Source organism: Microbulbifer mixtoriginis (SeqCode) (assembly GCF_052466715.1).
In genome coordinates, this window is the sequence record NZ_CP174288.1 from 4,536,715 (window position 1) to 4,594,385 (window position 57,671).

Annotated in this window: 45 protein-coding genes (1 of these 45 running past the window's edge); 37 read left to right on the top strand and 8 right to left on the bottom strand. The window is 50.4% G+C overall.

Annotated features, from left to right (window positions below; translation table 11 throughout):
- Positions 1-521: 521 nt before the first annotated feature.
- The 4 genes from ACJJH9_RS20110 (at position 522) to ACJJH9_RS20125 (ending at position 3,357) form a co-directional block, all read left to right on the top strand.
- Complete coding sequence (locus tag ACJJH9_RS20110; RefSeq protein WP_444923808.1) at positions 522-1,094, top strand: hypothetical protein; 573 nt, start codon at positions 522-524, stop codon at positions 1,092-1,094.
- Positions 1,078-1,512: a VOC family protein gene (locus tag ACJJH9_RS20115; RefSeq protein ID WP_444923809.1), complete on the top strand. Its 435-nt coding sequence runs from the start codon at positions 1,078-1,080 to the stop codon at positions 1,510-1,512. Before ACJJH9_RS20110 ends, ACJJH9_RS20115 begins: the two co-directional genes overlap by 17 nt.
- Before the next feature lie 152 nt (positions 1,513-1,664).
- Positions 1,665-2,297, top strand: coding sequence for a glutathione S-transferase family protein (locus tag ACJJH9_RS20120; protein WP_444903495.1), 633 nt, complete (start codon positions 1,665-1,667; stop codon positions 2,295-2,297).
- A 319-nt stretch (positions 2,298-2,616) separates the two neighbouring features.
- Complete coding sequence (locus tag ACJJH9_RS20125) at positions 2,617-3,357, top strand: formate/nitrite transporter family protein (protein ID WP_444923810.1); 741 nt, start codon at positions 2,617-2,619, stop codon at positions 3,355-3,357.
- A 119-nt stretch (positions 3,358-3,476) separates the two neighbouring features.
- Here ACJJH9_RS20125 and ACJJH9_RS20130 read toward each other — a convergent pair whose 3' ends face one another.
- Complete coding sequence (locus ACJJH9_RS20130; RefSeq protein WP_444923811.1) at positions 3,477-6,818, bottom strand: amidohydrolase family protein; 3,342 nt, start codon at positions 6,816-6,818, stop codon at positions 3,477-3,479.
- A 214-nt stretch (positions 6,819-7,032) separates the two neighbouring features.
- Between ACJJH9_RS20130 and glmU the strand changes: the two genes are divergently transcribed.
- The 14 genes from glmU to ACJJH9_RS20200 all read left to right on the top strand — a co-directional run bounded on the left by glmU (position 7,033) and on the right by ACJJH9_RS20200 (position 31,397).
- Positions 7,033-8,394, top strand: coding sequence for a bifunctional UDP-N-acetylglucosamine diphosphorylase/glucosamine-1-phosphate N-acetyltransferase GlmU (gene glmU, locus ACJJH9_RS20135; RefSeq protein WP_444885939.1), 1,362 nt, complete (start codon positions 7,033-7,035; stop codon positions 8,392-8,394).
- A 126-nt stretch (positions 8,395-8,520) separates the two neighbouring features.
- Positions 8,521-9,612: a pyruvate dehydrogenase (acetyl-transferring) E1 component subunit alpha gene (gene pdhA, locus ACJJH9_RS20140; protein ID WP_444923812.1), complete on the top strand. Its 1,092-nt coding sequence runs from the start codon at positions 8,521-8,523 to the stop codon at positions 9,610-9,612.
- The gene (locus ACJJH9_RS20145; RefSeq protein WP_444923813.1) at positions 9,612-10,607 is read left to right on the top strand and encodes an alpha-ketoacid dehydrogenase subunit beta; all 996 of its coding nucleotides are present in this window, start codon (positions 9,612-9,614) and stop codon (positions 10,605-10,607) included. Before pdhA ends, ACJJH9_RS20145 begins: the two co-directional genes overlap by 1 nt.
- The gene (locus tag ACJJH9_RS20150; protein WP_444923814.1) at positions 10,604-11,875 is read left to right on the top strand and encodes a dihydrolipoamide acetyltransferase family protein; all 1,272 of its coding nucleotides are present in this window, start codon (positions 10,604-10,606) and stop codon (positions 11,873-11,875) included. Before ACJJH9_RS20145 ends, ACJJH9_RS20150 begins: the two co-directional genes overlap by 4 nt.
- 114 nt (positions 11,876-11,989) lie before the next feature.
- The gene (locus tag ACJJH9_RS20155) at positions 11,990-12,766 is read left to right on the top strand and encodes a DeoR/GlpR family DNA-binding transcription regulator (protein ID WP_444883238.1); all 777 of its coding nucleotides are present in this window, start codon (positions 11,990-11,992) and stop codon (positions 12,764-12,766) included.
- A 43-nt stretch (positions 12,767-12,809) separates the two neighbouring features.
- Positions 12,810-14,639, top strand: coding sequence for a glutamine--fructose-6-phosphate transaminase (isomerizing) (glmS, locus tag ACJJH9_RS20160; protein WP_444923815.1), 1,830 nt, complete (start codon positions 12,810-12,812; stop codon positions 14,637-14,639).
- Between the two features lie 145 nt (positions 14,640-14,784).
- Positions 14,785-15,651 (top strand): TnsA endonuclease N-terminal domain-containing protein, encoded by an 867-nt coding sequence (locus ACJJH9_RS20165; RefSeq protein WP_444923816.1) that lies wholly within the window; start codon positions 14,785-14,787, stop codon positions 15,649-15,651.
- Positions 15,638-17,743, top strand: a complete 2,106-nt coding sequence (locus ACJJH9_RS20170; RefSeq protein WP_444923817.1) for a helix-turn-helix domain-containing protein — start codon at positions 15,638-15,640, stop codon at positions 17,741-17,743. The genes ACJJH9_RS20165 and ACJJH9_RS20170 overlap by 14 nt, the downstream gene beginning before the upstream one ends.
- Positions 17,736-19,373: an ATP-binding protein gene (locus ACJJH9_RS20175; RefSeq protein WP_444923818.1), complete on the top strand. Its 1,638-nt coding sequence runs from the start codon at positions 17,736-17,738 to the stop codon at positions 19,371-19,373. Before ACJJH9_RS20170 ends, ACJJH9_RS20175 begins: the two co-directional genes overlap by 8 nt.
- Position 19,374: 1 nt before the next feature.
- Complete coding sequence (locus ACJJH9_RS20180) at positions 19,375-20,916, top strand: TnsD family Tn7-like transposition protein (protein ID WP_444923819.1); 1,542 nt, start codon at positions 19,375-19,377, stop codon at positions 20,914-20,916.
- A gap of 197 nt (positions 20,917-21,113) precedes the next feature.
- Positions 21,114-22,580, top strand: coding sequence for a Tn7-like element transposition protein TnsE (locus ACJJH9_RS20185; protein WP_444923820.1), 1,467 nt, complete (start codon positions 21,114-21,116; stop codon positions 22,578-22,580).
- A gap of 310 nt (positions 22,581-22,890) precedes the next feature.
- Positions 22,891-23,832, top strand: coding sequence for an IS1595 family transposase (locus ACJJH9_RS20190; RefSeq protein ID WP_444923821.1), 942 nt, complete (start codon positions 22,891-22,893; stop codon positions 23,830-23,832).
- A gap of 774 nt (positions 23,833-24,606) precedes the next feature.
- Positions 24,607-31,125 carry an RHS repeat-associated core domain-containing protein gene (locus ACJJH9_RS20195; RefSeq protein WP_444923822.1) on the top strand — a complete coding sequence of 2,173 codons (6,519 nt, stop codon included), beginning with the start codon at positions 24,607-24,609 and terminating at the stop codon, positions 31,123-31,125.
- Between the two features lie 20 nt (positions 31,126-31,145).
- Positions 31,146-31,397 carry an immunoglobulin domain-containing protein gene (locus ACJJH9_RS20200; protein WP_353375420.1) on the top strand — a complete coding sequence of 84 codons (252 nt, stop codon included), beginning with the start codon at positions 31,146-31,148 and terminating at the stop codon, positions 31,395-31,397.
- Between the two features lie 121 nt (positions 31,398-31,518).
- Here the strand turns inward: ACJJH9_RS20200 and ACJJH9_RS20205 are convergent, their stop codons facing one another.
- Entirely contained in the window at positions 31,519-31,905 is a 387-nt protein-coding gene (locus tag ACJJH9_RS20205) for a helix-turn-helix domain-containing protein (RefSeq protein WP_371841551.1), read from the bottom strand.
- A 126-nt stretch (positions 31,906-32,031) separates the two neighbouring features.
- Here ACJJH9_RS20205 and ACJJH9_RS20210 point away from each other — a divergent pair, with 126 nt between their 5' ends.
- From ACJJH9_RS20210 to ACJJH9_RS20230, 5 genes are all read left to right on the top strand, one after another.
- A complete protein-coding gene (locus ACJJH9_RS20210) occupies positions 32,032-35,055 on the top strand; it encodes a CHC2 zinc finger domain-containing protein (RefSeq protein ID WP_444923823.1) in 3,024 nt (1,007 codons plus the stop codon).
- Positions 35,056-35,060: 5 nt separating this feature from the next.
- Complete coding sequence (xerC, locus tag ACJJH9_RS20215) at positions 35,061-36,083, top strand: site-specific tyrosine recombinase XerC (RefSeq protein ID WP_444923824.1); 1,023 nt, start codon at positions 35,061-35,063, stop codon at positions 36,081-36,083.
- A gap of 695 nt (positions 36,084-36,778) precedes the next feature.
- Positions 36,779-37,069 (top strand): hypothetical protein, encoded by a 291-nt coding sequence (locus ACJJH9_RS20220; protein WP_282950605.1) that lies wholly within the window; start codon positions 36,779-36,781, stop codon positions 37,067-37,069.
- Positions 36,988-37,287 (top strand): hypothetical protein, encoded by a 300-nt coding sequence (locus tag ACJJH9_RS20225; RefSeq protein WP_444923825.1) that lies wholly within the window; start codon positions 36,988-36,990, stop codon positions 37,285-37,287. Before ACJJH9_RS20220 ends, ACJJH9_RS20225 begins: the two co-directional genes overlap by 82 nt.
- Positions 37,288-37,813: 526 nt before the next feature.
- A complete protein-coding gene (locus tag ACJJH9_RS20230; protein ID WP_353375420.1) occupies positions 37,814-38,065 on the top strand; it encodes an immunoglobulin domain-containing protein in 252 nt (83 codons plus the stop codon).
- Between the two features lie 121 nt (positions 38,066-38,186).
- Here the strand turns inward: ACJJH9_RS20230 and ACJJH9_RS20235 are convergent, their stop codons facing one another.
- Positions 38,187-38,573, bottom strand: coding sequence for a helix-turn-helix domain-containing protein (locus ACJJH9_RS20235; protein ID WP_371841551.1), 387 nt, complete (start codon positions 38,571-38,573; stop codon positions 38,187-38,189).
- Positions 38,574-38,699: 126 nt separating this feature from the next.
- Between ACJJH9_RS20235 and ACJJH9_RS20240 the strand changes: the two genes are divergently transcribed.
- The 7 genes from ACJJH9_RS20240 (at position 38,700) to ACJJH9_RS20270 (ending at position 45,368) form a co-directional block, all read left to right on the top strand.
- Positions 38,700-41,723 (top strand): CHC2 zinc finger domain-containing protein, encoded by a 3,024-nt coding sequence (locus ACJJH9_RS20240; RefSeq protein ID WP_444923823.1) that lies wholly within the window; start codon positions 38,700-38,702, stop codon positions 41,721-41,723.
- A 5-nt stretch (positions 41,724-41,728) separates the two neighbouring features.
- Positions 41,729-42,751 (top strand): site-specific tyrosine recombinase XerC, encoded by a 1,023-nt coding sequence (gene xerC / locus ACJJH9_RS20245; RefSeq protein WP_444923824.1) that lies wholly within the window; start codon positions 41,729-41,731, stop codon positions 42,749-42,751.
- A 695-nt stretch (positions 42,752-43,446) separates the two neighbouring features.
- Positions 43,447-43,737, top strand: coding sequence for a hypothetical protein (locus tag ACJJH9_RS20250; protein ID WP_282950605.1), 291 nt, complete (start codon positions 43,447-43,449; stop codon positions 43,735-43,737).
- A complete protein-coding gene (locus ACJJH9_RS20255; protein WP_444923825.1) occupies positions 43,656-43,955 on the top strand; it encodes a hypothetical protein in 300 nt (99 codons plus the stop codon). The genes ACJJH9_RS20250 and ACJJH9_RS20255 overlap by 82 nt, the downstream gene beginning before the upstream one ends.
- An 89-nt stretch (positions 43,956-44,044) precedes the next feature.
- Positions 44,045-44,452, top strand: coding sequence for a hypothetical protein (locus tag ACJJH9_RS20260; protein WP_444923826.1), 408 nt, complete (start codon positions 44,045-44,047; stop codon positions 44,450-44,452).
- Between the two features lie 275 nt (positions 44,453-44,727).
- Complete coding sequence (locus tag ACJJH9_RS20265; protein ID WP_444923827.1) at positions 44,728-44,952, top strand: hypothetical protein; 225 nt, start codon at positions 44,728-44,730, stop codon at positions 44,950-44,952.
- A 131-nt stretch (positions 44,953-45,083) separates the two neighbouring features.
- A complete protein-coding gene (locus ACJJH9_RS20270) occupies positions 45,084-45,368 on the top strand; it encodes a hypothetical protein (RefSeq protein WP_444923828.1) in 285 nt (94 codons plus the stop codon).
- A gap of 330 nt (positions 45,369-45,698) precedes the next feature.
- On the opposite strand, the gene ACJJH9_RS20275 is transcribed toward ACJJH9_RS20270, so the two are convergent.
- Positions 45,699-46,025 carry a helix-turn-helix domain-containing protein gene (locus tag ACJJH9_RS20275; RefSeq protein ID WP_444923829.1) on the bottom strand — a complete coding sequence of 109 codons (327 nt, stop codon included), beginning with the start codon at positions 46,023-46,025 and terminating at the stop codon, positions 45,699-45,701.
- Positions 46,026-46,423: 398 nt separating this feature from the next.
- On the opposite strand from ACJJH9_RS20275, the gene ACJJH9_RS20280 reads away from it, so the two are divergent.
- The 3 genes from ACJJH9_RS20280 to ACJJH9_RS20290 all read left to right on the top strand — a co-directional run bounded on the left by ACJJH9_RS20280 (position 46,424) and on the right by ACJJH9_RS20290 (position 49,854).
- The gene (locus tag ACJJH9_RS20280) at positions 46,424-47,272 is read left to right on the top strand and encodes an alpha/beta fold hydrolase (protein WP_444923830.1); all 849 of its coding nucleotides are present in this window, start codon (positions 46,424-46,426) and stop codon (positions 47,270-47,272) included.
- A gap of 558 nt (positions 47,273-47,830) precedes the next feature.
- Complete coding sequence (locus tag ACJJH9_RS20285) at positions 47,831-49,450, top strand: Na+/H+ antiporter (RefSeq protein WP_252083935.1); 1,620 nt, start codon at positions 47,831-47,833, stop codon at positions 49,448-49,450.
- Between the two features lie 41 nt (positions 49,451-49,491).
- Positions 49,492-49,854 (top strand): cupin domain-containing protein, encoded by a 363-nt coding sequence (locus tag ACJJH9_RS20290; protein ID WP_444923831.1) that lies wholly within the window; start codon positions 49,492-49,494, stop codon positions 49,852-49,854.
- Positions 49,855-49,972: 118 nt separating this feature from the next.
- Here ACJJH9_RS20290 and ACJJH9_RS20295 read toward each other — a convergent pair whose 3' ends face one another.
- The gene (locus ACJJH9_RS20295; protein WP_444923832.1) at positions 49,973-51,829 is read right to left on the bottom strand and encodes a monovalent cation:proton antiporter-2 (CPA2) family protein; all 1,857 of its coding nucleotides are present in this window, start codon (positions 51,827-51,829) and stop codon (positions 49,973-49,975) included.
- A 13-nt stretch (positions 51,830-51,842) separates the two neighbouring features.
- Positions 51,843-53,150 carry a cation:proton antiporter gene (locus ACJJH9_RS20300; RefSeq protein WP_444899452.1) on the bottom strand — a complete coding sequence of 436 codons (1,308 nt, stop codon included), beginning with the start codon at positions 53,148-53,150 and terminating at the stop codon, positions 51,843-51,845.
- Positions 53,151-53,592: 442 nt separating this feature from the next.
- On the opposite strand from ACJJH9_RS20300, the gene ACJJH9_RS20305 reads away from it, so the two are divergent.
- Positions 53,593-53,991 carry a DoxX family protein gene (locus ACJJH9_RS20305; RefSeq protein ID WP_444923833.1) on the top strand — a complete coding sequence of 133 codons (399 nt, stop codon included), beginning with the start codon at positions 53,593-53,595 and terminating at the stop codon, positions 53,989-53,991.
- Positions 53,992-54,056: 65 nt separating this feature from the next.
- A complete protein-coding gene (gene gstA / locus ACJJH9_RS20310) occupies positions 54,057-54,656 on the top strand; it encodes a glutathione transferase GstA (RefSeq protein WP_444883233.1) in 600 nt (199 codons plus the stop codon).
- A 112-nt stretch (positions 54,657-54,768) separates the two neighbouring features.
- On the opposite strand, the gene ACJJH9_RS20315 is transcribed toward gstA, so the two are convergent.
- On the bottom strand, positions 54,769-55,758 hold the full coding sequence (locus ACJJH9_RS20315; RefSeq protein ID WP_444923834.1) for a helix-turn-helix domain-containing protein: 990 nt from the start codon (positions 55,756-55,758) through the stop codon (positions 54,769-54,771).
- A gap of 143 nt (positions 55,759-55,901) precedes the next feature.
- Here ACJJH9_RS20315 and ACJJH9_RS20320 point away from each other — a divergent pair, with 143 nt between their 5' ends.
- Both ACJJH9_RS20320 and ACJJH9_RS20325 read left to right on the top strand, forming a co-directional pair.
- Complete coding sequence (locus ACJJH9_RS20320) at positions 55,902-56,315, top strand: rhodanese-like domain-containing protein (RefSeq protein ID WP_444887604.1); 414 nt, start codon at positions 55,902-55,904, stop codon at positions 56,313-56,315.
- Positions 56,316-56,405: 90 nt separating this feature from the next.
- On the top strand, positions 56,406-56,855 hold the full coding sequence (locus ACJJH9_RS20325) for a GNAT family N-acetyltransferase (protein WP_444887603.1): 450 nt from the start codon (positions 56,406-56,408) through the stop codon (positions 56,853-56,855).
- Positions 56,856-56,912: 57 nt separating this feature from the next.
- On the opposite strand, the gene ACJJH9_RS20330 is transcribed toward ACJJH9_RS20325, so the two are convergent.
- Positions 56,913-57,671 carry the 3' portion of a multidrug effflux MFS transporter gene (locus ACJJH9_RS20330; protein ID WP_252083926.1) on the bottom strand. Its footprint extends 501 nt past the window's final position, so only the last 759 of its 1,260 coding nucleotides appear in the window; the start codon falls outside the window, past its right edge; its stop codon occupies positions 56,913-56,915.

Consider the following 57,671-nt stretch of genomic DNA (forward strand, 5'->3'; position numbering starts at 1 on the left):
ATATTGTTGAATTGAAACGCTGCTGACAGATTTTCGTAGAGAGAGAATCTATTTATACAGACATACTAATGTCTTTATTAGTGATTTAATCGATTTCCTCACAAAATTTCGCTCCAGTGTTGTATGCCAAAAATCTAGTTGTTTCAGGTTAATAAATAGTTTTATTAATTTTTTATGAGATTTTGGTTTTATTTAAAAGTTATCTTTATTTTAGAAAAAATTTTATGTCAACTGTCCATGCTTCTGGGTGAAAGTACGACCTCTGTGTACATTTAATCATGTCACTCTTGCTTTCACATTTCTCTATATTAGTTTGTTGTATTCGTGATACCTTTCCAAAGGTGGTTGGTGTTAGTAGATAATTAAATTATATATTCTGTCTTTATTTGAGCTCATTTCGTAAACCTGTGTAAATAAGTGCCTTGCGTACAAAATCATAATATATTTCTGTCACATTCTCTATACTAGTTATTGGCTGCCTAAGCTAAGTTTATGTTTTAAATTTAAAGTGGCGCTGATTTATGGTTCTCAGTAAGTTGTATCAGGCCTCATTTCGAAAAGTTTCGATTTTCCTGACATTTTTTTTGTTGTTCTTGGGTGTAAATAGCCACTCTCAATTTTATGATGTCCCCACTCCCGCCGAATATCTCAGTAACACCAAGCCTTTTTATATTCCCGGTAATATTTTTGTCACAGGAATCACCCCTGAGAAAAATAGGGTGCCAAGCCACCTAAAAGAATTTGGGTTTTATCACTCCGGTTGGGATGAAGATGATATCCCTGAAGTCGCAAGATTCTCTATTTTCGTTGATATTTGGTACTTCGATAAAGACCTAATGGCAATTGCCAGGAAGCATGGGTTGAAAATCTGGGTGGCATTGACCCCTATTTTTTTTAAGGATTATGGAAAAAATAAGCAGGAGGATTATCTGGATAGATGGGAAAAAGCCAGGCAAGAGTTGCTGCCTTTTAAAGATATTATTTACGCTTTTGATCCGCTAGATGAACCCTTCCAAAGATCTCTGTTACCGGATAAAGATTTGAAAAATTACCTCGAGGAGATTGGAGGATTAATCGATGATAAAGAATCCTGATCACGTAACCATCGCTGTCACCAATTTGGAAAAAAGCCAAAAATTCTTTGAATTATTAGATTTTGAACTGGAGATTACTGATGTTATTTCAGGAGAGAAAATCTCTAAATACCTGGAGGTCCCCAATGTTCAGGCAGACCATTTAACAATGGTTTTGAAGAATGCTGAGCCTAGATTTGAAATTCAGTTGTTACACTTCCGCGCACCAAAGATATTTTCTGATTCCAATTTATTAAATCTGGCAAGACCTGGCTATAACCATCTTTGCTTGAGGGTTGATGATATCGATTTTTCTGTGGACTACTTGAAGAAAAATGGAGTTCATATTCGTGGTCAGGTTATAGAGTATTTGAGCAGAAAGCTGGTATACATTGAGGGTCCTGAATACATCACAATAGAGTTGGCTGAATGGCTGTGATGAAAAAAATAAGCCTTATCACCTTTTTACAAACTTAATTATTTACAAGATTATTCTAATTCCACAGCAAGAACTTCCCTGCTGGCGTAAAAATCTCTCGAAAAATAATAGTATTAAAATAAACTATTCTCTACGTTTTCAGGGAGAGAATCATGTCAGATCATTTGATTTTATATACTAACCCCCAGTCCCGCGGATGCATAGTGCGCTGGATGCTAGAAGAATTGGGCTTATCTTATCGTACAGAGGTACTTGAGTACGGTGAACCTATGAAGACCACCGAATACCTTGCTATCAATCCAATGGGTAAGGTACCTACTCTGGTTCATGGTGAGAGAATTATTACAGAAGCTTCAGCTATATGTGTTTACTTGGCGGAAGTGTTCCCTGAGTCAGAATTGGCGCCAATGAATGACGATGAGAGAGCGAGCTTTTATCGCTGGATGTTTTTTGCGGCTGGCCCTATGGAATCTGCCATTGTGAATAAATATATCTTTGGGGAAGAGGCAGGTGCAGACAAGCAGCTGATGCTCGGTTACGGTTCCTATCAGTTGGCATTAGACACACTTTCTAAGGTGATTAAGTCCGGCCCCTATATTCTCGGTGAGCGTTTTACTGCAGCGGATGTTTATATAGGCGCCCAGTTAGAATGGGGGCTGCAGTTTGGCACTATAGAGAAGAGAATAGAGTTTCAGGAGTATGTTGAGCGCTTATCTAAACGTGAAGCTTTCCAGCGAGCGCATGCATTGGATAAAGCTCTAATAGAAGAGGTTAATGAAGTTTAGTTATCACTTTTTGAGATTACTATGTAAAGCCTCGCTATGCGAGGCTTTTTAATGGATGAGCGTTAAAGTCTGGAGACAAATATTGGGTGTATTTGAACTTCATCGGTAATTATGTAGAGTGAATAATTACCCCATATTTTTTATGAATTTTTTAATTTAATGGCGAGGCTAGTTAGGCCCTTGTTCAAGTCCAAAGCAGCTATCCTGAATGCTGTGTCGCATCTTCCCATGATGTAATTTTTTTCATCTCCCATTCTGATTTTCTATGAGTATCAATAGCGATAGACCCAAGAGTGAGCGGGTGGTTTTGTGTGAACAGATGGATGCCAGCCTGCATGAATATGAACGTGAGAGTCGCTCTCTGTTGTGGTCATCTATTGCTGCGGGATTGGAAATTGGTTTTAGTTTTTTCTTGATGATGGTGCTGTTTAGCAGTTTTCATGAGGAGCTGGATAAATCGGCGTTACACCTTGTGTTGTCGATGAGTTACCCGGTTGGCTTTATTTTGGTCATTATAGGGCGCACAGATCTTTTTACCGAACATACGACATTGGCAATTTTACCAGTTGCTGATAGAAGGCAGCGTTTGCGTGATCTGGGGCGTATCTGGGGATTCATTTATCTCGGCAATATGATTGGCACTTTTTTATTTGCGTTGATACTAGTGGGTTATGCCTCAGTCAGTCAAAACATTGTCTCAGCAGGTTTTGATTACTATGGTCAAAAGCTGATTAGTGCGAATAATAGTGCGTTATTTCTTGGTGCAATTTTGGCTGGGTGGCTAATGGGTTTACTCGGTTGGCTGGTTTCATCCAGTACTGACACAATTAGTCGAATAATGGTTATTGCAATAGTGACCTTTGTAATCGGTCTGGGCAGTCTGCCGCATTGCGTAGCAGGGGCCGTAGCAATATTTAGTGCCTGGATAGGTGGTGATGGCTCGGTAGGTTTTATGGAAGTACTGCGCTTTCAAATCTTAGCCACGTTGGGTAATACCTTTGGTGGGGCCGTATTTGTGGGTCTTTTGAAATATGGCTATATCACCAATAATTTGCCCTAGCCGAAAACTCTCTGTAGTAGGGTTATAAGAGATAGGTAATTGGGCGCTTTGATAGTTCTCCGCGCCCTAGAAGTTGTATCCGGCGGAAGCCACCGGATTCAAAACGAAGACTCTGGGAATTAATGTACCCAGTGGTGGCGTTCCATTTTCTCTTGTACCGCCTCTGCCGTAGGAGCGGGCATAGCGCTGATAGGCAGGCGTTCGTGGAAGAATGCCAAGCGTTCGCCAGCACCGACTTCGTTCATGGTTTCTGCCTCGAACACACGGCCATTAATTACCGTGTAGGTAATGTTCTCTGACAGGCGTAGGTTATCCAAGGGGTTGCCGTCAACCACGATCAGGTCAGCCAGCTTACCAGCCTCAATGCTGCCGATATCACCGTCCATACCCAAGTAGCGGGCACCATCGATGGTACCGGCGCGGAAGGCTTCCCAGGGGGTAAAGCCGCCCTGCTCCATCATCCACATCTCCCAGTGCGCCCCAAGTCCTTCGCGCTGGCCGTGGGCGCCGATATGTACGGTGACACCTTCGTCACGCAGCTGCTTGGCCTGACGGGCCACATTAAAGTGGTTGTAGTGGGCATCCGGCGCAGTGGGGCGACGGATAGAGCGGGGGTTAACGATAAAATCGGGGGTAAAGCGGGTCAGGCGCTCGTTCTTCCATACCTCGGTGCGGTCATACCAGTACTCCTCACCCCAGAGGCCGCCGTAGGCCACAACGAAGGTCGGTGTATAACCCACTTGGGTTTGGCTCCACAGCTGCTCCACATCGCCGTAGACATTGGCGATCGGCAGTGAGTGCTCGATACCGGTGTGCCCGTCCACAATCATGTTCATATTGTGCTGGTACTTACCGCCGCCCTCGGGCACTACCATAATGCCGGCTTCGCGGGCTGCCTGCAGCACTTGCTGGCGCTGGTCGCGGCGGGGCTGGTTGTAGCTCTTCACCGAGATGGCGCCCATTTCCTTGAGGCGATTGACGTGGAACTGAGCGTCCTCCAGGGAATTGATCTTGGCTTTGTAGCCTGGACCTTTGGCGCCATAGAGGATGGTGCCAGTGGAGAAAATACGCGGTCCGGTAATCAGGCCAGCCTTTTGCATTTCTGCGGCGGAGAATATCTCGCTGCTGTCATTGGAGGGATCGTGAATCGTGGTCACGCCAAATGCCAGACTGGAGAACAGGTTCCAGTTTTGCTGCGGGATAATTTCTTCGCGACCCTGAGCGCCGTGGGCATGAGCGTCAATCAGCCCTGGCAATACAGTTTTGCCGGTGATATCGATACGCTTCGCCTCGGCGGGAATCTCCACTTCCGCTGCGGGTCCCACGGCGACAATGCGATTGCCTCGGAATAGAACCACGCCATCCTCGATAATTTCGCGGGTGTTCTCCGCATCGCGCATAGTGACGACTTTGCCACCGGTGAGGGCAACGAGGCCAGCGCGATTGTCGAAGGACTGCTCAAAGCTCAGGTCGATGCCTTCAGAAACCGGCTCTGGTAGTTCCTCCGGGGCACCGGCGACAAATTCGAAGGCGTCTTTCAGTTCGCGCTCGAACAGCTTGGGCCCGTGTGCCCAGCCTAGGGTGTCGCTATCGGCAGACCAATGCAGGTTCTCACCGGCGCGCTTGGATACCTGGGTGACTTTGACTGCTTTGCTATCGGGGCCGATCACCTCGGACTTGCCGGTGTGCATAAAGGGCGCGACAAAGGCTTTGAAGTCCTGGGTAAAGGCGACCCACTTGCCGTCCGGGGACAGGCGGAAGGAGGTAATCTCAGCGCCGTGCAGGTGCTCACGCTCATCTTTGCCTTCCAGGTTGGTGCTCTTCAATACGCGCTTGCCGCCGCCGGCGTGTTGGTACTCGGAGAAATAGATACGGTCCTCGCTGGCGCCAAAGTGCGGCTCATAGCCGGACTTCACAACCCTGCGTTGCCAGTTGCCGTCGACGTCTGCCAGGTAGATACCCGGTTCTAATGAGTACTCGGGGCTGAGCAGGTAACCGCCGGTAAAGCGGCGGTAGGCCACGGTGTCACCACTGGGGGAGAAGCTCGGCTCTACGTAGAGGCCGGGCTGTTTGGTGATGTTCTTGCCGCGACCGCTGCGGGCGGATACTACACGCACATGACCGAGTTTTTGGTCGTCCCAGGTGACATAGGTGATCTCGCGACCATCGCGGGACCAGCTGGGATAGAATTCAAAGTGGTCGTCCTGGCGGGTCAGCCGGCGGCGCTCACCACTGGCGACATCCTGAATATAAATCTTGCCCAATGCCTGGAAAGCGACCTGCTTGCCGTTGGGGGATTTTTGCGCCCAGCGAATCATTTTCACATCGAAGGTGTCCGGGGCTACTTCCACAGGGAAGCGCACCGCATCCGCGACCTGTTTCTCGACCTTCACATGAGCCGCAATCGGCGCAACGCTGTCGCCGTTGATGGAGATACGTAGGAATTTACCGCCAGTCCAAACGACCAATGACTCACCATCGGGCATCCAGTCGTATTGAACGTAGTTACCATGGGGGCCGAAAATTTCCTGTAGGTCTCGTTCAAGGCCGGCGTAAACAGGGGTTTCCAGCCCAGTATCCAAATCTTTCAGGAACAGGGAGGTCTGGTTGTCCTGGCGGCGAATAAAGGCCAGTTTGCTGCCATCCGGAGAGGGCACTGGCGCCACCGCGCCACCGGGACCGGAGATAAAGGTTTCCTCTTCACCGTCCTGTAGGTCGTAGCGCTTGATGGCAAAAATTTCTTTGGTCGAGTTCTTGTTGTACTCCCATACGGTACCGGGCGTGGTATCGATGGAGTAATAGACATAGCGTCCATCTGGAGAGAAAGCTGGATCGGCAATATTCTTCTGGGCGATATCGCCGCCGATACGCTCTTTCAGTTGGCGACCTTCACCCCCACCGTAGTGGTACATCCAGATTTCACCGGCGGGAATACTACGGCCGGACATAAAACCTTTACGTGCTACCAGATACTGGCCATCGGGGCTCCAGTTGGGCGAGTGCAGCAGGTTTTCCTTCTCTGTGGTGAGCTGACGAAGGTTGTCGCCATCGCGATCCATCAACCAAATGTTGTCGGCGCCATCGCGGTCGCTGATAAATACGATGGTCTTGCCATCCGGGCTAAAGCGCGGCTGCATATTCCAGGCGATTTCATTGGTCAGGGCTACTGCCTCGCCGCCTGCTAACGGCACTGTGTAGATATCGCCAAGCATATCGAACAGGATGGTTTTGCCATCTGGGCTGATATCCAGGTTGCTCCAGGTGGTCTCGCGGGTGTCCAACTGGATCGGTTTAAATTCGTAGGGCGGCTTGTTGATATCCCAGGATTGGGCTTCCGCCTTATCTCCTTCTTGTTCTTCAGCGCCTTCAGCTTCTGCTACGGCTCCCAGTGGCAGGGACAGCATAAGCGCTGCCAGAGCCAATAAATGGCGCCGTGGTTTTTTTTGCTCGATTGTATTCATGGACAATTTCCCTCCACCGCATTGTCTGCGTTGGCTCTGACTGTACTGTTGTAATGGGCAACGTATTGATCTTCAGGAGGCTAAATTACCGGGATCGCCGTCCGGCGGCAATCGCAATGCGCTAAGCGCCAAGCTGCCGGGTTGGGTTGAGTTAGTGAGGGCTAGTGGCCACAATGTTGCCAAATTTAAGGAATTAGTGAGATTTCAAACCATTATGACTATCGACGTAGTGATTTTGGCTGCGGGCAAAGGTTCCCGTATGCGATCGGACCTGCCCAAAGTGCTGCACCCGATTGGCGGAATTCCCATGTTGGGGCATGTCATTGAGACGGCGCGACAGTTGCAGGGGGTTGAAATTACCGTGGTTGTCGGACACGGCGCAGACCAGGTACGTCAGCGCTTTGCCGATAGTGGTGTGAAGTTTGTTGAGCAGACGGAGCAGCTGGGCACCGGCCACGCTGTGGCACAGGCTATCCCTCAGTTCCGCGAGGGTGCCACCGTGTTGGTACTTTATGGTGATGTGCCATTGGTCAGGGCGGGAACTCTACAGTCCCTGCTGTCGGCTGCGGATCATGGCCCAGCCCTGCTCTCGGTAGAAATGGCCAATCCGGCCGGTTATGGGCGCATAGTGCGCGATACGTCGGGTCGGGTGCGGGCGATTGTAGAAGAGAAAGATGCGGATGCCGATACACTGGCTATCAGTGAGGTGAACACAGGTATCCTGGCGGCGCCGGCAGATCTGCTGGCTCGTTGGTTACCTGAGTTGTCTTGTGAGAATGCCCAGGGCGAGTATTACCTGACCGATGTCATCGCACGTTCTGTGAGTGAGGAGATCGCGGTGACGGGCGAGCGTGCCAGTGACACGCTGGAAGTCGCCGGAGTCAACAGCCGCGCCCAGCAGGCTCAGATGGAGCGGGCCTTACAGCATACCCGCGCAGTGGCACTGATGAATGCCGGTGTCACTTTGCTCGATCCAGCCCGGATCGACATCCGTGGCAGCCTCGAATGTGATACCGATGTATCCATTGATATCAACTGTATCTTCGAAGGTGAGGTCTCACTGGGCAAGGGAGTACAGATTGGCCCCAATTGCCTGCTAAAAGATTGCCGTCTCGCGGATGGTACCCGTGTAGAGGCCAATTCTGTCATTGAAGGTGCCCATGTGGGTGAAGCTTGTACCATCGGTCCTTTTGCTCGCCTGCGCCCTGGCACCGAGCTGGCTGACGGAGCCAAGGTGGGTAACTTTGTAGAGACTAAAAAGGCCAAGGTGGGAGTCGGTAGCAAGATTAATCACCTCTCCTATGTGGGGGATTCAGTTGTGGGTGAGTCTGTGAATATCGGTGCCGGCACCATCACCTGTAATTACGATGGTGTGAATAAGTCCCTCACTGAAATTGGTGACGGCGCCTTTATTGGTTCCAATACCGCTCTGGTTGCTCCGGTGAAAGTTGGCAGTGGTGCCACCATAGGAGCGGGCTCCACCATTACCCGGGAGGTGGGTAGTGAAGAGCTGGCCGTGGCGCGGGGCAAGCAACGCAATATCACCGGTTGGGAACGTCCCATTAAACGAAATTAGTTTTTACCCTTCCAAAAAGGGGAAACCCGCTGGAAAATCGAATTCCGGCGGGATTTCACTCCTCCCACCCGGTGGGATACCTCCTTTCCATTAAACTTGCGCTTCGGGAACAAAAGGAATGGCCCGATGCACAAGCCTAGAATGCAGCTGCTCGCCAGCTTTGATGTCGCCTCTCTACAGTACCTGGATGAGTCAGGACAAACTACGCAGGCGCTACCCGATTTCGCCACCCCGGATACTCTGGTTGCCCTATACCGGCAGATGACCTTGGCGCGTATGGTCGATGATCGTGCGGTGAAGATGCAGCGCACCGGTCAACTCGGTACCTACCCGTCCAGTCTTGGGCAGGAAGCGATCGGTGTGGGTGTCGGTGCCGCCATGGCAAAAGAAGACGTCTACTGCCCCAATTACCGGGAAACCGGTGCTCTTTTGGAGCGCGGTGTGCGTATAGAGGAAATCTACGCTATTTGGGGAGGAGATGAGCGCGGCCAGAACTATCGCCACGTATGCGAGGATCTACCGCTAAGCGTACCTATTGCCACGCAAATGTTGCATGGGGCCGGCGTTGCCTTTGCGCTCAAATATAAACACGAGCAGTTGGGGGAGCCTATACGTGCGGCGGTTACCAGTGGCGGTGACGGCGCCACTTCCAAGGGAGATTTCTATGAGGCGATCAACCTAGCGGGGGATTGGAAGTTGCCGCTGGTGGTGGTGATCAATAACAACCAGTGGGCCATCTCCCTACCCCGTTCTGGGCAGACTGCTTGTAAGACCCTCGCGCAGAAGGCAATCGCCGCCGGTATCCCCAGTTTACAGGTTGATGGCAACGACGTGATCGCTGTGTATCAGGCCGTGTTAGAGGCGCTGCAACTGGCCCATGAAGGTGGTGGGCCTTCATTGATTGAGGCGGTGACTTATCGTCTGTGCGATCACACCACTGCGGATGATGCCAGCCGCTACCAACCACAAGAGGGCGTCAAAGAAGCTTGGGGTAGGGAGCCGCTCAGGCGGCTGAGAATCTATTTGGAAAGCCTGGGTATCTGGGGAGATGCGCAGGAAGAGGAATTACAGCGGGAGTTGAAGGAGATACTGGAGGAGGCAGTGCGGGTGTATCGGCAAACTCCTCGAGATAAGTCTACGGCTATTTTCGATCACCTCTATGGAACCTTGCCCGAGGCCTTTATCGAGCAATACCAACAATTGCAGGGGGACAGCTGATGGCGCAAATTACCCTGGTAGAAGCGATTACCCAGGCGCTCGCTTTCGAAATGCAGAGAGACCCCAAGGTGGTTGTTTTCGGTGAGGATGTGGGACTGAACGGCGGCGTTTTTCGTGCTACCGATGGCCTGCAGGCGCGTTTTGGCCATGAACGGGTACTGGATACTCCGCTGGCGGAAAATATGATTGCCGGGATTGCGATTGGTATGGCGGTGCAGGGCCTGCGACCGGTGGCGGAATTTCAGTTTATGGGGTTTATCTATCCCGGTCTCGATCAGATCCTCAGCCACGCCGCGCGCTATCGCAATCGCACTCGCGGCCGTCTCTCCTGCCCGATTGTCTACCGGGCCCCCTATGGAGGCGGAATCCATGCACCAGAGCATCATTCGGAGAGTACTGAGGCCCTGTTCGCCCATATTCCCGGATTGCGCTTAGTGGTGCCCTCCTCTCCGGCGCGGGCCTATGGATTGTTACTGGCGGCGATCCGCGATCCAGACCCGGTTGTCTTTCTCGAACCCAAGAGGATCTATCGTGCGGTGCGCCAGGAAGTCGTCGACAATGGTGAGGCTCTGCCGCTGGACCGTGCCTTTGTCTTGCGAGAGGGCGGTGATATCACCTTGATCGCCTGGGGAGCTTCGCTGAAGGAGACTCTGCAGGTTGCCGAGCAGCTCTCCACTGAAGGCATCGAAGCGGAGGTGATCGATCTCGCCACTCTAAAACCCCTGGATATTCACACCATTATTGATTCTTTGGAGAAAACCCACCGCTGTGTCTTGATACATGAAGCCGCGCGTTTTTGTGGTCTGGGTGCGGAGGTGGCTTCACAGATCAATGAATATGCCTTTGACCTATTGCATGCACCGGTACAAAGAGTAACGGGGTTCGATACGGTGATGCCCTATTACCAGCTTGAAGATGTCTACCTACCCGGTGTGCCGCGAATTATGACGGCGGTGCGTGAAGTGCTCGAATACGCAAATGGAGGGGTGGCATGAAAATTTTTACCCTGCCCGACCTCGGTGAGGGGTTGCCGGATGCAGTAGTGCGGGAATGGCATGTGCACGAAGGAGATGAAATTGCCGCCCACGAAAGCCTGGTAACTGTTGAGACCGCCAAAGCTCTGGTAGAAGTTCCAGCTCCTTGGGGAGGCAGAATAGAAAAGCTGTTTGCAGAGCCGGATCAAACCGTCAATGTGGGTGAGCCCTTAGTGGGCTTTGTCGCTGAAGGCAGTAACCAAGAGACATCGCAATCAGCAGTGCCTGCTGAAGCTTCTTCTCCCAAAGAGTCTGTCTTTCAGGAAGAACCTGAAAAGGAAAAAGTGTGCGGGGCATCGGCACCTAGTCGGTCGCGGGCCGACAGTGGAACGGTGGTTGGGAAGCTCGAACAGAGTGAAGATGTCCTCGGCGCTGAGCAGGGCCTTACTGAGGGGCCTAAACGGCTGGCAACACCCTCGGTTCGTGCCCTAGCCCGGCGCCTGGGGGTGAATTTGGAACAGCTCTCCACGGACGGGGGAGTGATCACAGCTGCAAAGGTGCGCTCTGCCGCGGGGGCAAAATTTAGTGCCGCGGAAATAGCTACCGGTCAAGCTGAGCAAAATACAAGGAAGCCTTTGCCTGAGAGGGATTTGGTAAAAGCTCAAGAGCCTGGGGAAATTATGTCCCCGGCGCGGCGTGCCATGGGCCTGTCCATGAGCCGCGCTAGGGACCAGGTGGCGCAGATTACTCTATGTGATGATGCGGATATCTCCAGCTGGTGGGGCAGCGAGCCGGCATTATTGAGACTGATTCGCGCTGTGCAGTCTGCCTGTGCTGCAGAGCCTACCCTCAATGCGTATTTCCAAGGTGATCAGCTGTCTCCTCAACAGCCCGTCAATATCGGATTGGCGGTAGATTCCCCGCGAGGCCTATATGTCCCTGTGCTCAAAGATGTAGCCACGCGATCAGATGACTCACTGATGGCCCAGGTGGCCGACTTCAAGCATCAGGCCAGGGAGACCGGAATCGCCCAGAGCGATTTGCAGGGCGCAACGATTCTCTTGTCCAACTTTGGTGCTATTGCCGGGCGCTATGCGACACCCGTTGTGTTGCCCCCTACGGTGGCCATTGTCGGTGCGGGCAGGGTTTGCCAAGGAGTCGTCGTCATAGACCGTTGGCCGGCTATGCGGCCACTGTTGCCGCTCTCTATTAGTGCTGATCATCGAGCGGTGACCGGCGGTGAACTGGCGCGCTTTCTCCAGGCGATGCTAGCCGCGCTTTCCACCTGAGTAGCGGCATCATTTCTGCTGTTTCCCTGTTGGGCCTCTGCCTTTTTGAAATTCCTGTGGGAATTTATCTTTCATTTTGCTATCTTTAAGTTTCGAAATGAAAGTTAGCAAGTTATGTCGAAACGCAATACCCAACAACGTCGCCATGGGATTATGAGTCTTTTGAATGAAACTGGGGAGGCCAGTGTCGAAGATTTAGCAAGGCGTTTCGAAACTTCAGAAGTTACGATTCGAAAGGATCTTACTGCGATGGAAAACCACGGTTTGCTGCTGCGTCGCCGTGGTGGTGCCATACCGGTACCGCGGGAATTGGTTGTAGAGGAAGGGCCATCGGAAGTGAAGCGCGCCATTGGCCGCACTGCGGCGGCCTTGATTCCAGACCACCATCGCATCGTGATTGATTACGGCCGCACGACTGCGGCGATGATCCCCGAGCTGGAATCAAAGCGCGGTCTGGTGGTTATGACCAACTCGCTACATGTGGCCAATGCCCTGCGGGAACTGGAAAACGAGCCAACCCTGTTAATGACAGGCGGCACCTGGGACCCCCACTTCGAGGCTTTTCAAGGCAAGGTGGCGGAACAGGTTTTGCGCGATTACGACTTTGACAGAGCGTTTATTGGTGCGGATGGCATAGATCTGGAGCGAGGCACTTGTACTTTTAACGAGCAAATAGGCCTGTCCAGGGTGATGGCGCAAGTTGCTCGGGAAGTAGTGGTATTGGCGGAGTCCAGCAAGGTTGGCAGGCGTATTCCCAACCTGGAGCTATCCTGGTCAAAAGTCGATGTACTGGTGACAGACTCTGGTCTGGAAGAGAGTGCGCGCGAGCAATTGCAAGATTTGGGGGTGCGGGTGATTTGCGCATCGCCAAAGTCAGTTGCAGGCGACTAACGAAAGAACAAACAAAAATTTTGGGATTTGAGAGGAGATCGGTATGTGTGGGATTGTTGGGGCACTGGCCCAGCGCAATGTAACGGGTATTCTTCTCGAGGGCCTGCGCCGCCTGGAGTACCGCGGTTACGATTCTGCGGGCGTCTGCCTTCGCGATAATGAAGGCCAGCTACAGTTGCGCAAGAGTTTGGGTAAGGTTGTAGACCTGGAGGCCAAGCTGCAGGTCGATCCCACTGAGGGCCATCAAGGCATTGCCCACACACGCTGGGCTACCCATGGAGTGCCTTCCGATGAAAACGCCCATCCCCATATGTCTGAACATATCACCCTGGTGCACAACGGGATTATTGAGAATCACCAGGCTCTGCGCGAGGAGCTACAGGCCAAGGGCTATGAATTCGCCTCCGATACCGATACCGAAGTGGTGGTTCACCTGATTCACTCCCTGAGCACAGAGGGCCTGGGCGTGGTGGATGCGGTTAGCAAGGCGACCAAGATGCTGGAGGGTGCCTACGCCCTCGCCGTGATCAGCAGAGAGGAGCCAGAGGTCCTGGCTTGTGCGCGCTACGGTAGCCCCTTGGTCTTGGGCGTTGGCATTGAGGAGAACTTTATCGCCTCAGACCCGATGGCACTGCGCCAGGTAACCGATCGTTTTATCTTCCTCGAAGAGGGGGATGTGGCGGAAGTGCGTCGCAGTGGGATTTCCATTCGCAATAAGCAAGGTGAAGAAGTGAGCCATCCGGTGCATAAGCTGGATAGGGGCCACGACGTTGCCGACAAGGGGCGCTATCGCCACTATATGCAGAAGGAAATCTTCGAACAGCCGGAGGTTGTGGCGGCGACTTTGGCCGGACGCATTGGAGAGCATTCGGTATTGTCCCAGGCGCTGGGTAGCCGCGCCCAGGAAATCCTGCCCCAGGTAGAGCAGGTACAGATCGTCGCCTGCGGTACCAGCTACCACGCGGGAATGGTGGCGCGCTATTGGCTGGAGGACTGGGCGGGAGTGCCTTGCTCCGTGGAGGTGGCCAGTGAGATCCGCTACCGCAAGACTGTTGTTCGTCCGGGTACTTTGTTCGTGACTATTTCTCAGTCCGGCGAAACTGCGGATACCCTGGCAGCTCTGCGTCAGGCCAAAAAACTTGGCTACCTGGGTTTTATGACGATTTGCAATGTGCCCAACAGTTCTCTGGTGCGTGAGTCTGAACTTTCGCTGATGACGGAAGCGGGCCCGGAAATTGGTGTGGCCTCTACCAAAGCCTTCACCACCCAATTGGTGGCCCTGCAGTTATTCAGTATTGCGTTGGCCAAGGCCAACGGCCTCCCCAGTGAGCGTGAGGCGGAACTAGTTAGTGCGCTACATCAGCTACCGAAGCTGATGGAAGAGTTCACCGGCCTCGATGCACTGGTTCAACATACCAGTGAGGCTTTTGCGGAGAAGAATCATGCGTTGTTCCTCGGCCGTGGTGTCGAGTTTCCTATCGCCCTTGAAGGTGCATTAAAGCTTAAGGAAATCTCTTATATCCACGCAGAAGCCTATCCGGCAGGTGAGCTCAAGCACGGCCCGCTGGCACTGGTAGATGCGGATATGCCTGTAATTGTTGTAGCCCCCAATGACGAGCTGTTGGAAAAGCTTAAGTCCAACTTACAGGAAGTGCGCGCGCGCGGTGGACAGCTGTTTGTCTTTGCCAGCCCCAAGGCCGGCTTCACCAGCGAGCAAGGAATTACCGTAGTGGAAGTGCCGGACTCCCCAGAAAGTTTGGCACCTATCCTCTATACCGTGCCCCTACAGTTGCTCAGCTATCATGTGGCGTTGCTGAAAGGCACCGATGTAGATCAGCCTAGGAACCTGGCTAAGTCGGTGACGGTAGAGTAATTCCCCAAGGCCATGGATGGCTTATTGTAGATTGACAATAAAGTATCATACTTACAATAAAGCATCATACTAAACATTAAAGCATCATACTTTTACTGCAATCTGAGCTATGCTGAATGAAATAGGCGTAGCTTGGATGCTTTAAATGAATAAACGCTTTTCTTTCTTAAGTCCCCACCCCAAGGAAATCAGTGGACTCCTTGAACCTGCCATTCTAAGACGGCTTCAAAGGGAAAAGCGTGGCCAAGGCTTTGGCAAAGATTACAAACCCTTTTTGACAGTGCGGGATGTCCCCAGCAGAGGCAGGATTCATCGTCGGCCTGCGCTAACTCATAATCGAGTAGTCCATTTACTTTCTGACTTAGAATTGGCGGCTTTTTTATTATTCGATTGGCAAGCCAGTGTCAGTGATATTCGGGAACAGTTTCCTCTTAACCCTGAATTAACCATCGACATAGCAAAAAGACTGGGTATTAAGCACCCCTATTACAAGGGTGTTCTTCAAGTAATGACCACAGACCTGTTAGTTGATTTCCAGGTGAATGGTCAGCATTCCTGCCAAGCAGTATCCGTGAAGTATGCAGAGGACCTAGAAGATGAGCGTACCATCGAGAAGTTGGAATTAGAGCGTCGATATTGGGAGGGTGAAGGCATCCCTTGGTATATATTCACTGAACATGAGGTTCCGGTTACTTCGCTCAAAAATATTCGATGGCTAGCGCCGCACATGCATAGCTATGATCTTTCTGATGCTGAACGAGTGCAAGTTTTTGAGCGAATTAGCCAAGCTCTAGACGCGAGCGGAGAAGAAAAGCTCGCAGTACCACTCAAAGAATTAGACGCCAAGTTTAACTTAAGCCCAGGGGCACACCTACAGTATTTCAGGCATTTAACGGCTCAAAATGCCTTTCAATGGGATATTCATAATCAATTACATACAAACCTGAAGGCAAGGGATATATCCATCTCGGAATATTGGCTTGCTAAGGATATTGAATATGTTCATGCCTAATGATGTGTATTCTTGGGATCAACAGCGAATAAGAATTCTATGGAGCAATCAGCAAGCTGTTTTCTGGATCGATATTGATGATGATCGAGCTTTGCCAAGAGTTTCGTCAAAAGAGGAGTTTGAGCATCTTCTTGCGAGAGCGGATCTTAAACTGATTAAAGATCCCTACTCGAAATTCAGCATGACTCCTCCGAGAAAAGGCTCAAAAGCAGAGCAAGTACAGGAGCGTGCTTGGGCTGCCATCCAGAGTGCAGTTGAGGCTGTACCAGAGATCTATAAAAGACAGACTCGTGGGACCTACCTTGATCAAATAAGAAAACGCTCTGGTGTTACAAAACAAACAGTATATCGATGGCTGCGTCGTTATTGGCAGTTTGGTATGTGCAAGAATTCTCTCAATGGTAGATATGAAAATTCTGGGGCCCCAGGAAAGCCAAGAAAATTTACCAATAAACGCAGTGGTGCACCACGAACACGCTCATTGGGTACTGGTGTCCCTATTACGGATGAGACGAAGTCACTTTTTAGAGTAGTAATCGAAAAGTGCTTACTAAACGAAGGCAAGTATGAATTTGATTACGCTTATAACCAGTTACTTATAGCCTATGGAGTGAAAATACCGTCAAAACCGGAAGACTTGGTTAATGTGCCTACCGAGCGCCAATTTAAGTATTTTTATCAAAAAGAATACTCATCGATTGAAGTAACTAAAAGGCGGGAAGGTGAGATCAACTATCTGAAAGACTTCAGTCCAAGTCTTGGGACTTCGACTGCTGAAGTTTCCGGGCCGGGCTACCTATATCAAATCGATGCAACAATTGCAGATGTTTATTTGGTTTCTGAACAGGATCGAACAGATATTATTGGACGTCCGACTATGTATTTTGTGATTGATGTATTTAGCCGGGCAATTGTTGGTATGTATATTGGTTTGGAAAATGCATCCTGGGTCAGCGCCATGGAGGCTCTAGGTAATGCAATGGCTGACAAAACTGCATACTGTGCCAAACACGATATAGAAATTACGCCTGAGCTCTGGCCTATGCAAGGCTTACCTGAACACATAATTGGTGATAAAGGTGAAATGTTGGGACGGCATGTCGAGGTATTGAGTAAGTCTTTTCATGTCGAAATCCAAAATACACCAGCTTATAGAGCGGATTGGAAAGGAATCGTCGAAAGGTATTTTAGGACGGTTCAAACCAAAATGAAGCCCTTTATTGAAGGCTACGTGACAAAGAACCCAATTGGTAAAAAACGTCACGGTAATGATTATCGACAGGACGGGGTGCTGACCCTAAAAGAATTTTCTAAGATGATCATAAAGATTGTGCTTCATTACAACAATGATCATGTCGTGAGTACCTACGATATTGATTCTGGGATACCCAAAAATTTACCAGCTAACCCGCTCACTCTTTGGAATTGGGGGATCAAATATCGAACAGGACTCTTAAGAAGGCCTGATCCACAATTAGTAATAGTTAACCTATTGCCGCACACTAACGCAACGGTAACTGAGCATGGGTTAAAACTGTTTGGCTGTTATTACAGCTGTAAGCAGGCTTTAGATTGGGGATGGTTTGAGGAAAACTATCGAGGCCCTAAAACAGTTACCGTAGCTTACGATTTATATAGTACCAATGTGATCTATCTTAGGCCATCTGATTCTTACGCCGAATTTATACCTGCAAACCTCACTTCACGTAGCCGAGCTTATGCAGATATCACAGTTTGGGAGCTTTGGGCTGCCCAAGATATGGTTTTAGATGTAGCGGCAACTTCAAAGCTGAAGAAACGCTCAGGTTCAGTGAATCTAGTCAATGACCTTCAACAAATTAAAGATGAGTCGAAAAGACAACAGCCAGCGTATTCAAAAGCTGAGAAGATTAAAAGAGCAAAGGGTATTTCTAAGAATAAGCGAAGTGAAAGACAGTATGAAAGAAAAAAGAAAACAGTAAAAAGCGATTTTACTCAAGATACCTCAATAGCGACAGTCACACCGATTCATGGCGGGAACTCTGGGAAGAAGAGCTTTAAGCTTCCACCACGGCTAAAGGACTTGTTGAAGGAAGATAAATCGGATGACTAACCCCCAGAATACGCGTTTTCCTGAAGCAGAATATAAAGACCAAGGATTACCAGAGTACAGTGAGAACCCGCTAATTTCTGCATTGCCCCAAATTATGAGCCCAATAGAGGTGGCTAAGGCTCTCTCCAAGAGACCACACTATCAACCAGAAGAATTAAACTTACCGTGTCATATCAGAACGCATGCCATTAACCGCCTGACCCGAGATTTCTTCGTTCCACAAACCAACCATATCCTTATTGAGCAAAAACTATCAAAACTCATCCGATGCAGTTACTTAAATAGAAATCCAGAAAAAGCGACTTTCAAGCGTAAATTGAACTCGATCAGAGATTTAGTTCAAAAAGAAGATTTAACAACTTACATCCATGATCAAGCCGATTCGCCAGCATCATCAATGACGATTGCAGGTATCTCTGGTGCAGGAAAATCAACAACAACTAACTTGGTACTTAACACTTATCCTCGTGTGATCTACCACCCAAAGTATCATATGCTGCAAGTACCGTGGTTGAAAGTTGACTGTCCACACGATGGATCTCTTTCTGACTTTTGCTTGAGCTTCTTTATTGCTTTGGGTCGACGCCTCAATATTGACTATCGTGCAAAATACGCATCCGGTAGGCCGACGATCGGCAAAATGATGGCCGATGTTGCAGATCTTTGCTTGATCCATGCAGTAGGCTTGGTTGTCATCGACGAGTTCCAGCATATGAGTCTTGCCAAAAGTGGTGGCGAGAAAAAAATGATCAATTTTTTAGTAACATTGGTAAATGTTGTTGAAGTTTCGGTCGTTTTAATTGGTACACCTAAGGCATTGCGCTTATTTGCCAGTGAATTCAGACAAGCACGTCGCGCTAGTGGCGATGGTAGTGTAGTTTGGGATCGACTGCCAAAAGATGAGAGCTGGGAGGATTTTCTCGAAGAGCTATGGCCATATCAGTGGTTACACCGAATAGTTGAGCGAAGTGAACCATTAACTAATAAGCTGTATGAATTAAGTCAGGGTGTTCCGGATATTGTTGTTAAGCTATTTTGTCTTGCTCAATCACGTGCCATTCTGTTGGCAGATGCCCCACAAGAAGAAGCGCTTTCTTCAGAGCTATTAACTCAAGTTTTTGAAGATGAATTTTCAATTGTGAAGCCAATGCTTGATGCGCTTCGTTCCGGAAACCGTCGGAAAATTGAAGAGTGTAATGATCTAATATTTCCAAAGCTTGAAAGTAATATGATCAATGCCGTTAATCAGCTGGTTGCAAAGCCTCTAGAAAAGGCTAAAAGTATTGATCTAGGTGACCCAGCCGAAACCAGTATTGCGAATGCGGCAATTGAAACGATAACTTCAATGGGCATAGCTCGAGACATTGCCCAACCGTTGGTTACTGATGCACTTGCAAAAGATCAAGATTTGAAGTTAATACAGATTATCCAGCTGGCTACAACCGCTCTTACAAATACCAAAGAACAGAAAGCCAAGAAGCCCAAACCAGAATACACAAGCAGGAAAAGCTGGCCACAGCTTTCTAAAAATGACCTTAGAAAGCTCTATGCAGGCAAGTCGGGTTCGATGTATGAAGCTGTAGTGGAGCAAGGGATAAACTATCCTATGCAAGGTTTGCTGGCAGGATGACATGCTCGGTTACTTCCCTACCCTGTATAAAGATGAGTTACTATACAGTGCCATAGCACGATATGCGCTTCACACTGGTCAGGAGAACAATCAGAAGGCAGTCTTGCAAGATGTTTTTTCCACAAGGACGGCTACCGCTATTCCTGATCTTCCAAGCCACCTGAATGCTTTGGTGCAAAATCTGAGTACAGTTTGGCCAATCACGGTTGATGATCTTATAGGTACTTATACACTTGCACCGATTTACCTGCCCTTTCTTTCTGAAGAACAGGCAAGGTCAGTTAAACAGTCGATGGCTTCAGATACCGGTGGTAATATCCACATGAGAGTTGGTATAACAGCCAGCTCAATCAAACAACTCTCCTTTTTCCGTTATTGCTCGGCCTGCATGACAGATCAATTGGCATTAGATGGTGAAGCTTATTGGCAGCGCTCCCATCAATTACAAGGGTTAGCTTTCTGTAAAAAACATTCATGCCTTTTAACTAATTCAAAAGTTAGCTTTCATTCTAAAGAAAAACATCATTTTTTCTCTGCTGGAACTTCCTGTGATTCATTCTCTGCTAGGAAAGTTAGGTTGGGATATCATGAAAAGTCACTGCATGACAAATATCTAGAGCTTCTCGAAAAACCCTTTCTTGATGGACTCGGTGCTAATCGTTGGACCATGTTTTATCATAATCTGGCACACGACCTTGGATTTATTAAAAAAAGAAGGGTTCAACATCAAGAAATATACCTTGTTATGAAGCAGGAGTGGAAAGGTTCAATTTTTGAGAGATACTTTACCGAGCCTATCGAAAACCATTGGCTAATGAATCTCTTCAGAAAGCATAGAAAATCATTCCACCCGCTCAGGCATCTCTTGGTAATCACAGCGCTCGCTCCAGATATTTCAATTGCTCAAGTTTTATCAAGGGTGAGAAAGTTGTCAGCGCTACCTCAAGACTCAGATACCATGACTTACAAGACAAAAAAAGGTAAGTCTGAGGAGGTTAAGCATCACAGGCAACTATGGCTCAATTTTCTTGATAAGCACAAAAGATTAGGTATTAAAAATTTAAGGCTAATACCTGGTGGAGGTGCATTGTACTCTTGGTTGTACAGAAATGATTATCAATGGTTAATGAATAATAGGCCTAAATATAGACCAGATAGTCAATTGCATTATAAAGCAAATTATCGTGAATGGGATAAAGATAATGTTATTACTCTCAATAAGGTTCTCAAAGGTTTATCATTTAAACCTAAACGTTGTCGATTAACAAAAACATTTTTTATTAAAAACTTACCCCGTGCTAACTCAGTTGAAAAGTACTTACATAAGCTACCTGAAACCCGAGAATGGCTAGCATCTCACTCTGAGTCTATTGAGGACTTTCAATTGCATCGTTTGAGGTTCGCTTATGACAAAATCCAACAGTTAAAACTCGAAGTGAAAAAATGGAGGCTATTGAGGTTCGCCGGTATTCGTTCAAAATTAGTAACACCAAAAATTGAAGAAGAAATATTGAGGTTGGAACAAGGGAGAGGCCAACGATAGCTATGCCAGAAGTCGAAGAAATTGGAATTCGAGGGATACCTAAAGGGTCTAAGCTGATGATACTAGGAGATTGGTTCCGTAGAGCAGGTCAAGAGTGGCGCGTAGTCTGTTATTTCCACAACCAAGAGAAAGGCGACTTCCGCAAGTCTCTACCTATTGATTAGCTGCCAGCTCTGACGCCTGGAAAAATATTTCCTATGACTTCAATAGAGAATAAAGCTCAGGGTTGGACAGAAACGATAAAATTGCCTAAACAAGATAATTGGCAAAGATTATGCTTTAGGGATCTTCCAAATTCATTACGGCGTGCTCAAGAATTTTCTTCTCAACTTGCTGACTGTTCTATATTTAAAATTACTACCACTGAAAAAGTATACTGGCTTCCAGTTACTGAAATGGCTCGTATGCTTTTTTTCCATTCTGCAGAGGTAGCTCGCGCCGCCGTTAATCAGGGTAATACCTGGCAGCTGGGTAAAGCCTGGAAAGTAGGTTGGACTGGTGAGGTAAAACTATCCTCAAATGTTCCTGTTCGATATTTGAATAGTTTACAATTTAGAAAATTCTTTATTTGGCTATTTTTCTTTCCTGAGGTGGAAGAAAGTTTCGGATCTATCTTTCAAAATATCAATCGCTATACAAAGCTCAGTAATAACTCTGAGCGGTGGACATTCGATTTCAATCCGCCAGATCTTAGTCATTGTGAGTTATCCTTTGCAGGCTTCACAGGTACAGAATCTGAGAGTAACCATGTATACATACGAGAAATAAGATCTGTTTCTGGTTTGAAACCACCGGATATTGCCACTATTATTTTTTCACACCCCGATGACAAGCTACTTTTGGAAGATAAATTAAAAGAACGTAATGAATCGAAGCCAGCTTTAAAGATAAAGCCACCTGTCAATATAAAAGAGTTGGACCCAGATAATCGGCCTAAAGCAAGCATGAGCCGATATACGATAAAGCTGAGTCGAAGTGGGCTTAATTTTGAGGTCGACATAGATACTAGACGCAGCCCAAGGCATGTTAATGTTCTGCCTAAAAATATTGAAGCGGATTTGCTTGATAAGGTTGAGGAGCAACCACCAGAGGAATTGGGCAGTTTTCTAGAAGGCTCTGATCAAGGCAATGGGGCGAGAGCTGACGTTGATAATCTCGATCCGCCAGATCTTATCGATGCACCAGAGAAGATTGTATTTTTTCAAGAAATGTTAGATAAGCTGAAGGATACACGTGGTTGGAAAATTGAGAGCAAGATAGGAGATGTGCCTCAAATACGTTGCCGCACTCAACATTTAGTCAATAATCGTCCTCGTCGCTACTGTCATGCAGTGATTGCAAGAGATCAAAAAACTTCTATTCAAGTTCTGGAAATTGAACTTACGAATAAAACTAAAAAAGATGGTACAGAAGAATCAGAAAGTCTTTCAACTTTGTTTTTTCGGGCCGGAGATACAAAATTAACTTATTTGAATATCCTGGATGAATTGATGACATCGTATAAGGATGAAGGTCTAAATGCGATGAGCTGGAAGCGAAGTTATATTGCTGAAAACACTTCTGTACGAGAGTACTTGGGACATCCAGATAATAAAATAAGATGTGAACAGGATACAATGGATTCATGGGTGGAAAGAGCGGCACAAAAAGTAATAGGTATGTAAGATAGGAGTATAAGTATTTTATACGCTGCCAGCTCAAGTATCCTTAGGACAGCTATCGCCTTCAGTTTTACTTGTTTGGTAGCAATACTTCTCTTTACTTTCAATATAATGCAAGCGATTTAATGGAAATATAAAAACTATGTTCATTAGACTAGCCTAGTATCATAAAGTCTTAACACAATCCCTATTGGAATAACCTAAAAGGGGCTTGAGACCTTGGTCCTTAGGATCACCTAATTACCACTCTTGCTAAGTAAAGTTTAACTGTATATAAATACAGCTATCTCGTTGATCTGCAAGGGAATACACCATGGCTCGCAACAAGGTACAGTTTCAGAAGGGGATTAGTTTGATCCAATTCCTCAAAATGTACGGCAGCGAGGAACAGTGCTTCGATGCGCTGTCGCGATGGCGTTGGCCCAATGGCTTTAGTTGTCCTCACTGCGGACATGACAAGCATTGCGACCTCGCTTATCGCAAGCTTAAGCAATGTAACCGGTGTCGACGTCAGACATCGATTACCTCCCGTACGATTTTTGACTCTACGAAGCTCCCCCTCACCACCTGGTTTCTCGGTATCTTCCTGATTACTCAGGATAAGAAGGGTATTTCCTGTATGGAGCTATCTCGACATCTGGGCATCTCTTACAACGCAGCATGGCGTATGAAGCAGAAACTCATGCAAGTGATGATGGAGCGAGACCAGCGATACAAACTGTCCGGTTTTATTGAACTAGATGATGCCTATCTTGGTGGTGAGCGTACTGGATGCAAGCCGGGGCGCGGAGCCATGGGTAAAACTCCCTTTGTAGCTGCCGTTGAAACAACCAAGGAGGGATGTCCAACCCGTATTAAGCTCTCAATTATCAAGGGCTTCAAAAGCAGTGAAATTTCAACCTGGAGTAAAAAGTCCCTTTGTAGTGGCAGCACAGTCATCTCAGATGGCCTTCCATGCTTCAATGCCATTAAGGAGGCCGGTTGTGTGCATGACAAAATTGTTTGTGGTGGTGGCCGAGCTTCTGTTGAAGAGCCTGAGTTCTATTGGGTAAATACGGTACTTGGTAATTTAAAGAGTGCGCTGCGTAGTACTTACCATTCTATTAGGCCGAAATATGCACAGCGCTATTTGGCAGAATTTCAATATCGCTTTAATCGGAGGTTTGATTTATCGGCACTCATTCCAAGACTGGTTTACGTCTCTCTTCGGACGCCGCCGATGCCGGAAAGGTTGCTAAAAATTGGCTTAGCATAAGTGGTAATTAGGTAGGATCATAAAACAGGTGGGTAAAGTGTTGTGGTATTGCTAAGCTGGATACACACCACCACTGTTGAGAGCAGCTGCCAGTGCATGTTGCGGTTCAATTAAATTATGTAGTTAGCTTACGCTCGCCGAGTTGAGTATTAATCGTTATCAAGAAATGGTCTGTAGGTTAATCGGGGCTTCTCAACAGATTTGATAAAGATCCACTATGCAAATTTATTTTAATAAGGCAAAATGGAATTACTTCTGGAACCCGCTGCCCTCTCGAGGATAGTGGGTGAGAAAGCCCCGGGTAATCTTCCTTTCTTGGGGCTTTCTCTTTTTCTCAAATCCCCACAACACCTCAGAAAGTTTTCTTAAGTTGAAAGGACGAAGTCATTAACCCAGCCAGTCCTTATAGAGCTACCCTGCTGCTGTTTTTTAGCCCCTTATACCGCCAACTCCGGCATAACCAACCGAAAATTTACAGATGCTGGGCTTTTAGAAATTAGTAATGCCCTGGCCCCTTTTTTGAGATAAAGGCCGAGCACATTGAATGGGGAGCTGTAGGGGTGCTCCAGCATACCATCTTATGGCAGGTAATAAATTACCACCGATGCCTTTTCCTACCTCTTTAATATTTGCGATAAAGCAGCAGTATTCCCTAAATTTACCTTAAATAAAATACATGAATGTCAGCTAAGTCAGCTGGTTGGCACATTAATACTCTGCCCCAAAAAGTGTGATAGGATCGCCAAAATTTTTTTCTCGAAGAGTAAGTTTCTAATGTACTCCTTCCGCATTCTATTGCTGATATTGGCCTGCCTACTGAGTGGCCAAGCTTTTGCAACGATCAGTATTTCTTCTACCACAAGTAGTACAGGAAAATACACGGTCACTTACTCCTACCCCTTGCCGCCCTCTGATTGGATGAGCCATCTTTCATCCCTAAAAGTAGTGGAGCTAAAAAATGGAACGGTTAATAGAACCTTTAGTGGTTTAAGTACTACCAATCCTTCTGGCAGCCTTTCAATTTCTGTGAGTTCAACAGCGCAATATACTTATCAATTAAAAGCGATGGTTTCTGATTGTATTAATATTCAGGATACCAGGCCGATTTCTTGTGGACGCTGGACTTTCCCGAAAGAGACTGATGCTGGGTCGGCTGTTATAAATGTCGTATTTAAACCCAATACGCCTTCATCGCTAACGTTTTCTTGGGTAGAAAGCGGAAATATTGATACTACTGGAATATATAGAATCCATTGGGGGGCTCCCAATGGAGGGCATACAGTCTCTGGCTATCAGTGGTGTCAGGAAACTAATGGTAGCTGGCAGTCCGACAGCAGCTGTCTCAAAGTTAGTAAGAGCATTCTAGAGCGAAAATTACCCACTTCTACCGGTACTATGCCAAGTGGCAAGTATCGATATAGAGTACGTGCCTATGCACAAATTGGAGATTATTATCAATACAGCGGCTGGCGCACCTCCTCAACGCTCTATGTTAAGCATTATCCAGTCCAGGTTAGTGGCTGGCAGGAGCCGGGTGGCAGTACGCTACCTGGGCCCAGTTTCCAACTTAAGTGGAATTCTGTTGCAGATCCTGACGACTCTGATCCGGTAATTAACTATGACCTGGAATGGAATGTAAACGGCGGTGGCTTTAGCGATGTTTTTACCACTAAACCTACTTCTACATTAGTAACGATCAGCAAGGCCACCACAGGCAGAGATATCACTGCCGATGATTATGAATTCCGGGTTAGGGCTTGTAACAGTTCCGGCTGCGGCCCCTGGTCCACAACAAAACGATTAGCTCCCCCCACACCGCCAGAGCCTGAGTTTTCAGATAATCACCCTACGCAGTTTTTCAAACTGGACCAAAACATCACCTGGAAAGATGTTGGGGCGAGTGTCTATAAACTGGAACGCATGCGCAAGGGCGAGACTGGTTGGACTACTGTGGTCGCCAACACCGCAGGCACTAGCTATTTCGATGGCGGCAGTGAACCTGGCACCTACCAATATAAGCTGACTGCCTGTATTGATTTTGCGGATAATTGTGCTTCGGTACTAAGCCCCTGGATCAAAGTGCATAGTCTGGCCAATACCGACGAAGCTCCAGCGGTCACCACCGAGCAAGCAACTACACCGGGCACCCTGCCATATAGTGCCGATGTCAGTGCCACCGGTAATGCCATTATTAATGTCCCCCTGCAGCCGGCGCCCGGCGTCAATGGGTTACAGCCTAATTTATCCCTGTCTTACACCAGCTCTCGCTTCCAGCAGCGTATGACGGAAACCCTGCCGGAGGATATCCTCGGTTATGGCTGGAGTGTTAATGGGTTTAGTAATATTCGCCGCTGTGTCGTAAACAGGCCCAACAGCGATAAAATCCTTCTGACGGATGAAGATTCCCTGTGCCTGAATGGGACACCGCTGGTACTGGTTTCCGGAACGCACTGGCAATCGGGTGCCCAGTATCGCTCTCTGCTCGATAACTTCAGCCTGATTGAGTTGCAGAAAAATGATGACGGTAAGATCTGGTTCAGGGTAAAAACCCCCAATGGTTCAATCCGTGAGTATGGAGCCACGGCGGATAGTCGCCTGCGAGGTGAAAATACCCCGCATATTGCCTGGAGCTTGAATAAAATTACCGATGCCTTCGGCAACACGATGGCCTACAAATACCATCGCGACCTTATCGAGGGCATCAGCTATCCCCTGGAAATCACCTACGGCAACCAGGGCGATGCAAAAATAGAATTCCAGTACGGTACCCGTACCGATGCCCCACCGGTGCCCTTGCAGGAAATCCAGCAGGAACAGCTGGTGCTGTTGCACCATATCCGCGTGCACCTGGATGGCAAACTACAGCGGGAATACAAGCTGATCTCCGAGGAGGAGCCCGCCGATCCCGAGCAGGCCCATTACCGCCGCCTCAAGCAGGTACAGCTGTGTGCTTATGATGAAGCTGGTACCGGTCGCCAGTGCCTGAAACCGCTGGAATTCAGCTGGAAATTTACCGACTCCGCCAACCCGGATGACTTTGAAACCGGCATCGAAATGGTCACCAATGGCCTCGGTGCCAAGACCAAATTTGTCCTTGAACGTATCTCCGATAATGTTGGAGAAGAGGAAGCAGGCCGTTTTAGCGAAGGCACTACTATATTTGGCTCTACTGTTGGCGCAATACCCGATGTTAGCCCGGTAGAGCCAGAGGGTGGAGACTACCGCACCGTAGTGACCGAAATACATCGCTCCAACGGCTACAGCCTAGGCTGGCATACTACCTATTACACTTATCAGGGTGTCGGCCTAACCAGTGACAAAGGCTGGGGCTTCCTCGGCTATCACGCCCAACGCATCTGGGACCCACAAGCCAAAATTGTAACCTACCGCCAGTTCCGCCAGGACTTTCCTTACTTTGGCAAGGTGGCGCGGCAGGTTCAGTATTTTGACAATTATGAGTTTGGCGAACTGCTCACTAACCAGCGCTTTAGTTACGATGCCCTTGAGCTCAGTGCCGGTGATAGTAAGACCTACTACCCTTATCTGGCGCAAAGCTTGGACACCCAGTTGGAGGGGGGGCAAACACTCGGGTATGTAGTCAGTGACAACGCACCCGAGGCTATCTCTTATGGCGATGCGGGAGATTTGTTAAGCGGCAGTGTGAGCACCAGCCGTGTAATGAAAACTGTTCAGATTAACGACTCCCAGAGTGTTTGGGGTGAGGTGCTGCCGGCCAGCAATTACGGCGATACACAGCGCAGCGTGGAGAGCACCACGCTGCTGGAAAACCGCGTCAGCGGCAATTGGCTGATCGGCTTCCCCAGTGCCCAGGAACAGCGCCACTTTAGTGGCGATACCAGCGGCAGCCCAGATCAACAGTCCAATAGCGCCATGACCCCTTATGGCAACACGAATAAGGTGCATACGGCAACCCAGTATCCCGGTGATGCCAAATACCAGATGGTGGTCACTTATGACTACGATGCCTATGGCAATGTGACCAGTGAAAGCGCCACCGGCAAGGTGGATGCCACAATTAATGGCTCTAGCACTCAAACGCGCAGCACCCAGGTGAACGGCGCCTTCTCTGATCGGCGCTACCCGACTAGCCTGAGTAATATCTTGGGCCACACCATTACCATGGACTACGACCACCGCTTTGGCAGCATCACCCAGGTGACCGATGCGAATCTCCAGTCCAGCAGTATCCAGTACGATCCCTTTGGCCGCGAGATTAGCAGCACCAATGCGGATGGAGTGGCGTTCAACACCCAGTACAACTTCTGTTTCGCTAATTGCCCCGTTGTTGACAGTATCGAAGTGCCTTACTCGGTACAGACCAGCTCGGCAATTACCCCCACCTCGGAATACTATTACGACCAACTGGGCCGTTTGGTACGGCAGGATGTAGAGGATTTCTTCGGTAACAACGTCTCTCGCCGCGAATACAAGTACGACCCTCTCGGGCGGCTTAATATGGAGACGGCCCCCTTCTTTGCCCAAGGTAACTCAGCGGTAGATGGTTACAAACCGACTACCAATTACGAATATGACTTGCGTAACCGCCTCGATTATATAGAGAAAGCCGGTGGCGGCACGGTGGATATTGATTACAGCGTAGCGACGGGCAACAGTGGCAAGCAGGTCAAAGTCCGTGTAACGGAATCGGTAGTGGGAGGGAGTGGTAACAGCACCCAGGTGCAGGAGAGCTACTACGACCTCAGTGGCGATCTGGCCCGCACGATCGATGACGCCACCGGCGAAGCGATAACGACCGACTACACCTACTACGGCAGCGGCCTGCCGAAAACTGTGTTGGTAAACGGCGGTAGCCGCACTATCGAATCCAGTTTTGTCTTCGACTATGCCGGCTTCCGCACCAGCATGACCGATGCCAATTTGGGCACCGTCTCCAGCAGTTACAACGCCTTTGGTGAGCTGCAGCAACAGACCGATAACAAAAGCCAGAGCATTACCTATCTGTACGACCAGCTGGGCCGTATGCTGGAGCAGCAAGATGCCCAGGGCCTGGCCCAATGGCAATACGATGCCGTGAATGCAAAGGGTGGCCTGCAGAGCCGTAGTTATACCGAAAATGGCTCGCAGGTGTTTTTTGAGGAATACATCTACCGCTCCGACAGCAAGCTGGACACTATCCGTACTCAGTTACTAGCCGCTGGTGCCAGCCGTAATTACCAACATCAGTACGGCTACGACAGCTATGGGCGTACCAACAAAGTGGTTTACCCCAACAATGTCGAAGCCCACTACCGCTATAACGCGCGCGGTTATATGCAGAGCCTCAGCAGTGATGCTGCCGGCAGCAATCCTCTGCAAACCTTTGACAGCATCAACGCCTGGGGCCAGGTAGAAAAGGAGAGCTACGGCAACGGCCTGATTACCAATCGCACTTACGACCCCAATACCGGGCGCCTGCAAACCATTAAAACCGGTGGCGGTCAGGTACAAAACAACGAGTACCGCTGGCGCTCCAACGGCACCCTGCAAAGTCGCCTCACCTACAATGCCTCCCAGGCCCTGCAGAAGCAGGAAGACTTTAGCTACGACGGTCTCAATCGCCTGCGCCACGCCACCATGCAAGTCGGTGGCGATCGCGTGCTTAGCACCCAGTATGACAAGCTCGGCAATATCCTCGCCAAGACCTCCAGTGTCAGTAACGACACCCAGGTCAGCGGCTACCAGTACGGTGAGTTTGGCAATGCCGGTCCCAATGCGGTCAGCAGTGTCACCATTAACGGCATCTCCCACAGTTTGCACTACGATGCCAACGGCGCTATTGAACGCTATGACGCCGCCAGCGGCGACGACAAATGGATTAGCTGGAACGCACGGCAACTGCCCACAGAAATTGTGCTGGGCAGCAGTCAAAGCGATAGCACACCGACCGCCAGAGACCGCTTCCACTATGGACCGGATGGCCAGCGTTTCTATCGCGAAAGCAGCTGGATGGAAGATGGCCAGCTAAAAACTGAGAAGGCCTTTATTGTGGGTAGCTACGAGGAGCAGATCCCCGCAGATGCCAGCATTCTCGCCATCGAAAAAACCGCACTGGCCGGCAGTGTTCAGCATATCGCTATTAAGGATCTCACCGGCACCAGCGGCGAATACCAATACCTGCACCGGGACCATCTGGGCTCCATCGAGAAAATCACCGATGAAGCCGGCCTGGAGATCTTAAATCTCGCCTTTAACCCGGACGGCAGCCGCCGGCAAGGAGACTGGAGCGGAGACCTAAACCAGCAACAACTACAGGAACTACTGGCAGTACAAGGCCTCACTACCAAGCGCGGCTACACCGGCCACGAACACCTGGACAGAACCGGCCTGATCCATATGAACGGGCGTATCTACGACCCCACACTGGGCCGCTTCCTCAGTCCCGATCCGATTGTGCAGGCACCGACCTACAGTCAGAACTGGAACCGGTATAGTTATGTGTTTAACAACCCGCTGAGCTTTACCGATCCCAGTGGGTATCGGATCACAAGGCGGTATCCTGAGAAACCGAAGAAGGATGATGGACAGGAACCTGACGGTCGTGATGGCGGCGATGGTGGTGTAGAGGGTGAAGTCAGTACAACAGGGCAACCAATCCAGGTCACAGGTGCTAAAGTGGTCGGCAGCCTAGGGGCGATAAGTGCTATAACCGGGGGAGCGCCTTCAAAGGTTGGTGGTTTATCGGACATTATTGTTGCGTTAGAGAGGGCGAAACATAAGCAGAAAGAGTCTGAGTGTGATACAGATAGTAAATGTACTCCTACCGGTGAGTCCTATGATGATGAGGTAACAGTCACTGCACAAAAGGGTGGTCTTTGGAATGCGGCTAAAGGCTATGCTGGTGCATTCTGGGATGGGGCTAAATGGCGTTATAACGCGGTAGCAAATGGGTTAAGTCAAGATTTCTCTGAAGGTGTTCTTGAGGGAATAATTAATTTTACTGGTGGTCGAACAGATCAGGGCTTCTTTGAGCAAACATTGGAGACTTATAAGTCTACGAGCATAGTCGCCGGCCCGATTGTTGACCTTGATAAAAAACTAACATCAATAGCTGTCGGCGGTGCAGTAACTAGGACTTACGGTGGTTACTCTTTTGGCCAGCTTGCCTTAAAAGGCCCTGCCCCTCACCTGGGTACCTATGCGGCGTCAGCACGGTTGGCAGCGGGAACGGCGGCAATCAACTCTGTATTGATAACTAGCTCATACGAGTTTGGAAACGGGGTAGGGTCGCTTACAAGAACATTCGTAAATAGAGCTGCGAGAGCTTTTGAATAGGTCGGTTGGAATAGAGAAAAATGAGTAACTTTATCGGGAAAGACCAAGTTAATAAATTGACAGCAGGATACCGGATATTATCTTTTTTTATATCGGTTTTCTGTCTCTTGGCTGTATTAAGCATTCTTTTCTTTGGGAGGGATGAAGAGATAACCGTACCCTTTTTGATAATATCTGCAATGCCAGTCGTGTTGCTATATGTGTGCATTCCAATAGTATTTACTGGTTATCCTCCAAAGTTACTGCGCTGGGCAATGGGCAAAAAAGAGTGAAGAAAGCTAAGTCCCTTCTCGGTACTTTGTATAGCTTCCCGCATTTTTAATGCTCAAGTTACTATTTTATAAGCCCCGGCAGAGCGAACTGCCGGGGCTTTGTCATACCTGACGGAGTGTGTCAGTGACTAGCCTGCTGAATCACAGTCTCTAGCATCTCACTGACAAACTTCTGTTTAGCCTTGGGCAGCAGGGCCACCTGCTCAACCTGTCGCAATAGCTTCGGCACAGGCCCACGCTTGGCGGGTTTATCCTCCATGCCCACCAGCTCATCCACACTGATCCCAAACAGCTGCGCCAGCTTCGGCAGCATGGAAGCGGACACCTTGCGTCGCCCAGCCTCGAAGGACTGCATGTGCTGTTGGGAAATCCCCAAGTACTCTGCCAGCTGCACCTGGGTCATGCGCAGTTCTTTGCGCAGGCCGGCGATACGCTGGCCGAGCTGCTTAAAAAATAGTTGATCGTCTTCCGTCATCATGGCGAGTTCGTAGTCGGTCGCGGATGACATAGCTTACCCCCGGTTTTTAGCAGTGCTCCGAATGGTTGTTGCAAATACTCCTAATAGAAGTATTATGCATCCCAATTATTTTTTTGCAAAACCTCTTGACAGGTTTTTAGCGGAAACGGGGGAAATATGGCGCGTATCGCAGACCAGGAGATCGAGCGGATCAAGTCTGAGATCTCCCTATTGCGTCTGGTCGAGAGTCAGGGCTACCAGCCCGAGAGGCAGGGGAAGGATTATGTGGTCTCTTGCCCGTTCCACGATGAAAAAACCCCGAGCCTGATTATTAGTCCTAAATCCAACCTGTTTAACTGCTTCGGCTGCGGTGCCGCCGGCAGCGTGATTGACTGGGTGATGAAAACCCGGGGCGTGAGCTTCCGCTTTGCCTGCGAGTTATTGCAAAAGGACCTGGGCCTGATTACCGAAACCGGCACCAGGATGGTGAAACAAAACACCACCCTCAAACTGGATATGCCCCTGAATGCGGATGCCGATCACCCAATGGCGTTGGCGCAGGTCATGGATTATTACCATCAAACGTTGAAACAAAGCCCGGAAGCCCTGGCCTATCTGGAAACCCGGGGCTTGGGCGATAGGGAATTGATCGAGCGTTTTAAGCTGGGCTTTGCCAATCGCACCCTGGGTTACCGCTTGCCGGAAAAAGCCTACAAAGCCGGTAAAGAAATTAGAGGCAAATTACAGGCAATCGGTTTACTGCGGGCCTCTGGCCACGAGCATTTTAACGGCTCGTTGGTAGTACCGATCTTCAACCGTGGCGGCGACCTGGTGGAAATCTATGGCCGCAAGATCCGCGATGATCTGCGCAAAGGAACCCCCAAGCACCTGTACCTGCCCGGCCCCCATGCCGGGGTCTGGAACAGCGAAGGGCTGGAGGGCCAGCGGGAAGTGATTCTGTGCGAAGCGCTGATCGATGCCATGACCTTCTGGGTCAATGGTTATCGGAATGTGACTGCCAGCTACGGCACCTCCGGTTTTACCGATGACCATTTGCAGCACTTTAAACACTGCGGTGTTGAGCGGGTACTGATTGCCTACGATCGGGATGAAGCCGGCAACAAAGCCGCCGAACAACTGACCAAGCGCTTGAGTGAGGCCGGCATCGACGGCTTCCGTATCGAATTACCCAAAGGCATGGATGTTAACGAATACGCGTTACAGGTTACCCCGCCCGAAAAAAGCCTTGGCCTCGCGATTAGAAAAGCCGTCTGGCTGGGCAACGGCAAAGCACCGGAGCGACAGTTGGAGATCGAATCGCAAACCGGCCAACCGGTTGCTGTCGAAGCTGAAAACGAAGACAGTATCAATCCTGCTTTAGCCGCCCAACCCACCGAACCAGAAGTGGCACCACCAGCGGAAGCCGTCCCCGAATCCCCGCAAAGTGACATCACTGCGGAAGTGACCGACCAGGAAATTACCCTGAGCTTCGGCAACCCGAAAGTTAACCCTCGTCGCTACCGTATCCGCGGCCTGGAAAAAAACAAAAGCTATGAAGTGCTCAAGGTGAATCTACTGGCCAGTTGTGACGATGGCCTGCACGTGGACACCTTCGACCTGTACAACGCCAAGCACCGGCAGCAGTTTATCAAGCTGGCCGCGCTGGAACTGACGCAGGAAGAAAACACCCTCAAAAAAGACCTGGGCAAGGTGTTGCTCAAACTGGAACAGCTACAGGAACAACAGCTGGACGGTGAAAAGGCAGAAGCAGAACAGCCGAACCGCTTAAGCGATCAAGAACAGCAGCAAGCCCTGGAACTGCTGCGTGATCCCGACCTGTTGCAGCGCATCCTGTCCGACTTCGAACGCTGTGGCGTGGTGGGAGAAGAAACCAACAAACTGGTGGGTTACCTGGCCGCCGGCAGCCGCAAACTGACCCGGCCCCTGGCGGTAATGATCCAAAGCACCAGCGCCGCCGGCAAAAGCTCATTGATGGAAGCCGTATTAAACCTGGTGCCAGAAGAGGAGCGGGTACAGTACTCCGCCATGACCGGGCAAAGCCTGTTCTATATGGGGGAAACCAACCTCAAACATAAAATCCTCGCCATTGCCGAAGAGGAAGGCGCAAGCCAGGCCAGCTACGCCCTAAAGCTGTTGCAGAGCGAGGGGCAGATCACCATTGCCAGCACCGGCAAAGACGACAGCACCGGCAACCTGGTAACCCGTGAATACAAAGTGGAAGGCCCGGTGATGTTGTTCTTAACCACCACCGCCATCGATATCGACGAAGAGCTGTTAAACCGCTGTGTGGTACTCACGGTGAACGAATCGAGGGAGCAAACCCAGTTGATCCACGCCGCCCAGCGCCAGCGCCGCACCCTGGCCGGCCTCACCGCCAGCCTGGAAAAAGAACACTTGGTAAAACTGCACCGCAACGCCCAACGGCTACTCAAACCCCTGGCCGTGATCAATCCCTATGCCGATCAACTCACCTTCCTCGACGACAAAACCCGCACCCGCAGAGACCACGAAAAATACCTAACCCTGATCGACAGCATTGCCCTGCTGCATCAATACCAGCGTGAAGTGAAAACGGTAAACAGCAATGGCAAGACCATTGAATACCTGGAAGTGCAACTCGGTGATATCGAGATCGCCAACCGGCTGGCCCATGAAATACTGGGCCGCACCCTCGACGAATTACCGCCACAAACACGCAAGCTGTTGAAGCTGATCCAACAGATGGTCACCAAAGCGTGCAAACAGCAAAGCCTGGAACAAAAGGACTATCGCTTTAGCCGCCGGGATGTTCGGGAATATGTGCAATGGAGTGATACCGCCTTAAAGGTCCACGTTGCCAGGTTGGTGGAAATGGAATACCTGCTAGTGCATCGAGGTCGCGGCGGGCGTTATGACTATGAGCTGTTGTTCGATGGTAACGGAGCAGAGCTGCACTTAATGGGCTTGATCGATATAGAAAAACTGACCTATGACAGCAATCGGTCAGGGCAAAAAGAAACCTGGTCAGAGCAAAAGGAAAATCAGTCAGGGCGCGGTCAGGGCCTGGTCAGGGGGCAGTCAGGTAGCGAAAAAACGCCACAGCCCAATGCTGACAAGGCTTTAAGAAGAAGCGGTCTGAAAACCCCAAAAAGCACTTCTCGCCCTGAAAAAAATACTTCTGAATCTGTCGTACTCGCCTGATCGTAATGGACAATAAAAGCCTCCGCTTCCTGAGCCGCCTGTATCTGGAACACCTGCAAGTGATGCACTACTCCCCGCGCACTGTGGGCCAGCAAACCACCGCACTGGATCAGTTCGCCAACTGGTGCGAAGAGCGGGGTATCAGCCGCGCTAACGAAGTGACCAAACCAATCCTGGAGCGCTACCGCCGCCACCTGCACCACTCCAGAGACCGCAGCGGCAAACCCTACAGCGCCAGAAACCAAGCCGCCCGGCTGATCCCCATCCGAGGCTTCTTTAAATGGGCCACCCGGCAAAATTATTTACTCTACAACCCCGCCAGTGAGCTGGAGCTGCCGAAGATGGAACGGCGCCTGCCCAAGGCCACCTTAAGTGCCGAAGAAGCCGAAACCATCCTCGCCCAACCCAACACCACAACCCCGGAAGGGCTCAGAGACAGAACTATCCTGGAAGTGCTCTACAGCACCGGCATCCGGCGTATGGAATGCGTCAACCTGCAAAAAGCCGACCTCAATGCCAGCCAGGGTGTACTGGCCGTGCGTCAGGGCAAAGGCAAAAAAGACCGCTTCGTGCCGATTGGCGAAAGGGCCATCGAATGGCTGCAACACTACCTCGAAGATATCCGCCCCGGCTTTGTGGTGGAACCGGACAGCCAGCAAATCTTTATTGAAGCGAACGGGCTTCCGCTAACTCCCGACCGTCTCAGCCGCCTGGTTAGCAAATACATCAAGCAAGCCGATATCGGCAAAACCGGCTCCTGCCACCTGTTCCGCCACACCGTCGCCACCCTGATGCTGGACAACGGCGCCGACATCCGCTTTATCCAGCAAATGCTGGGCCACGCACACCTGCAAACCACCGAGATATATACCCATGTCTCGATCGTCAAGCTGAAACAGATTTACGCAGTGACTCACCCGGCCAAGCGGCAGCAAAAAAACCGGCAAACAGAAATACAAACCGGCACTGAGGAAATGGATTTACTGGAAACCCTGCAAGCCGAAGCCCAGGAAGAAGCGACGCTCTGAGCACTCAACCGCCTGTCACATGGCTTGCGAAAAACGGCAGCAAGCCAAAGCGCCAGGCTCGCCCCCTGCCAATGGAAAATACCAACCGTCCGTTCCACCTCCGCCACAAACAACGTGGCTCCGGGCAGCGCTTGCGCACTGCACAGGAAAAGAAGGTGGCTGCAAAGGCAAGCTCGCGTCTGTCACCCCGCTTGCAGAAAAAGCGCAAGCAGGCCGCCAGCCACCATCTTCCCTTAGCGGCCGCTGTCTAAGCCATGCCTCCCCCGGCTCACAAAAGCCGTTCGCCTCCCCGCCCGAAAAACACCTGCCCGCCGGCACGGGCAAGCCCTGTGCCGGCTGGGTGGGCGGTAGTGCCAATCACACATCCTGCCTGCGTCTGGTTCCCAAGGCGGGCAGGCCGGGCTGGTCGCAGGGTTTTTACCCCCCTGGCCCCCAAGGGGGGAATCCATAAGGCCGCGGCAAGCCGCGAAAAAACTTTATCTCTCCCCCCTAAATCCCCCCGCTGGGGGGACTTGAGGCAGTGCCACCCGGAAAGCCCGTGTCTGCTGTGTGTCTTCTCAGCATAACCCCGTGCTCGCCCCCTCAAGGCCAAGCCGCTGCGCGGTGCTCCGCAAACAACGCTGCGCAGCCTTGACCGGCCTGCGCGCGGGGTTCTGCACGTTCGCCACACAACATCCACTCAAGGAGGCATGGCCATGCCATCGCAAAAAGAAATCCAAGAACAAATAAACCAACTGTCGTATCCACTCGACAAAATCCTCAACACCGCCAACAACCTGCTCAAAACCGGCACCACCGGTGCCAGCACCAGCGAACAGATCGCCGCTGCGTTCGTGCTGGAGCGCATGGAATATCTGCCGCAAGGCTGGAGTGTTATCGAAGCCTGGGAGCGGCTTGATACCGAATGGCAGTACTACGTGAAGCTGCTGCAACAGGAATGCCGGCACCTGATCGAAGCCATCGAAGAAGCGGCACCACCGTTCTAGCCAAGCACCAAGAGGGGCAAACGCCCCTCGGCTTTAGCCGCCTGTCGGCGGTCAGGCGCTGTCGCGCCTGCGCGGCTAACCAGAAGGGGCCGTTGCCTCTGGAAAAACATCCGGCTAAGGTAAAACCCGCGTCGGGGCAAAAAAATGGTGAAGAGCCAGCGGCGCCGGGAAAAATGGTTCCTAACTCGTTGATTGCACTAGAGAAAATGGAAAGTTAAGGTACGACTGGCCTCGGGGTGATGTCTTTGCACAAAAGGGTGGTCTTTGGAATGCGGCTAAAGGCTATGCTGGTGCATTCTGGGATGGGGCTAAATGGCGTTATAACGCGGTAGCAAATGGGTTAAGTCAAGATTTCTCTGAAGGTGTTCTTGAGGGAATAATTAATTTTACTGGTGGTCGAACAGATCAGGGCTTCTTTGAGCAAACATTGGAGACTTATAAGTCTACGAGCATAGTCGCCGGCCCGATTGTTGACCTTGATAAAAAACTAACATCAATAGCTGTCGGCGGTGCAGTAACTAGGACTTACGGTGGTTACTCTTTTGGCCAGCTTGCCTTAAAAGGCCCTGCCCCTCACCTGGGTACCTATGCGGCGTCAGCACGGTTGGCAGCGGGAACGGCGGCAATCAACTCTGTATTGATAACTAGCTCATACGAGTTTGGAAACGGGGTAGGGTCGCTTACAAGAACATTCGTAAATAGAGCTGCGAGAGCTTTTGAATAGGTCGGTTGGAATAGAGAAAAATGAGTAACTTTATCGGGAAAGACCAAGTTAATAAATTGACAGCAGGATACCGGATATTATCTTTTTTTATATCGGTTTTCTGTCTCTTGGCTGTATTAAGCATTCTTTTCTTTGGGAGGGATGAAGAGATAACCGTACCCTTTTTGATAATATCTGCAATGCCAGTCGTGTTGCTATATGTGTGCATTCCAATAGTATTTACTGGTTATCCTCCAAAGTTACTGCGCTGGGCAATGGGCAAAAAAGAGTGAAGAAAGCTAAGTCCCTTCTCGGTACTTTGTATAGCTTCCCGCATTTTTAATGCTCAAGTTACTATTTTATAAGCCCCGGCAGAGCGAACTGCCGGGGCTTTGTCATACCTGACGGAGTGTGTCAGTGACTAGCCTGCTGAATCACAGTCTCTAGCATCTCACTGACAAACTTCTGTTTAGCCTTGGGCAGCAGGGCCACCTGCTCAACCTGTCGCAATAGCTTCGGCACAGGCCCACGCTTGGCGGGTTTATCCTCCATGCCCACCAGCTCATCCACACTGATCCCAAACAGCTGCGCCAGCTTCGGCAGCATGGAAGCGGACACCTTGCGTCGCCCAGCCTCGAAGGACTGCATGTGCTGTTGGGAAATCCCCAAGTACTCTGCCAGCTGCACCTGGGTCATGCGCAGTTCTTTGCGCAGGCCGGCGATACGCTGGCCGAGCTGCTTAAAAAATAGTTGATCGTCTTCCGTCATCATGGCGAGTTCGTAGTCGGTCGCGGATGACATAGCTTACCCCCGGTTTTTAGCAGTGCTCCGAATGGTTGTTGCAAATACTCCTAATAGAAGTATTATGCATCCCAATTATTTTTTTGCAAAACCTCTTGACAGGTTTTTAGCGGAAACGGGGGAAATATGGCGCGTATCGCAGACCAGGAGATCGAGCGGATCAAGTCTGAGATCTCCCTATTGCGTCTGGTCGAGAGTCAGGGCTACCAGCCCGAGAGGCAGGGGAAGGATTATGTGGTCTCTTGCCCGTTCCACGATGAAAAAACCCCGAGCCTGATTATTAGTCCTAAATCCAACCTGTTTAACTGCTTCGGCTGCGGTGCCGCCGGCAGCGTGATTGACTGGGTGATGAAAACCCGGGGCGTGAGCTTCCGCTTTGCCTGCGAGTTATTGCAAAAGGACCTGGGCCTGATTACCGAAACCGGCACCAGGATGGTGAAACAAAACACCACCCTCAAACTGGATATGCCCCTGAATGCGGATGCCGATCACCCAATGGCGTTGGCGCAGGTCATGGATTATTACCATCAAACGTTGAAACAAAGCCCGGAAGCCCTGGCCTATCTGGAAACCCGGGGCTTGGGCGATAGGGAATTGATCGAGCGTTTTAAGCTGGGCTTTGCCAATCGCACCCTGGGTTACCGCTTGCCGGAAAAAGCCTACAAAGCCGGTAAAGAAATTAGAGGCAAATTACAGGCAATCGGTTTACTGCGGGCCTCTGGCCACGAGCATTTTAACGGCTCGTTGGTAGTACCGATCTTCAACCGTGGCGGCGACCTGGTGGAAATCTATGGCCGCAAGATCCGCGATGATCTGCGCAAAGGAACCCCCAAGCACCTGTACCTGCCCGGCCCCCATGCCGGGGTCTGGAACAGCGAAGGGCTGGAGGGCCAGCGGGAAGTGATTCTGTGCGAAGCGCTGATCGATGCCATGACCTTCTGGGTCAATGGTTATCGGAATGTGACTGCCAGCTACGGCACCTCCGGTTTTACCGATGACCATTTGCAGCACTTTAAACACTGCGGTGTTGAGCGGGTACTGATTGCCTACGATCGGGATGAAGCCGGCAACAAAGCCGCCGAACAACTGACCAAGCGCTTGAGTGAGGCCGGCATCGACGGCTTCCGTATCGAATTACCCAAAGGCATGGATGTTAACGAATACGCGTTACAGGTTACCCCGCCCGAAAAAAGCCTTGGCCTCGCGATTAGAAAAGCCGTCTGGCTGGGCAACGGCAAAGCACCGGAGCGACAGTTGGAGATCGAATCGCAAACCGGCCAACCGGTTGCTGTCGAAGCTGAAAACGAAGACAGTATCAATCCTGCTTTAGCCGCCCAACCCACCGAACCAGAAGTGGCACCACCAGCGGAAGCCGTCCCCGAATCCCCGCAAAGTGACATCACTGCGGAAGTGACCGACCAGGAAATTACCCTGAGCTTCGGCAACCCGAAAGTTAACCCTCGTCGCTACCGTATCCGCGGCCTGGAAAAAAACAAAAGCTATGAAGTGCTCAAGGTGAATCTACTGGCCAGTTGTGACGATGGCCTGCACGTGGACACCTTCGACCTGTACAACGCCAAGCACCGGCAGCAGTTTATCAAGCTGGCCGCGCTGGAACTGACGCAGGAAGAAAACACCCTCAAAAAAGACCTGGGCAAGGTGTTGCTCAAACTGGAACAGCTACAGGAACAACAGCTGGACGGTGAAAAGGCAGAAGCAGAACAGCCGAACCGCTTAAGCGATCAAGAACAGCAGCAAGCCCTGGAACTGCTGCGTGATCCCGACCTGTTGCAGCGCATCCTGTCCGACTTCGAACGCTGTGGCGTGGTGGGAGAAGAAACCAACAAACTGGTGGGTTACCTGGCCGCCGGCAGCCGCAAACTGACCCGGCCCCTGGCGGTAATGATCCAAAGCACCAGCGCCGCCGGCAAAAGCTCATTGATGGAAGCCGTATTAAACCTGGTGCCAGAAGAGGAGCGGGTACAGTACTCCGCCATGACCGGGCAAAGCCTGTTCTATATGGGGGAAACCAACCTCAAACATAAAATCCTCGCCATTGCCGAAGAGGAAGGCGCAAGCCAGGCCAGCTACGCCCTAAAGCTGTTGCAGAGCGAGGGGCAGATCACCATTGCCAGCACCGGCAAAGACGACAGCACCGGCAACCTGGTAACCCGTGAATACAAAGTGGAAGGCCCGGTGATGTTGTTCTTAACCACCACCGCCATCGATATCGACGAAGAGCTGTTAAACCGCTGTGTGGTACTCACGGTGAACGAATCGAGGGAGCAAACCCAGTTGATCCACGCCGCCCAGCGCCAGCGCCGCACCCTGGCCGGCCTCACCGCCAGCCTGGAAAAAGAACACTTGGTAAAACTGCACCGCAACGCCCAACGGCTACTCAAACCCCTGGCCGTGATCAATCCCTATGCCGATCAACTCACCTTCCTCGACGACAAAACCCGCACCCGCAGAGACCACGAAAAATACCTAACCCTGATCGACAGCATTGCCCTGCTGCATCAATACCAGCGTGAAGTGAAAACGGTAAACAGCAATGGCAAGACCATTGAATACCTGGAAGTGCAACTCGGTGATATCGAGATCGCCAACCGGCTGGCCCATGAAATACTGGGCCGCACCCTCGACGAATTACCGCCACAAACACGCAAGCTGTTGAAGCTGATCCAACAGATGGTCACCAAAGCGTGCAAACAGCAAAGCCTGGAACAAAAGGACTATCGCTTTAGCCGCCGGGATGTTCGGGAATATGTGCAATGGAGTGATACCGCCTTAAAGGTCCACGTTGCCAGGTTGGTGGAAATGGAATACCTGCTAGTGCATCGAGGTCGCGGCGGGCGTTATGACTATGAGCTGTTGTTCGATGGTAACGGAGCAGAGCTGCACTTAATGGGCTTGATCGATATAGAAAAACTGACCTATGACAGCAATCGGTCAGGGCAAAAAGAAACCTGGTCAGAGCAAAAGGAAAATCAGTCAGGGCGCGGTCAGGGCCTGGTCAGGGGGCAGTCAGGTAGCGAAAAAACGCCACAGCCCAATGCTGACAAGGCTTTAAGAAGAAGCGGTCTGAAAACCCCAAAAAGCACTTCTCGCCCTGAAAAAAATACTTCTGAATCTGTCGTACTCGCCTGATCGTAATGGACAATAAAAGCCTCCGCTTCCTGAGCCGCCTGTATCTGGAACACCTGCAAGTGATGCACTACTCCCCGCGCACTGTGGGCCAGCAAACCACCGCACTGGATCAGTTCGCCAACTGGTGCGAAGAGCGGGGTATCAGCCGCGCTAACGAAGTGACCAAACCAATCCTGGAGCGCTACCGCCGCCACCTGCACCACTCCAGAGACCGCAGCGGCAAACCCTACAGCGCCAGAAACCAAGCCGCCCGGCTGATCCCCATCCGAGGCTTCTTTAAATGGGCCACCCGGCAAAATTATTTACTCTACAACCCCGCCAGTGAGCTGGAGCTGCCGAAGATGGAACGGCGCCTGCCCAAGGCCACCTTAAGTGCCGAAGAAGCCGAAACCATCCTCGCCCAACCCAACACCACAACCCCGGAAGGGCTCAGAGACAGAACTATCCTGGAAGTGCTCTACAGCACCGGCATCCGGCGTATGGAATGCGTCAACCTGCAAAAAGCCGACCTCAATGCCAGCCAGGGTGTACTGGCCGTGCGTCAGGGCAAAGGCAAAAAAGACCGCTTCGTGCCGATTGGCGAAAGGGCCATCGAATGGCTGCAACACTACCTCGAAGATATCCGCCCCGGCTTTGTGGTGGAACCGGACAGCCAGCAAATCTTTATTGAAGCGAACGGGCTTCCGCTAACTCCCGACCGTCTCAGCCGCCTGGTTAGCAAATACATCAAGCAAGCCGATATCGGCAAAACCGGCTCCTGCCACCTGTTCCGCCACACCGTCGCCACCCTGATGCTGGACAACGGCGCCGACATCCGCTTTATCCAGCAAATGCTGGGCCACGCACACCTGCAAACCACCGAGATATATACCCATGTCTCGATCGTCAAGCTGAAACAGATTTACGCAGTGACTCACCCGGCCAAGCGGCAGCAAAAAAACCGGCAAACAGAAATACAAACCGGCACTGAGGAAATGGATTTACTGGAAACCCTGCAAGCCGAAGCCCAGGAAGAAGCGACGCTCTGAGCACTCAACCGCCTGTCACATGGCTTGCGAAAAACGGCAGCAAGCCAAAGCGCCAGGCTCGCCCCCTGCCAATGGAAAATACCAACCGTCCGTTCCACCTCCGCCACAAACAACGTGGCTCCGGGCAGCGCTTGCGCACTGCACAGGAAAAGAAGGTGGCTGCAAAGGCAAGCTCGCGTCTGTCACCCCGCTTGCAGAAAAAGCGCAAGCAGGCCGCCAGCCACCATCTTCCCTTAGCGGCCGCTGTCTAAGCCATGCCTCCCCCGGCTCACAAAAGCCGTTCGCCTCCCCGCCCGAAAAACACCTGCCCGCCGGCACGGGCAAGCCCTGTGCCGGCTGGGTGGGCGGTAGTGCCAATCACACATCCTGCCTGCGTCTGGTTCCCAAGGCGGGCAGGCCGGGCTGGTCGCAGGGTTTTTACCCCCCTGGCCCCCAAGGGGGGAATCCATAAGGCCGCGGCAAGCCGCGAAAAAACTTTATCTCTCCCCCCTAAATCCCCCCGCTGGGGGGACTTGAGGCAGTGCCACCCGGAAAGCCCGTGTCTGCTGTGTGTCTTCTCAGCATAACCCCGTGCTCGCCCCCTCAAGGCCAAGCCGCTGCGCGGTGCTCCGCAAACAACGCTGCGCAGCCTTGACCGGCCTGCGCGCGGGGTTCTGCACGTTCGCCACACAACATCCACTCAAGGAGGCATGGCCATGCCATCGCAAAAAGAAATCCAAGAACAAATAAACCAACTGTCGTATCCACTCGACAAAATCCTCAACACCGCCAACAACCTGCTCAAAACCGGCACCACCGGTGCCAGCACCAGCGAACAGATCGCCGCTGCGTTCGTGCTGGAGCGCATGGAATATCTGCCGCAAGGCTGGAGTGTTATCGAAGCCTGGGAGCGGCTTGATACCGAATGGCAGTACTACGTGAAGCTGCTGCAACAGGAATGCCGGCACCTGATCGAAGCCATCGAAGAAGCGGCACCACCGTTCTAGCCAAGCACCAAGAGGGGCAAACGCCCCTCGGCTTTAGCCGCCTGTCGGCGGTCAGGCGCTGTCGCGCCTGCGCGGCTAACCAGAAGGGGCCGTTGCCTCTGGAAAAACATCCGGCTAAGGTAAAACCCGCGTCGGGGCAAAAAAATGGTGAAGAGCCAGCGGCGCCGGGAAAAATGGTTCCTAACTCGTTGATTGCACTAGAGAAAATGGAAAGTTAAGGTACGACTGGCCTCGGGGTGATGTCTTTGCACAAAAGGGAGCATGGCAACATACGAAGGATTTTGCCTCGTTTTTTGGTGAGCGAGTAATGAGTGGCGAAGTACGTGATGATATTTTCGATTACGGAATAGGTCTGGCAGAAGGTGGCGCTTCGGTAGTTAAGGGGTTGTACAATTTTGGTGAGCAATCCTACCGCCATTTATCTGGCGATACTCAAGCTAATTGGGAAGAAGCTGTATCTGGCGAAGCACTTTCGTTGTATATGACAAATGATACAGTGCGCTCTCACACAAATAGGTTTGTATTTAACAAAGTGGGTGATTTGAGTAATTACTCAGCAAGGAATATTGGACACCTTACGGGTCGTTTTATTACTGGTGCTCTTGGCGGACGATATGTAAATGCGTTTACAGGTGTTACGGCTGGCGTTGGTGATGGAGCCGCTGCTCTAAATAGGGGTGGAGACTTTGTTACAGGCTTCATATTTGGGGAATAAAATGGGTGATAGTTCTTTGATTCAAGCAGGCCGTATGTCGATGAACAGAAACGAAATTTTAGCTTTCACAATAAGCCTTATTGTTTCTGCTCTAATATTGTTGTACTTGTTTCGGTTTTGGTTTGCCGTTTACGTAATTTTATTTTTTGTTAGTGCATGGACGTTAGTTTCTATCCCATCTAAACGTAGAACTCTAAGGACAATTATATTTGGCTATTTCTCGGGATATGTCTTGTCGGCAGCGATAGGCTTTTTTTTCTTGGGTGTTGCTTAGAATGGGAAATATATTGTTTAAGATCTTTGGCTCTGTTTTCATTCTCTTAGGTATTTTAGGTTTGGTTAGTGGGGCTCTTAATTTATATAGCGGGCAATCGCAAGCTTACGATATTGGCTTTTTAATGGGCAATCTTGTCGTTACTTCTTTGTTTTTTTTGGTTGGTGTGAAGCTCTTTAAAAAGGCATCAAATAAGAAGGATAATAAAATAGAGGAAGCCTGTTAGCTGTTGCACAAAAGGCGAATACTGTTGGTGGCCACTTTGAGAAATTGAAATGTAATTCTGGTTTGTGCGCAATTCGCTCACAAACATTCACATCTCCAGAGGAAATCGCAGATCACCAGTCACAGAACAATATGCGCACCGCAGTGAAGACGACTGCATTAAGTTTGCTTGGTGGTGCTATAGGCGGGCTTGGGGGTACAGCACTAGCGGGTGGCGCTACAGCTAAAGGGATCTTTGTTGATACTCAGGTTGATTATGCTTTACAGGTAGGAGACACGATTATCCAGGAAATTAGGGCTGATTTCGTAACAGCGTTCCACAGTGATAGCGGCCTTGATAACCTTATTATTACGCAAACTATTGTTAATAGTGAGGGAATTATTGTCAGAAGGCAGCAAGGTTCACCAGGGTTTTGATAATCATGAAATCTATATTAGTTTTTTTGAGAGAGCTTTTTTCCTTTAGGTTTTTCTTAAGTGGTTTTTTTGGGTTGGTAACCTATTCAGTCTATTTTTTTAGGGTGGAATTGGGGAGGTTCGGTTGGATTCCTCTCATAATTTTGGTGTTGTGGGTGATCTCTAGCATAATTTTCTTTGTAGCAAAAAAAACAAAGTCTATGTGATGCCTTGAAGGAACCTGCTATTAGGGCGCCTGTCACAGCTGCTGACAATGAGCCTCTTCCCCATTAGTTAAAACCATCAAAGCCCCGGCAGAGTAATCTACCGGGGCTTTGTCGTTATGGCCTATCAAGCCTGTTTCTTCAGCTTGGCATTCTCGATAAACGTATCGATCACCTGAATCACCTGCCGCTTGGTGGCGGCGTCCAGCTTCTCAATCTGCTGCATCCGTCGCAGTAATCTGGAATCCGGCTGCTTGATCTTCTTCACCGGCTTAACACCGAGTAGCTCGTCCGTGCTGACCTTGAGGGCCTGCGCCAGGTCTACCAGCAGGTTGGCCGGCGGGTGTTCGCTCTCGGTCTCGTAATAGGCAATGACCCGTCGCGTCGCGCCGATCTCTTCTGCCAGTTCCTTCTGTGTATAGAGCGATGGAGGCTTTTTGCATCTATGACTCATAAAGCGCCCTTAAAGTGAGTCATAGAAGCTCAGTCTATGACTCACACTTATTACAAATGATGGTGCATGAAGAGTACTAAGATACAAATCATGGTTATCAATGCCTGCGTTTCGTCCAACGGGGGATCTGGGAGGCACTGAGCTTATAGCCCTAGTAACTGATAATGGATTCAGCTAGCGAAGATCTCAACAACCCATGGGAGTCGGGCCAGCATCCGTACATGCAAAGAGGTTCTCAATATTAAAAGTATGATAATTTATTGTCAGGTTTTTAAGATGAACATGCATATCACAAACGGAAAGTATGATTCTTTAACCTTTCCACGAAAAACCTACCCTAGTAGAATCAATAAGTTAGCTTTGTGAAAGTATGAAACATTATTGTTAACTTACAGCTTATGAACAAATCCGCGCAGCGCTTGAGCTTTACCACGTCGGATGGGGTAAAGCTCAGCTATCTGTGTGCCGGGACTGGTCCGACCCTACTGATACTGCACGGTTGGTCTCAAGGGGCGGCCCTGTTCAAGCATCAACTTGCCGGTTTATGTGATCGTTACCGAGTCATTGCTCTCGATATGCGTGGCCACGGTCAGTCAGAAAAACCCTTGTATGGCTACCGTATTGCCCGCTTGGCGAAGGACTTACAGGAGTTGATCACAGCCCTGGACCCGGCCCCTCTCTATCTACTTGGCCACTCGGCCGGTGCTTCGGTGATCTGGAATTACCTGGAGATGTTTGGCGATACGCGAGTTTCCAAACTGATTTTTATTGATGAACCCGCTGCCTTACTTGCCCAGCCTTATTGGTCTGAACAAGAGCGTTTGCAGGCCGGTGCAATCCTCACTGCCGAACAGCTCTTCCAGTTTACCGGCCAACTGCGTAGCTCCCAGGGCGAGCAGGCAACCCGTGACATTTTGATGTCAATGGTGACTCCGGCAATGACACAGGATCAAAGGGAAGAGCTGGTTGGGGTCAATTTGCAGTTCCCGCGCGCTCTGGCGGCGCGCTTGTTTATTGACAATGTTACTCGCGATTGGCGCGATTTTATCCCCAGAATTGAAAAACCCACTTTGATCGCCTTCGGCCGTGCCAGCCCTCACCCAGTAGAGTGCCAGCAATGGATTCATCAACAAATTAAAGGTTCTCGGTTGGAGATTATCGAGGCTGAAGATGGAGGCAGCCATTTCCTATTTCTTGAAGCACCACAGAGGTTTAATCGGTTGCTGTGTGATTTTCTCGCCAGTTAGTCGGGTTTAAATAGAGGCCTGTTAATATTTTTCTGGCTGGACTGATTATTATCCGCTGGTTTTCCACAGGTAATCTGTTACTTGGTCTGCGTTCTTTTCAGGTGGGTAAGATAGGGAATGTTATTAACAGGTTGGAGTTTTAAAATTTACCCTACGGCAGAAGGTGGCTGTTGATGTGGATAAGTATTTTTTTAAAAAAATCCAACTTTCCCAAAATTATGCACAAGGAACTCTAATTTATGAGAAAGACCTTAGGCTATTAATAATCTTTCCCTATTTTTAATGAACTCTCTCTAGAGAGTATCTCTCTACCGATGCCAGAGGTGCCTGTTCGAAATTAATTGTTAGGTTTACACCGTTTAGGTTAACTCTTTTCCCTCTTGTGGGAATCTTTGTTTCTTAAAGCGTCTATGATCTTGCTTAGGCGCTAAAGCCCACGCTTTGAATGACTTTGTGAAGCCTCGGTAATCCTCTTTCCTATACTGGCGGAATGGCTGACCTGTTAAGTCGGGTTGAAAATTGCAGTGCCGCAGTCTTTCAAAGGAATATGAGTGGGCGATGCACTATCTCGTTGTTGCTCTGCTGTTATTGCTGGTAGTGGCGCTCAGCCTGATTGTCGCTAGAGTTTTGCCTTTTCCTGTTCCCTTGCCTCTTATTCAAATTTTAGGCGGTGTTCTTCTCGGCGCCGTGTTCGGCATAAAAATACCATTAGACCCAGAAATATTTTTTCTGCTTTTTATTCCACCTTTGCTTTTTTTAGCTGGCTGGCGCATTCCCAAGGGTGCTCTTTTCAGAGATCTAGGTTCGATAATTACCTTGGCTGTAGGGCTGGTAATATTTACCGTATTTGGCATGGGGTTTTTTATCGCTTGGTTGTTGCCGATTATGCCGATCGCCATGGCATTTGCACTAGCAGCAATACTTGCCCCCACGGACCCTGTAGCCGTATCGGTTGTACAGGGCACCAATAATATTCCCCCAAGGCTTGAGCATATTCTTGCTGGAGAATCATTATTTAATGATGCCTCTGGGCTCGATATCTTTCGTATTGCTTTGGCTGCGGCGATGACTGGCAGTTTTTCTTTTCCACAGGCCGTAACCGGTTTTTTTTGGGTTGCCATAGGAGGGGTTGCCATTGGTGCGGGGGTGGCATTTATCTGTGGCTATCTGTTGCGCTGGTTGGTGTACCTTCGCGGTGAGGATACGGCGATCCAGATTTTGGTAAGCTTATTGGTCCCTTTTGCCGCCTACCAAGCCGGTCAAAGTGTAGGTGTGTCGGGAATTCTTGCTGCTGCAAGTGCGGGAATTGCCACTCATTACACCAGCTTGCATGGTTCAGAAAAATCCGCTACACGGATGGACCGTAGAGCAGTTTGGAATACCGTACAAACTGTGCTCGATGGCATTATCTTCGTGCTGCTGGGGGAACAGCTGGTGCGCCTTATCGATGTAGATTCGAGTTGGGCTCAGGATATTGGATTAGGTTGGATTGTATTGTATGTCCTGGCAATTTCTTTTGTTCTTTTGATGCTGCGTTTTATCTGGGTTTGGGTATCGCTTTATCTCTCGCGCTTTCGCCGCAACCTTCCCTCTCTCTCTACTCAATTTGCTCTGGTCAGTGTGTTGAGCGTGGCTGGTGTGCGTGGGGCTATCACTCTTGCTGGTGCATTTTCAATGCCTCTGTTAATGCCTGATGGCAAACCATTGCCTGGCCGTGAAGCATCTATAGCGATAGCTATGGGGGTAATTCTGATTTCATTATTGGTCGCCAGTATTTTCCTACCATTTCTTCTTAGGCGCTTACCAGATACGCCCAGTCTTGCGGCGATTGGCGATGAAAAGGGAGCAAGGGTTTCTGCCGCCAAGGCGGCTGAACATCGGCTGATCAGTTTGCGCAAAGAAATAGATGTACACTGGAAAAATAAAGAGATTGCCTACGAGGCGATCGATCACCTGCTGGAGATATACCGTCGACGCATCAACATCGGTGATGATGAAGCGGGCGAGACGGTATGGTTGAGGGCACGGGTGGAACGCCGTTTTCGTCTGGCGGCATTGGCCGCAGAGCGACAGCGTCTTTTGGAACTCCGTGTGAGCCGAGAGATTGATGATGAGTTGCACAGAAAATTAGTGCTCGAAGTTGATCTGATAGAGGCCAGTATTTTGTCTAAGGAATAGAGGTTTTCCCGGGTCAATATTCGCAATAGGTTGGGAAAGGTATGAAGTATATAGAGCTGCTAAGTGTTGATGGCGTATCTATCTTTAAAGAGCGGAAAATAATCCAGAAGAACCATCAGCCACTTGGGGATTATTCTGATCCCTATCAGGTGCGGCAGATATATTTTCGTGAGTTCGATGAGCATCAGATTTTTGATTGGCACTGCGCGCCACGAGAGCAGTTTATTTTTTATCTGGAAGGTGAGGTGAAAATAACGACCAGCTCTGGTGAGCAGCATATTTTTAGAGCTGGCGATATTTTATTAGCCAAGGATTTGTGTGGAAAGGGACATGTGAGTGAAACTCTGATACCAGGTCGGGCTGTGATCGCTGTGCTCGATCACAGCTCCGCAGATGGCCACTAAGTCGCACTCAACTACATTGCATTCAAAAGTTTGCGCCGTCAGCCAATACCTTAATCTGGGTAAAAGCTATATTGGTGCTATGTTTCTAAGTCTTTTATCGGCACAGGCATGGGGCCACTTAAGACCTTTCGGTCTCCACTTTCGCCTCTTCCCAGTAATGATCCAGGTGCAGGTCCCTATCGCGGCGGTCTTCTTGTAGAGCCTGCAAGAGTTGTTCACGATAGATACGGCTTTGCGCGATGTGCTGTGCCTCATCGCGCCAGTAGGGAAACAGTGCCTCCAGCATACGCTGGTCGTGCTGTTTAAACTTGCGTGCAGCGCGGCGCGCTTGCAAGGGGCTGAGTCCCAGCAGCTCCAGGGCCTTCTCACCAATTGCCAAGGCGGGATCGACGGTCTCGCGAAAAATATATTTTACCCCGGCTTCCATCAGCGCGTATTGGTGCATACGGCTGCGCGCCCGCGCGAGAATCTTTAAGTGCGGAAAGTGTTTTTGCAGCTGCGCGATGATCTCCAAAGACGCTGCCTGATCACTCAATGTGAGTATCACCAGGCGTGCCTGGGCGGCGCCGGCGGCGCGCAGTAGGTCTTCCCGCGTGGCATCACCGTAATAGGCCTCAATACCATAGCGACGAACCAAATCCAGCTGTTCGGCGTTGCGCTCCAGTAGGGTGGTGCTAAAACCACAGGCATTAAGCAGGCGTCCGGCAATCTGGCCGAAACGGCCGTAACCGATGATGATGACCGGTGAATTGGAATCCAGCGGTGGTTCGTGTTCGACTGCCTGTGGGGCTTCCGGGCCGATAAGAAAACGCGGCTGAATAAACCTTTCAAATACCAGTAACAGAATCGGTGTGAGCGCCATAGTCAGGGCGATCAGTGCTACCAACAAGCTGCTGGCCTCGGCGTCGAGTACTTGGATTTGAGTGGAAAAGGACACCAAAACGAAGCCAAATTCTCCCGCCTGGGCCAGGGATAGAGCGAATAACCAATCTTCGCCCTTGGACATGCGCAGAAACCTTGCCAATAGGAACAGAACGCCAAATTTCACCACTACCAGGGCTACTACCAGGCCAAACAACAGCAGTGGGTTTTGCGCGATCTGCGCAAAGTTCAGGCTGGCACCTACGGCGATAAAGAAAAGTCCCAGTAACAATCCTTTGAACGGCTCAATATCTGCCTCCAGTTCGTGGCGAAACTCACTCTCCGCCAACAGTACTCCGGCGAGGAAAGTACCCAAAGCCGGTGAGAGGTCGAGCCAGCTCATTACCGCCGCTGCAGCAAAGACAATCAGCAGAGCGGTAACGGTAAACATTTCGCGTACCTGGCTGCCAGCTACCAGGCGTAACAGCGGTCCCAGCAGATAGCGGCCGGTGATAGCGAAGGCGGCGATGGTGGCAATAACCGCAGCGGCATATCCCCATCCCTCCAAGCCGCTGGCGTGGGATTCGGCGGTAGTACCCGCGAGCAATGGCAGCAGGGCGAGAATGGGGATTACAGCGATATCCTGGAGTAACAGCACCGCAAAGGCACTGCGCCCGCCTTGAGTTTTGAGAAGCCCTTTTTCATTGAGGGACTGTAAGACGATAGCGGTGGAGGACAGGGCCAGGATCAAACCGATCGCTACGCCGGTGCGCCAGCTCATGTCGAATAACCACAGCGCTATTACCGCCACTGCAGCAGCGGTCAGGAGCAGCTGCGCGCTGCCGGTGCCGAGGATGGCGCCGCGCATTTGCCACAACTTTTTAGGTTGCATCTCCAGGCCGATCAAAAACAGCATCAACGCTACGCCGAATTCGGCCACATGCATTTCATCGCTGGCATCCCCCACCAGGCCCAGTGCGCTGGGTCCAATGGCCACCCCGGCCAGTAGGTATCCGAGTACGGAACCCAGGCCCAGGCGTGTGGCGATAGGCACAGCGATAACCGCGGCCCCCATAAAGATGACGGCTTCAACAAGGAAGTTAGAGTGTTCCATTGATCGATTATCGCTAGTTAGCAGTGTGTTGCTGATCGCTGGCGGGCGCGCTTTCCGGTTCGGCAAATTCGCGACTGCGGCGTATTAATGGCGCTATGGTAGAGCCCTGCACCACAATAGAAAAGAGCACTACGCCATAGGTCATAACCACCCATAGGTAGCGCAGGTCCTGCCCCTGAACAAAAGCGCTGCCAGAGGGGATGGACATAGCCAGGGCCAGGGCCAGGCCGCCTTTGAGACCACCCCAGATCAATATCCGGTTGGTGTAAGGGTGGTAGCTGCGGCGCCTTTTCAGGTACAGGAAGGGCACCCCCACAGCCAGGACTCGTGCCATTAGTACGATGACAATTCCCGCCACCATTAGCAGGTAGTCCGCCGGGCGCAGATCGATAGTAATCAGGAACAGGCCCACCAACAGGAACAGCAGTCCGTTGAGGAAATCCTCGGTGATATTCCAGAAGTTATCCAGTTCGTGCTGGCTCACCCTGGAAAAGCCGCGCTCGCGGGTGAAGTTGCCGATAATAATTCCGCTCACTACCATCGCCAGGGCACCGGAGACACCGAGGATATTGGCCAATGAGAATCCGGCAGTTGGAATGACCAGGGTGAGCAACAGCTCCAGGCTGTGGTCGTCGGTGCAGCAGATCAGCCAGTGGAACAGCCCACCGATAATCAAGCCGAGCAGAATACCCCCAATCGCTTCCAGCACGAATAGCTCTGCCACTGCCGGTACAGTTGGTTGCCCCCCTTCGAAAGCCACCGCGTAAATTACTGCAAATACCACAATACCGAAGCCATCGTTGAACAGGGACTCCCCTTCCACCTGAATGGATACCTGCTCCGGTGCCTTGAGGTTTTTCATAATGGCCAATACGGCGATGGGGTCGGTGGGGGAGATCAAGGCACCAAATAACAGGCAGTAAATGAAGGCTACCGGCATATTGATCAACATGAGGAACCAATACAGCAGGCCGCCCACCGCAAAAGTGGAAATCAAAGTACCAACAATCGCCAGCAAGCCAATTTCCAGTTTTTGATTGCGCAATTCCAACAGGTCGATATGCAAACTGCCGGCGAAGAGCAGGAAGCCCAGCATTCCTTTGAGTAGGATGTCTTCCAGGTTAAGCAACGGCAGCAGTTGGTCGGCCCAGGTGCGCAACTCCACTACCCCCAATTTGCCCAGGCCGGTGACAATGAGCGACAAGGCCAGGGCCCCAGTGGTGATGGCAATTGTGGTTTGCGCACGCAGCACATACTGATTTAGGAAACCGAGAAAGACCGACACCGCGGCAAGAAAACAAAAGGTGTAATAGACTTCCATGCCGTGCGTGGACTCCAGGGATAAGAATTGTGGGGCCTTGCCAACCCCTTAAAAGCGATGCTTCTACGGGCGAAATTATCAGTTGCTGAGCGTGCCGTTAGTGTAGTCGCGCAGGGGCCCGCTCGAGTTTCCCTGACAGGGCTCTGGGCACAGGGGTGTCAGGTATGGATACCGCCGGCTGCGCCCTGGTTGGGGGCGCGCAATTGTAACGGCTCCTCAGTGCGGCACAACCGCATTTTCTATTTATATCCACAACAACTTTTCCGCGCCTGCCGAAACTGTCATTCGTTAATTTCCGCTTCGTCAGACTCTCAATTGCGGTGCAAGTTTCTCTACGTGGAATACATTGCTGTCGGCATCGCCCCCATTTCGATATGGCTTCCCAACTACACTGGAGGCATCAGGTAGAGCCCAATGTAACAGTTAAAGAAGAGAGAAGGCCGTGGCACATCATCCCCTGTTATGTGATACCTCTAAACTTGTCGGGCGGGTATTAATGTCCCTGCTGTTTATCTTTGCCGGCTGGAATAAGATCGGCGGCTACAAAATGACGGAAGCCTTTATGGTTTCCATGGGAATCCCCGCCCTGTTACTCCCCTTGGTGATTATCGTAGAACTGGTCGGTGGCCTGGCGATATTGCTCGGATTCTTTACCCGCTTTTCCGCAGTGATTCTTTTTCTCTTCTGCCTGGCTAGTGCCTTGATGGTGCATTACTCACCAGGCGATCCCGCAGAGATGACCAGCTTTATGAAGAACATCACCATTGCTGGAGGCTACCTGATTCTCGCCTGCGCGGGTGCTGGGCGCTTCAGCCTAGATCACTGGATTCGCAAAAAATAGCGCCTTGTGAAGCCAGTAGGCGCCTATATTGCCCGATGCCGCACAGTCCACTCAGGAGGGTCACCGTGAAACTCTTTTATGCGCCAGGAGCCTGTTCTCTATCCCCACATATTGTCGCCCTGGAGGCGGGTATTGATCTCGAACTCTGCAAGGTGGATCTAAAGACGCATACCCTGGAAAACGGCGACGACTTTTATAGAGTTAACCCGAAGGGCTATGTACCAGTACTGCAGCTAGAGGGGGGCGAGTTACTCACAGAGGGCGTCGCTATTATGCAGTTTCTCGCCGAGCAAAAGCCCGATGCCGGTTTGGCGCCACCGTTGGGCACTTTGGACCATTACCGCTTGTTGGAGTGGTTGAATTTTATCAGTGCGGAGGTTCATAAATCTTTCTTGCCCCTGTTTTGGAAAGGCACTGAGGAAGAAAAGAAAAAAGCTCGGGAAAGGATTCTACGTCGCATAGACTATATTGAAGAGCAGCTACAGAACGACTACCTGCTGGGGAATTCTCTATCTGTCGTGGATGCGTATCTCTACCTGATAAACCGCTGGCTCAAGGTTCAGGATTTTGATATGACACGGTGGCCCAGGTTACAGGCTTTTCAGGAGCGTATGGCAGCGCGCCCGGCAGTTCAGCAGGCCTTGCAAGAGGAAAATCTCAGTTAGATTGGGGGCCCAAGAGTATATTGCCGCCAAATAAACAGTGCATCAGCTCCGCTAGCGTTGGTCGAAGTTGTGGCTGTACTCACTGAAAGCATCTTATCCCGTTCAGGTTTATTTACTTCCTACACATATCTTCAGCCTTATCTGGACAGGCAAATTGTCGTTGGTACTGACCCGGAGAGATACCGAAAGCTTTACGGAAATGATGGCGAAGAGTTGCACTGCTCTCAAAACCAGAAACTTGTGCTGCATGATCAATGGTCTCACTGCCTGACTCCAGTGCTTTCTGCGCTACACGAAGCCGTTGTTGCGTTAACCATTCTTTAGGGGACAGCCCCATGGATTGGCGAAATTTTCTATCGAAACTGCGACGAGAGAGATGCGCTTGCTTCGCCAAGTCGCCCACCATGATGGGTTTATCCAGGTTGGCAAGGGCCCAATCCAGGGCGCCCGCGAAATGATCGGGCCGCTTGGGAACTGGGGTCTCTACAAACTGGGCCTGTCCTCCCTGCCGATGAGGAGCCATCACCAGGCGCTTGGCTACAGAATTAGCCAATTCATAACCATGGCTACGCCGTAAATACTCTATTCCCAAATCTATTGCTGCTGAGCTTCCTGCAGAACAGGCCAATTTGTCCTGCCAGACATAAAGTACATCCCCTACATACTCTACTTTGGGGAATCGCTTTTTAAAGGTATTCGCATAGCGCCAATGAGTGGTGGCTTGCCTTCCATCCAGCAAACCAATTTCGGCAGGTAAAAATGCGCCAGAACAAAAAGTCAGAATTTGCCGGCGTTCCGCCGCAAAGGCTTCCACAGCAGCGTATACAGATTGTAGGGAGCAGTCCTTGGTTTGTGGTGTAGTCGGCCAGCTGGGTACGACTAACAAATCGTAATCCATCAGGCTGCTCACTTGTCTGCACTGTAGGGATACCCCCCCAAGCCCCAGCTGTGCCTTGGCAGTGAAGGAAACAACCTCTCCCTCATAGAGCGTATCGGTACAGGGGCGGGGTAAACAGAACAGTTCGGTCGCGCAGCCAAGTTCAAATAAGGCAACCTGGTGATGAACCAGAATCGCTACGCGCTTTGCTTTTCCCTTATCCATTATGCCCTCCCTTGATTTCTCACTTCGATACCCAGATTGGCTCAAATTTAACGCTATATGGCTTTTAAGCCAATCGTTAAATAAATAGCCAGAGAACAGAATACATACATGACAAAGAGTGAGTGTTAACTAAGGAGATAATTATGAGTTCTGCTGTAAGTCGTATTGCCCCAGCTAGCAGCCAAAAAGCCCTGCAACATTTTCAAGAACTGATGGCCTTTGAGACGGACTGCTGGGATGTTCATCATGCCCTAACCAATGGGCGCCAGGACTTTGTCCTGTTGGATGTTCGTGGTGAAGAAGCCTTTCGTCAGGGGCACATTTTGGGCGCTGAGTCCTTACCTTATCAGCACATCAATAAAGAGCTTGTATCTCGCTATCTAGATTCCACTTTGTTCGTCGTTTACTGCGCCGGGCCCCATTGCAATGCAACAGAGAAGGCTGCTGTCCGGTTGGCAAAATTGGGGCTTCCAGTGAAAAAAATGATTGGTGGTATAACCGGATGGATAGATGAAGGATTCAAACTGGTGGGAGAAAAGGAAACTATCAGCGCCTAAGGTCAAAGTGAGATTTTATCTCTCAAGACCGGAAATAAAGAGGGTGAAGATTGCACCCTCTACCAATCCATCAAATTTGGCAACAAATAAATGCTTATACGTAACGCAAAGCCTAGTGATATTCGTCAATTATTGGAGATGATGCGTGGGCTAGCTAAATTCGAAGGCTACTTAGATAAGTTCAAGGTTACTGAGGAAGAATTAAATAATCGACTATTTAAGCGGGCAGACTTCCAATGTTTAGTGGCCGAAGACAGTGGTGTAGCTATTGGCTACCTGGTTTTTTATGCCCTTCCCTTTACCTACGATTTAACTCCCTGGCTGTGGATTAAAGAACTTTACGTAGTTGGCAACAAAGAATATCGCCGTAAAGGGGTAGGAAGGGCATTGATGGGATATTTAATAAAAGAGGCCTATGAGCGGGGTAGTGCCAAAATAAAGTGGGAAGTTCTTTCTACTAATGTAGATGCACAAGCTTTTTATCAACAACTAGGTGGAGCTCCGGAACAGAAGTGGCAAATATGGTCCCTGAGTACTTAGCCAATATGGCCGGGCCGAAATACCCTCTTTTCAATAGATGAACACAAAACTGACTCTTCAACGCGGGGTAAAGCGCCTGGTGATTGGTATATCCGAGTCGATGGGTTTGCGTGCCTGGGCGATTACCAGAGTGGAGAACAGGGCCACTACTGCACACCCAAACATGGACGCGGCAATAGGAACCAGGGTGCCTGTGTGCAGGCTGCTTACCAATCCGCCCAGCACACCGCCGGTGATAAAAATTGTGGCGCCATACAGGGCGTTAGCGCTGCCGCTGATTTTGGGAAAAAACTCCAGATAACAGGCGGCGGCATTGGGCCCGGTAATACCGATACAGCTCATTACCAATACCAGCGGTACCATCCACAGAGTCAGTTCTTTAATACCGGTCAAAGTGCCGAGTAATAGCAAACCACAGCCGAGCATCTGCAGAGTGACGCCAGCCAATAAAATATTGCGCGGCTGGAACAGGTTGAGCAGGCGGATATTGACCTGCACCATACAGATCAGCCCCAGAATACAGGCGCCAAAGAACAGCGGGAAGCGGCTCGGACTGACACTGAAGTAGTCCATAAAGACAAAGGGTGCGGTGGTGATATAGATAAACATCGAACCACTGACACAGGCCTGGGCGCCGAGAAAACCGAGGGCGCGGCGGTTGCGTAGCACTTGTCCATAAGTGGAAATCAGTGAAGCTAATGGCATCAACTGGCGCCGCGCGCGGGTAAAACGCGATACAGTTTCTGGTAACAGTAAGCGCACTAATAGCAGCATGGCAGCGGCGTACAGTAGCAGGAATACAAAAATACTCTGCCA

Bases quoted from the DNA above. Each gene is read 5' to 3' on its own strand.
- xerC (WP_444923824.1), top strand. From the start codon at position 41,729: ATGGACAATAAAAGCCTCCGCTTCCTGAGCCGCCTGTATCTGGAACAC.
- ACJJH9_RS20270 (WP_444923828.1), top strand. From the start codon at position 45,084: ATGCGCACCGCAGTGAAGACGACTGCATTAAGTTTGCTTGGTGGTGCT.
- ACJJH9_RS20165 (WP_444923816.1), top strand. From the start codon at position 14,785: ATGAATAAACGCTTTTCTTTCTTAAGTCCCCACCCCAAGGAAATCAGT.
- glmS (WP_444923815.1), top strand. From the start codon at position 12,810: ATGTGTGGGATTGTTGGGGCACTGGCCCAGCGCAATGTAACGGGTATT.
- glmU (WP_444885939.1), top strand. From the start codon at position 7,033: ATGACTATCGACGTAGTGATTTTGGCTGCGGGCAAAGGTTCCCGTATG.
- ACJJH9_RS20180 (WP_444923819.1), top strand. From the start codon at position 19,375: ATGCTCGGTTACTTCCCTACCCTGTATAAAGATGAGTTACTATACAGT.
- ACJJH9_RS20155 (WP_444883238.1), top strand. From the start codon at position 11,990: ATGTCGAAACGCAATACCCAACAACGTCGCCATGGGATTATGAGTCTT.
- ACJJH9_RS20185 (WP_444923820.1), top strand. From the start codon at position 21,114: ATGACTTCAATAGAGAATAAAGCTCAGGGTTGGACAGAAACGATAAAA.
- ACJJH9_RS20240 (WP_444923823.1), top strand. From the start codon at position 38,700: ATGGCGCGTATCGCAGACCAGGAGATCGAGCGGATCAAGTCTGAGATC.
- ACJJH9_RS20315 (WP_444923834.1), bottom strand. From the start codon at position 55,758: ATGGATAAGGGAAAAGCAAAGCGCGTAGCGATTCTGGTTCATCACCAG.
- ACJJH9_RS20325 (WP_444887603.1), top strand. From the start codon at position 56,406: ATGCTTATACGTAACGCAAAGCCTAGTGATATTCGTCAATTATTGGAG.
- ACJJH9_RS20195 (WP_444923822.1), top strand. From the start codon at position 24,607: ATGTACTCCTTCCGCATTCTATTGCTGATATTGGCCTGCCTACTGAGT.
- ACJJH9_RS20275 (WP_444923829.1), bottom strand. From the start codon at position 46,025: ATGAGTCATAGATGCAAAAAGCCTCCATCGCTCTATACACAGAAGGAA.
- ACJJH9_RS20300 (WP_444899452.1), bottom strand. From the start codon at position 53,150: ATGGAAGTCTATTACACCTTTTGTTTTCTTGCCGCGGTGTCGGTCTTT.
- ACJJH9_RS20250 (WP_282950605.1), top strand. From the start codon at position 43,447: ATGCCATCGCAAAAAGAAATCCAAGAACAAATAAACCAACTGTCGTAT.
- ACJJH9_RS20220 (WP_282950605.1), top strand. From the start codon at position 36,779: ATGCCATCGCAAAAAGAAATCCAAGAACAAATAAACCAACTGTCGTAT.
- ACJJH9_RS20225 (WP_444923825.1), top strand. From the start codon at position 36,988: ATGGCAGTACTACGTGAAGCTGCTGCAACAGGAATGCCGGCACCTGAT.
- ACJJH9_RS20235 (WP_371841551.1), bottom strand. From the start codon at position 38,573: ATGTCATCCGCGACCGACTACGAACTCGCCATGATGACGGAAGACGAT.
- ACJJH9_RS20150 (WP_444923814.1), top strand. From the start codon at position 10,604: ATGAAAATTTTTACCCTGCCCGACCTCGGTGAGGGGTTGCCGGATGCA.
- pdhA (WP_444923812.1), top strand. From the start codon at position 8,521: ATGCACAAGCCTAGAATGCAGCTGCTCGCCAGCTTTGATGTCGCCTCT.
- ACJJH9_RS20170 (WP_444923817.1), top strand. From the start codon at position 15,638: ATGTTCATGCCTAATGATGTGTATTCTTGGGATCAACAGCGAATAAGA.
- ACJJH9_RS20255 (WP_444923825.1), top strand. From the start codon at position 43,656: ATGGCAGTACTACGTGAAGCTGCTGCAACAGGAATGCCGGCACCTGAT.
- ACJJH9_RS20190 (WP_444923821.1), top strand. From the start codon at position 22,891: ATGGCTCGCAACAAGGTACAGTTTCAGAAGGGGATTAGTTTGATCCAA.
- ACJJH9_RS20125 (WP_444923810.1), top strand. From the start codon at position 2,617: ATGGATGCCAGCCTGCATGAATATGAACGTGAGAGTCGCTCTCTGTTG.
- ACJJH9_RS20110 (WP_444923808.1), top strand. From the start codon at position 522: ATGGTTCTCAGTAAGTTGTATCAGGCCTCATTTCGAAAAGTTTCGATT.
- ACJJH9_RS20200 (WP_353375420.1), top strand. From the start codon at position 31,146: ATGAGTAACTTTATCGGGAAAGACCAAGTTAATAAATTGACAGCAGGA.
- ACJJH9_RS20290 (WP_444923831.1), top strand. From the start codon at position 49,492: ATGAAGTATATAGAGCTGCTAAGTGTTGATGGCGTATCTATCTTTAAA.
- ACJJH9_RS20280 (WP_444923830.1), top strand. From the start codon at position 46,424: ATGAACAAATCCGCGCAGCGCTTGAGCTTTACCACGTCGGATGGGGTA.
- ACJJH9_RS20295 (WP_444923832.1), bottom strand. From the start codon at position 51,829: ATGGAACACTCTAACTTCCTTGTTGAAGCCGTCATCTTTATGGGGGCC.
- ACJJH9_RS20205 (WP_371841551.1), bottom strand. From the start codon at position 31,905: ATGTCATCCGCGACCGACTACGAACTCGCCATGATGACGGAAGACGAT.
- ACJJH9_RS20130 (WP_444923811.1), bottom strand. From the start codon at position 6,818: ATGAATACAATCGAGCAAAAAAAACCACGGCGCCATTTATTGGCTCTG.
- xerC (WP_444923824.1), top strand. From the start codon at position 35,061: ATGGACAATAAAAGCCTCCGCTTCCTGAGCCGCCTGTATCTGGAACAC.
- ACJJH9_RS20265 (WP_444923827.1), top strand. From the start codon at position 44,728: ATGGGAAATATATTGTTTAAGATCTTTGGCTCTGTTTTCATTCTCTTA.
- ACJJH9_RS20260 (WP_444923826.1), top strand. From the start codon at position 44,045: ATGAGTGGCGAAGTACGTGATGATATTTTCGATTACGGAATAGGTCTG.
- ACJJH9_RS20210 (WP_444923823.1), top strand. From the start codon at position 32,032: ATGGCGCGTATCGCAGACCAGGAGATCGAGCGGATCAAGTCTGAGATC.
- ACJJH9_RS20115 (WP_444923809.1), top strand. From the start codon at position 1,078: ATGATAAAGAATCCTGATCACGTAACCATCGCTGTCACCAATTTGGAA.
- ACJJH9_RS20120 (WP_444903495.1), top strand. From the start codon at position 1,665: ATGTCAGATCATTTGATTTTATATACTAACCCCCAGTCCCGCGGATGC.
- ACJJH9_RS20285 (WP_252083935.1), top strand. From the start codon at position 47,831: ATGCACTATCTCGTTGTTGCTCTGCTGTTATTGCTGGTAGTGGCGCTC.
- ACJJH9_RS20230 (WP_353375420.1), top strand. From the start codon at position 37,814: ATGAGTAACTTTATCGGGAAAGACCAAGTTAATAAATTGACAGCAGGA.
- ACJJH9_RS20145 (WP_444923813.1), top strand. From the start codon at position 9,612: ATGGCGCAAATTACCCTGGTAGAAGCGATTACCCAGGCGCTCGCTTTC.
- ACJJH9_RS20320 (WP_444887604.1), top strand. From the start codon at position 55,902: ATGAGTTCTGCTGTAAGTCGTATTGCCCCAGCTAGCAGCCAAAAAGCC.
- ACJJH9_RS20175 (WP_444923818.1), top strand. From the start codon at position 17,736: ATGACTAACCCCCAGAATACGCGTTTTCCTGAAGCAGAATATAAAGAC.